This window comes from Allobosea sp. GW821-FHT12C12, from assembly GCF_058807355.1.
On the sequence record NZ_JBXAQP010000013.1, the window covers coordinates 1 to 55,976 of the forward strand.

Below are 55,976 nucleotides of genomic sequence, written 5' to 3' on the forward strand. Positions count from 1 at the left end.
CGGCGTCCGCGCCGCAACCGGGCCAGGCCGCGCCTCAGGCGGCACCGCCCGTCGGACAGGTCGCTCCTCCGGCGGCGCCACCCGCGGCGGCTCCGCCCGCAGCGCCTCAGGCCACGCCGTCGCAAGCAGCTCCCCCCGTTCCGGGCCAGCCGCCCGCGCCCGCGCCTGACCGGCAGGGTCGTCGCGGCGGCATCGGGCTCGGCGGCGCGGCCGCGATCGGGCTCGGCGCCGGCGTCATCGGCGGCATCATGGCGACGCAAGGGGCGGACAGGCTCGACGACGTCCGAAGCCGGCGCGAGGAGCGCCGCGATGGCGACGTCACCATCATCCGAGAGCCCGGCCGCACCATCATCCGCGACGACGACCGCGTCATCATCCGACGCGACGAGACGCAACGCTTCCGCGAGCTCGGCATCGACCAGCGGGTCGAGCGCAGGGGCGAGGAGACCCGCACCGTCTTCGAGCGGCCCGACGGCACGCGGATCGTCACGATCACGGATTCTGAAGGCCGGCTGATCAGGCGCACGCGCGAGACGCGCGGCGGCGAGGAGTTCGTCATCATCGACAACACCCGCCGCGACCGGCCGGAGCGCTTCTCCGACGAGATCGTCGTGCTGGAGCGCCCGGACATCCGGATCCCGCGCGAGCGCTACGTGGTCGATGCGGAATCGGCCGATGAGCGCGTGATCTACGAGACCATCACCGCCCCGCCGGTCGCGCCGCTGCCGCGGCGCTACACGCTCGACGAGGTGCGCTACTCGCCCGATCTGCGCGCCCGGATGCGCTCGATCGACGTCGACAGCGTCACCTTCGAATCGGGTTCCTGGGTCGTCGCGCCCGGCCAGGCGCAGCGGCTCGCGATCCTCGCGCAGTCGATCAGACAGGCGCTGCAGGCCGCGCCGAACGAGGTCTTCCTGGTCGAGGGCCATACCGACGCGGTCGGCTCCGAGATCGACAACCTGTCGCTGTCGGACCGGCGGGCGCAGTCCGTCGCCGAGGTGCTGACGCGCGATTTCGGCGTGCCGCCCGAGAACCTGACGACGCAGGGCTATGGCGAGCAGTATCTCAAGATCGCGACGCAGGACGCGGCCCGCGAGAACCGGCGCGTGACGCTGCGCCGGATCACGCCGCTGCTCACCGGCGAGAACCGCTGAGGCGGGACGAACCACGCCAGATGGGGCCGCCGCGAGGCGGCCCCTTTTTTCTGGCCGGCGGCGGAACCGGCGCGCGAATCCGGCCGTTCCTGACGGGAGCGCGCCCGGGCTGGGCAGCATCAGGAGATGTCGTCATGCGACAGCGTTCGTTGCGGATTGCGCTCGCGATGGCCGGCATGCTGGCCGCCTCGGCGGCGACAGCCATGCCGGCCGCCCGCCTCGCCCAGACCGAATCCGTTCCGGGGCAGCCCCGCCAGCAGCGCGCGCCCGGCGTGCCGATGGCGCCGAACCCGGCCGAGGCCGAGCGCGCCGAGCGCGCCCCGCCGCGCGGCGAAAGCTCCCTGCGCGGCGGCCGGACCGAGCAGGCGCGGCGTCCCGCGGCTCCGAATCCGAACCGCGACATCCCGATGCCGCGCGGCGTGCCGTCGATCGTCGCGCCCTGAGGAAAACCTGATCCGAGGCAACCGATTCAGGATTCGGCAAGGTTTCGCCGGCAAGTCTCTGGCGAGGGAGATTTGCCGTCATGAGCGATTCAGTAGCCATCGCGCAGGGCTTCGCCGCATCCCAGGCCGCCTCGACCCGGCAGGCGCTGCAGACCGAGATCGTGCGCCAGCAGGCCGGGGCCGAGCAGGCCATCGTCGAGCTGGCGCGGCAGAGCGCCGAGCGGCTCAAGGCGTCCCTGCCTGCCGGACAGGGACAGACCGTCGACATCTCCGCCTGACGGGACATCTCCGCCTGATCCTGGGCCGAGCCGGCTAGCGCCCGAGGAGCCGCCGCGTCGCCTCGTCGGCGGGGAAGAAGGCCTCGATCGCGAGTTCCGACAGGGTGATGTCGACCGGCGTTCCGAAGACCGTCGTCGTCGAGAAGAAGGACAGCACGGTTTCGCCCAGCCGCAACTGCAGCGGCAGGACGATGTCGGGCTCCGGCTCCGCTTCGGCGGTCCCGCCCTTGCCGTTGCGCTTGCCGTTGTCCTTGCGCGCGGCCGGCGCATCGAGCTCGGGATAGGCCGAAAGCTCCTCCAGGAGCGCCACCAGCGCCGGATCGGCCGTGGCCCTGATCTGCTGGCGCAGCCGCGCCAGGATGTGATGCCGCCATTCGCCGAGATTGACGATCGCGGGCGCGATGCCGCCCGGGTGCAGGCTGAGCCGCAGCACGTTCACCGGCGGACGCAGCAGCTCGGGGTCGCTGGCCAGCCCGAGCAGCGGCGGCACAGCGGCGTTCGCCGCCAGCAGCGTCCAGCGCCGGTCGACCGCCAGCGCCGGATAGGGCTCGTGCCCCTTCAGAACGAGGTCGATCGCCGCGCGCGCGGCGCCGAGTCCCGGATCGTCGAGGCCGCGCTCGCCATAGACCGGCGCGAAACCGGCCGCGAGCAGGAGCGCATTGCGCTCGCGCAGCGGCACGGACAGCGTCTCGGCCAGCAGCAGCACCATGTCTCGGCTCGGCTGCGAGCGGCCGCTCTCGATGAAGCTGAGATGCTTCTGCGAGATCTCGGCGTCGAGCGCGAGATCGAGCTGGGAGAGCCGGCGCAGCTGCCGCCAGTCGCGGATCAGGGCGCCGACGGGGGGCGGGATGTGCTTGTTCATGGCAAGACCCTAGCCGGCCGCGGGCGCGGCGTTCAATTACCTCCCGCTTAATCGCGCGGCCCTCCGGTTTGCGTCAGCATCGTCTCCATCGACCACGGCCAGGCCGGGCAGAAGCCGCGGCGGCCACACACAAGGGAGACCACGCCATGTCCATGATCCAGTCCTCGCGCGTCCTGAAGAACGCGCTCGCCCTCGACGCCGCCGCCTGCGTCGGCACCGGCCTGCTGCTGGCTTTCGGAGCCGGAGCGCTCGCCGTCCCGCTCGGCTTTCCGGCCGGCTTGCTGCGCGGCGCCGGGCTTCTGCTCCTGCCCTGCGCTGTGCTGCTCGCCTTTCTCGCCTCGCGCGAAACCCTGCCGAGGCTGGCCGTCCATGCCGTGATCGGCGTCAACCTCGTCTGGATCGTCGACAGCGTCGCGATTCTGCTGACGGGCTGGTTCCAGTCGACCGGGCTCGGCATCGCCTTCGTGCTGGCTCAGGCGGCGGCGGTGGCCGTCGTGACGGAGCTCGAGGCGATCGGGCTGAGGCGGTCGTCGCGCTTCGAGCCGGGCGGGCTGATCGCCTAAGGCGGCGCCCTCGATTCACACGAAAAAGCCCCGGACGCTCGCGCATCCGGGGCAGTCGCCTGTCCGCGAGCGGCCAGGTGGGAGGACCGAAAGCGGATTACCAGCTCGCCGGCACCGCGCCCTTGAAGCGCTCTCCAGCGGCGGCGCGACATTGTCGAAGACGGTGCGCGAGGAGAGCAGGTTGAAATGCTGGAAGATCATGCCGGTCTTGCGCCGATTTGCGCGCCAGCCGGCCTCGGTGAGCGCCGTGACGTCCTCGCCTTCGATCAGGATGCGGCCCGCAGTCGCGCGCTCCAGCCCGTCGACGAGGCGGATCAGGGTCGACTTGCCGGCCCCGGAGCGACCGATCACGCCGAGGACCGCGCCGTCGGGCACGTCGAGATCGACGCCGGACAGCGCGCGGACGGCGTCCTGTCCGGCGCGGCCGGGGAAGGATTTTTCGACCGCCTCGAAGCGGATGACCGGCGGGCCGGCCATGGGCGCGGCCGTCCCGACGCGGAAGGCGTCGGGACTGAGGGGAGCGTCCATGATGGTCTCAGTTCCTGTGCGGCCGGGCGAGCTGGCGCGCGGCGAGTTCGGCGGCGCCCGGCGTCGCGAAGCGATGCCCCTCCAGCGCGTGGAAGGCGGCCGAGGCCGAGATGAAGGTGAAATAGCGCTCGTCGGCTCGGCGGTGGACGAGCCCGGCCTGGGTCTCGCCGATCTCGATGACATATGCGCTATGCGCCTCTTGGGCCTGCTGGGCGGCTGAGGGACGGGCGGAGCCCGTGCCGGTCTGGATATAGGTCATGGCTTGCCTCCGCCGCGTCGTGCGGCGTTCGATGGACAACGATTGAGCGGGTGGAAACCGGCGCGGCGCCGGTCGGCCTGGGCTCAGCGTCGACAGCAGGTCATGGCGAGGCGGGAGGGGATCCGGCCGGCTTTGCGATCGGTCATGTGTCGTCTCCTCGAAGCGGAGCCCACGACCAGGTCGTGGCGCTTTAGCGTTTGGTGACGCGGTGCAAGCTGCTCGCTCAAATCCCCGCGGCCGACCGGAACGGAGCCGATCGACGGTCTTAAATCTGGCAGCAACGATCCTCTTTGTCAACCGGATCGTTCTTTTAAAGAAACGGCGTGATACAGCACAACCTTGCGGATCGATGGCCTCAGACGGCGGCGCGCCTGTCCGCCTTCGCCACCCTGGCCAGCAGATAGTCCACCTCGGCCTTGGCCGTGGCGCTGAGGCCTGAGCCCGGCTTGCGCTGGGCGTCGCTCGCCAGAATGCCACGCTTCATCATCGTGTACTTCCGCACGGCGAGCCCCGCGCCGAGCTGCTGCTCGTAGCGCAGCAGCGGCAGATGCGCGTCGAAGATGTCGTGCGCCGCGTCGCGTCGGCCTTCCTTCTGCAGGCGCACCACGTCGATCAGCAGCTCGGGAAAGGCATAACCCGTCATCGCGCCGTCGGCGCCGCGCTCCATCTCGAAATCGAGGAAGAGCCCGCCATTGCCGGTCAGGATCGAGAGCTCGCGCAGCGAGCCTTCGGTCTGGAACCTGCGCAGGGTCGATATCTTCTCCAGCCCCGGCCAGTCCTCGTGCTTCAGCATCACGCAGGAGGGGTGGTCCATGACGATCTTGGCGATCACGGCCGGCGTCATCACCACCGACAGCGTCAGCGGATAATCCTGGATGACGAAGGGGATGTCGGTCCCGATCGCCTCGACGGCCTGGGCGTAATAGCCGGTGATCTGGTCGTCGGTGCGAAGCGAGGGCGGCGGCGCGATCATCACGCCCGCCGCGCCGAGTTCCATCGACTGGCAAGCGAGCGTGCGCATCGCGGCGAAACCCGGCGCCGAGACGCCGACGATCACCGGCTTGCCCGGCATGTTGCGGACCGCGCTCTTGACGATGCCGAGCGATTCCTCCGGCTCGAGCTTGGGCGCCTCGCCCATGATGCCGAGCACGGTCGTCCCGTCCGCGCCGATCCGGTCGTAGAAGGCGAAGAGCCGGTCGGTCGAGGCCTGGTCGATCGTCCCGTCGGGATGGAACGGCGTCGGCGCAATCGGGAACACGCCGGAGGCGGAGGCGGTCAGGGACATGGGCTCAATCCTTGTCGAGATGAGACGAACGGCGTCGAGGCGCGCACCGTCTTGAAGCAGTCGAGCGAGTCGCGCCAGCCTCGCATGCCGGCATGACCGCGAGAGGATGGCGTCAGAGCCCGACGCGCTGCCCGGTCACCGGGTCGAAGACATGCACCCGGTCGGGGTCGACCGAGATCCAGAGCCGGCCGGGCTGGGCCGAGACCGTGTCGGTCGCCGCCTGCATGATGAAGGGCAGGCCTGCGAGCTGGCCGTGGAAGAGCTGCGTCGCGCCGAGCTCCTCGATGAACTCGACATCGAAGGGCATCGCGCCCGCCTCGCCCTCCGAAGCGATCTCGATGTCCTCGGGCCGCAAGCCGACTTCGACGGGCGAGCCCTCGGCCAGATCGGCGCGCAGGTCGCGCGCCTCCAGGATGGCGTCGCCGAGCGCGACGATGCCGGGGCCGTCGATCGTTCCGGGCAGGATGTTCATCGGCGGCGAGCCGATGAAGGTCGCGACGAAGCGGCTCGCCGGCTTCCTGTAGACTTCCGACGGCAGGCCGATCTGCTCGACCTGGCCGCCATTCATCACCACGAGCTTGTCCGACAGCGTCATCGCCTCGACCTGGTCGTGGGTGACGTAGATCGAGGTGACGCCGAGCGCGCGCTGCAGCTTCTTGATCTCGACGCGCATCTGCACGCGCAGCTTCGCGTCGAGGTTGGAGAGCGGCTCGTCGAACAGGAAGACCTGCGGCTTGCGCACGATGGCGCGGCCCATGGCGACGCGCTGGCGCTGGCCGCCCGAAAGCTGGCGCGGACGGCGCTCCAGCAGCGGCTCGATGGCGAGGATGCGGGCGGCCTCCTTCACGCGCCGGTCGATCTCGTCCCTGGGCGTGCCCAGATTGCGCAGGCCATAGGCCATGTTGTCGTAGACGGAAAAATGCGGATAGAGCGCGTAGTTCTGGAAGACCATCGCGATGTCGCGATCGGCCGGCTCGATCTGGTTGACGACGCGGTTCCCGATCGAGACCTCGCCGGACGAGATCGTCTCCAGCCCCGCGACCATTCGCAAAAGCGTGGACTTGCCGCATCCGGACGGGCCGACGAGCACGCAGAAGCCGCCGTCCGGGATGTCGAAGGAGACGCCCTTCACGGCTTCGACGCCGCCGGCATAGACTTTTCTGACGTTGGTGAGGGTAACCTGGGCCATTGGTGGGCTACTTTTCGGTTTCGACCAGGCCCTTCACGAAGAGCCTTTGCATGGCGATGACGACGAAGACGGGCGGCAGCATCGCCAGCATGGCGGTGGCCATGGCGAGCTGCCATTCGGTGAGGGCGTCGGAGGTGACGATCATCTTCTTGATGCCGATGACGATGGTCTGCATCGTGTCCTTGGTCGTCACCAGCAGCGGCCAGAGATACTGGTTCCAGCCATAGATGAACTGGATCACGAACAGCGCCGCGATCGTCGTTGCCGAAAGCGGTATGACCGTGTCCCTGAAGAACTTGAAGGCGCCGGCGCCGTCGATCTTCGACGCCTCCAGCAGCTCGTCCGGGATCGTCATGAAGAACTGCCGGAACAGCAGCGTGCCGGTGGCCGACGCGATCAGCGGCACGGCGAGGCCCTGATAGGTGTCGAGCATGCGCAGGTCCGAGACGACCTTGAAGGTCGGGAAGATGCGCACTTCCACCGGGAGCATCAGCGTCAGGAAGATGATCCAGAACGCCGCCATCCGGAACGGGAAGCGGTAATAGACGATCGCATAGGCCGAAAGCACCGAGATGAAGATCTTCCCGATCGCGATCGCCAGCGCCATGACGAGCGAGTTCAGCATCATGCCGGCGACCGGCTCGCGCGTCGTGCCGGAGGTGCCGACGAAGAGGATGCGCTTGTAGTTCTCGATGAAATACGGGCCCGGCCAGAGCGGCAGCTGGCCGTTGATGATGGTCGGGTTGTCCCAGGTCGAGGCGACGAAGGTCAGCCAGACCGGGAAGGCGACGATCAGCACGCCGATCGTCAGGATGACATAGGCGATGGCGTCGCCCAGGCGGCGGTCCTCGACCATTACCCCTGCCTCCAGCACTTGCCGTCATGCTCGCCCTTGTGGCGAGCATCCACGTCCTGGGCGCAGCGCTCGACCGGCGAAGACGTGGATGGTCGGGACAAGCCCGGCCATGACGGGAAGGGCGAACGCCAGTCGGAAGACGAATGCCGCATCAATAGCTCACCTTGCGCTCGATGAAGCGGAACTGGATCGCGGTCATGCCGATCACCATGATCAGCAGGATCACCGACTGCGCCGCCGAGCCGCCGAGATTGGAGCCGCCCTTGCCGTCGGAATAGACCTTGTAGACCAGCGTCTCGGTCTGACCCGAGGGGCCGCCGCCGGTGACCGTGTCGATGATGCCGAAGGTGTCGAAGAAGACGTAGACGATGTTGACGACGAGCAGGAAGAAGGTCGTCGGCGAGAGCAGCGGGAAGACGATGGTCCAGAAGCGCCGCCAGGGCCGCGCCCCGTCGATCACCGCCGCCTCGATCACGCTCTTGGGGATCGACTGCAGGCCTGCGAGGAAGAACAGGAAATTGTAGCTGATCTGTTTCCAGGTCGCGGCCAGGATGACCAGCGTCATCGCGTCGTTGCCGTTGAGGCGGGGATTCCAGGCGATGCCGAGCCGTTGCAGGCCCCGCGCCAGCATGCCGAGCGAGGGGTCGAACATGAAGATCCAGAGCACGCCGGCGATGGCGGGCGCGACCGCATAGGGCCAGATCAGCAGGGTCTTGTAGATTTCCGCGCCCCTGATCCGCCGGTCGGCCATCACCGCGAAGAGCAGCGCGATCGAGAGCGAGAGCACGCAGACGAAGGTCGAGAAGATCGCGGTGTTCCAGAACGCCTTGAGATAGCCGGGGTCGGTGAACAGGAGCTGGTAGTTCTCGAACCAGACGAACTCGGTCGAGGTGCCGAAGGCGTCCTGCAGCAGAAAGCTCTGCCAGACCGCCTGGCTCGCCGGCCAGTAGAAGAACACGACCGTGATCGCCAGCTGCGGCGCGAGCAGCAGGAAGGGAATGGTCAGGCCCTTGAAGGAGGCGTTCTTCAGCATGCGAGCACTGCTTGTGTCTTTCGGGGCTTCGCCCTCGGGTCAGACCTTCGGTCGGCCCAAGGATAAACTCGGCGAAGAACCCGGAACCCACGACCGGGCGAGAGTTGTCGACGGGGCAGACCCGAAGGTTCCACCCCGTCGTGGATTCCGGTTCGGCCCTTGCGGACCGCCCCGGAACGACAGGGTGCGTCAGCGCGCGGCCGTCCGCTCGAACTGGCGCAGCATCGTGTTGCCGCGCTCGACGGCCGCGTCCAGCGCCGCCTTCGGCGTCTTCTGGCCGTTCAGCGCCGCCTCAAGCTCCTCCGACCAGATGTCGCGGATCTGGACGAGGCTGCCGAAGCGCAGGCCGCGCGAGTTGTCCGTCGGCTCCTTGTTGTTGAGCTCGAGCAGCGGCGTCTCGAGATAGGGCTTGTCCTTGTAGAAGCCCGAGGCCTTGACCTTCTCATAGGCCGCCTTGGTGATCGGCAGGTAGCCCGATTCGGTGTGCAGCTTCACCTGCCGGTCGACGTCGGAGAGGAAGGTGAAGAACTTGGCGACGCCCTTGTATTCGGCCGCCGACTTGCCGCCCATGACCCACAGCGAGGCGCCGCCGATGATCGAGTTCTGCGGCGCGCCGGCGGCCTCCGGATAATACGGCATCGGCGCGTTGGCCCAGTCGAACTTGGCGTTGGCGCGGACGTTGCCGAAGAAGGCCGAGGAGGTCAGCATGATCGGGCATTCGCCCGAGGTGAAGCGGCCCTCCCCGGTGTTGGTGCGGCCGGAGTAGCTGTAGACGCCCTCCTTCTGCAGCTCGGCCAGGTTGGTCCAGTGCTTCAGGAAGAGCGGGCTGTTGAAGTTCAGCACCGTGTCGAAGCCGTCGAGGCCGTTGGCCTTGGTGGCGATCGGGATGTTGTGCCAGGCGCCGAACTGCTCGATGTTCGCCCAGGTCGCCCAGGCGTTGGTGAAGCCGCATTTGTCGAAGCCGGCGCTTTTAAGCTTCTTGCCGGCCTCGAACACCTCGGGCCAGGTCTTGGGCGGGGCGTCGGCGTTCAGGCCCGCCTTCTTGAAGGCGTCCTTGTTGTACCACATCACCATGGACGAGGAGTTGAACGGCATCGAGAGCATGTCGCCCTTGGCCGTCGAATAATAGCCGGTGATCGCGGGCAGATAGGCCTTGGGATCGAACGCTTCGCCGGCTTCCTTCATCAGCTCGAAGACCGGCTTCACCGCGCCCTTGGCCGACATCATGGTGCCGGTGCCGACCTCGAAGACCTGCAGGATGTGGGGGGCGGCGTTGGCGCGGAAGGCGGCGATGCCGGCGTTCAGCGTGTCGGGATAGGAGCCCTTGTAGGTCGGGACGATCTTGTAGTCCTTCTGCGAGGCGTTGAACTCCTCGGCGAGGCGCACGACGACGTCGTTGTTGGCGCCGGTCAGCGCATGCCACCACTGGATCTCGGTCTGCGCCATGGCCGGCGCGGCGCCCGCAAGCGCGAAGGCGGCGACGGACATCAGGATACGGGATTTCACTGTCATCATTCTCTCCCTTCCGCCCATCGATAGGTTCGGGCGGCTGTTGTTCTTGGTGCGCAAGCTAGCATGAAGGCCGGGCGACATTTCAATGACAATTCGATGACGCGCTGGAAAGCCCCCCGATGCGCGACACGGCTTGCGCATTTTCGCGGAAACGGCTGTTCTCGCCGACCTTGCTATTTCAGTTTTCGTCATGCCCGATGGATCACGCCGATGACGCCGCTTTCGCTGACGCCAGAAACCACCCTCCCCCGTGACGCCGCCGGCGCCGCGCTGCTCGGCCGCGTCTGGCGTCCCGATCTCGCGGGCCCGGCGGTCGTGGCGCTGCGCGACGGCGAGGTGATCGACGTCACCTCGACCTTCGCGACCTCGCGCGATCTTTGCGAGAGCGCCGATCCGGCGGCCGCGCTGCGCGCCGCCGAGGGCGAGAAGCTGGGCTCTCTGGCCGAGATCCTGGCCAATACGCCTGTGGACAAGCGCGACGCCGGCAAAGCATGGCTGCTCTCGCCGCTCGACCTGCAGGCGGTGAAGGCCGCCGGCGTGACCTTCGCGGTCTCGATGCTGGAGCGCGTGATCGAGGAGAAGGCCCGCGGCAACCCGGCGGCGGCCGCCACGATCCGCAGCGAGATCGGCAAGCTGATCGGCGACGACCTCTCCAAGCTGAAGCCGGGCTCGCCCGCGGCGATGCATCTCAAGGACGTGCTGATCGGCCAGGGCGCCTGGAGCCAGTATCTCGAGGTCGGCATCGGGCCGGACGCCGAGATCTTCACCAAGGCGCCGCCCATGTCGTCCGTCGGCTCCGGCTTCGACGCCGGGCTGCACCCGGCCTCGACCTGGAACAACCCCGAGCCCGAGGTGGTGCTGATCGTCGCCTCGGACGGGCGGATCGTCGGGGCGAGCCTCGGCAACGACGTCAACCTGCGCGATGTCGAGGGCCGCTCGGCGCTGCTGCTCGGCAAGGCCAAGGACAACAACGCCTCGGCCGCGGTCGGGCCGTTCATCCGGCTGTTCGACGACGGCTTCACGCTCGACCATGTCCGCAACATCACCGTGACGCTGACGGTCGCGGGGGAGGACGGCTTTACGCTGGAGGGCTCGTCCTCGATCGCCAGGATCAGCCGCGATCCGGCCGATCTGGCCAGGCAGACGATCGGCCCGCATCACCAGTATCCCGACGGGGCCGCGCTCTATCTCGGCACCATGTTCGCGCCGATCAAGGACCGCGATACGCCCGGCGGCGGCTTCACGCATAAATACGGCGACGTCGTCACCATCGCCGCGCCGGAGCTCGGCGCGCTGGTCAACCGGATGCGGCGCACCGACGAATGCGAGCCCTGGACCTTCGGGACCTCGCATCTGATGCGCAACCTCGCCAAACGCGGCCTGCTGTGAGGCGCGCCCTCTCCAATCCCCTTCCCCCCGCGTCCCCCTGTCGGCTGTCGCCGACAGGGGCGGACATTTCTGAAAGTCGGCAACAGCCGACTTTCACGGGGGAAGGGCCAGGAATGGGGGGCCGGAAAGCCGCGGCGCCGTTCCTGTTCGCTGGACCAAGCGGAACCGCCCCCCACCCAACCCTCCCCGCCGCAAGCGGGGGAAGGGCCAGGCGAGTTCCGGGACGATGAGCCCCGTCGAAGGACAGGCCACGATCCTCGTCACCGGCGAGGCGATCGGCGATTTCATCCCGCGCGACGCGCGAGGCCGGCGCTACGAGGCGGTGCTCGGCGGCTCGGGCTTCAACGCGGCGCTGGCGCTGGCGCGGTTCGGCGCCGAGGTCGCCTACGCGGGCGCGCTCTCGACCGACGCGCTCGGCCGGCGCTTCCGGGCGGCGCTGACGCAGGAAGGCATCGGATCCGATCTCGTCGCCGACAGCGCGCTGCCGAGCGCCGTCGCGATCGTCTCGCCGCTGGGAGAGGACGGCGTGCCGGAGTTCGGGCTGCATCTGGAGGCCACCGCCCATGCCGAGCCGGAGGGGACGCCGCGCGTCCTGCCGGCGGGCGCGATCCATCTCCATGCCGCCTCGTTCGGTGCGACCGCCGGCCCTTCGGGCGAGGCGACGCTCCTGCTGATGCGCGACGCGAAGGCCAGGGGCGCCAGCATCAGCTACGACGTCAACATCCGGGACTCGGCGCTGCCGCCGCGCGGCGAGGCGACGCGGCTGATCGAGGCGCGCATCGCGCTCGGCGACATCGTCAAGGCGAGCCTCGACGACATCGCCTGGCTCTATCCGGGCGAGGAACCCGAGACCGCCGTGCGACGCTGGCGGCGGCTCGGCGCGGGCCATGTGCTGGTGACGCGCGGCCCGCATGGCGCGACCGCCTTCGGCCCGGGACACGCCACCCATGCGGCGCCGCCGGCGGTCGAGGTCAGCGATACGGTCGGCGCCGGCGACACCCTGATCGGCGGGTTTCTCGCCATGCTGGCGGCGCGCGGCCGGCTCGGACGGGGTCTGGGCGCGACGACGCCCGAGGACATCGACGCGGCCCTCGCCTTCGCCTGCGAGGTCGCCGCCGACAGTTGCACCCGGCCGGGCTGCGACCCGCCGCGCCGCATCGCGAAGGATGAGCAGCAATGACCGAACTTACCTGCCTCGACTACCATACCTGCGGCGAGCCGGTCCGCATCGTCACGGCCGGGTATCCGGCCCTCGACGCGCCGGGCATCCTCGGCAAGCGCCGGCAGGCGCGCGAGAGCCATGATCACCTGCGCCGCGCGATGATGCTGGAGCCGCGCGGCCATGCCGGCATGTATGGCGTCATCCCGGTCGCGGCGAGCCAGCCCGAGGCCGCCTTCGGCGTGCTGTTCACCCATAACGAGGGCTATTCGACCATGTGCGGCCACGCGACCATCGCGCTCGGTCGCTATGCAATCGAGCACGGGCTGGTGCCGGCGGTGGAGCCGGTGACGCGGTTCGCGATCGAGGCGCCGTGCGGGCTGGTGCGGCTCTCCTGCGAGGTCAAGGGCGGCAAGGTCGGGAGCGTGACCTTCGAGAGCGTGCCGGCCTTCGTCCATGCGCGCGACCTCGTCGTCGATGTGCCGGGCCTCGGGCCGGTCACGACCGACATCGCCTATGGCGGCGCGTTCTACTGCATCCTGCCGGCGTCGCGCTTCGGGCTCGACCTGTTCGAGACGCCGGTCGAGGAGATCGTCGACGCGGCGGGGCGGCTGACGGATCAGGTGCGCGCGACGACGGCGATCGCGCATCCGACCGAGCCCGATCTCGGCTTTCTCTACGGCACGATCGTGACCGACGAGGCCGGATCGAGCGAGACGAGCTTCAACCTCTGCGTCTTCGCCGAGCGCCAGATCGACCGCTCGCCGACAGGGTCCGGCGTGACGGCCCGGATGGCGCTGGACCACGCCAGGGGGCTGGTCGAAGCGGGCCGGGAACGGCTCTTCCGCAGCATCACCGGCGGGAGGTTCTCCGGCCGCGTCGTCGGGCCGGCCGAGTTTCCAGCCGAGGGCGCGGTCACGGTCGCGGTCGGCGGGACGAGCCATTTTTCCGGGACGAGCAGCTTCACGATCGAGCCGGACGACCCGCTCGGGCACGGTTTCGCGCTGCCGGCGCGCTTCGGCGACATCGCGGATCGTTAACCGCGCCCGGCAACCCTAATCCGAGAATCGGCTCGACCCGCGCCTGAAACTTCCGGCTTTCGTCGATCGCGGAAGGGGCGGGGTAAGCATTTCCCTGCATCATCCTGAGCGATCCAGCGCGGAGGAGCCGATGTCGGTCGGAAACTGGGAGCGCCCTGTGGCAGGTGCGAGCAGCGTCCCTGCGCGGCTGTCGCGGCTCGTCGCCAGCCCAAGCCTCTGGCTGTCGGCGTTCCTCGTCGCGGTCGTCGCGGCGCTGAGCCTGAAGCTGCGCCTGCCGCTCGGCTCCAACTACTGGGACACCGCGGTCTATCTCGACGCGATCCAGCGCATCCGCATGGGGCAGGCGCCGAGCCTGGACTTCTTCGCGCCGGTCGGCCCGCTCGGCTACTACCTCGCCGCGGGATTCCACGCGCTGTTTCCGCAGGCGCAGCCGATGCTGCTGGTCAACTGGGCGCTGCTGCCGGTGCTGTTGCCGGCGATGGCCCTGCTCGTCGCCCATGTCGGGGCGCGCTCGCGCGGGCAGGCGCTGGCGCTGCTTCTGCCCTTCCTGCTCTTCGCCTCGCTGCCGATCAACCTGCACAGCCTCTATCCGCAGCCGGGCTTCGACGGGTTCGGCCATTACAACCGCCATGTCGCGCTGCTGCTCTATGCGCTGGTCGCGACGCTTCTGTTCGCGCGCCATCGCGTCTTGCTGGCCGGGCTCGTGGCGGCGCTGATGCTCGCCCTGTTCCTGGTCAAGATCACCGGCGCGGTGGCGGGCGCGATGCTCGTCGGCCATGCCGTCGTCGCGGGGCGGCTGAAGCTGCGCGAGGCCGCGGTCGCGGCGCTGTCGGTCGTGGCGGCGCTGGCCGCGCTCGACCTCGCGACCGGGCTGACGCGGGCCTATCTTGCCGACATCCTAACGCTGCTCTCGCTCAACACCGGCGCGCTGCTGCCGCGCTTCCTCACCGTCGCCTCGGTCAAGTTCAACGTCATCGGCCCGTCGCTGCTGCTGTGCGGGGCGCTGGCGCTGGCGGCCTGGCGGGAACGGCCGGCGGTGTCGCTGGCGGGCCTGCGGACTCTGGCCGATTCACCGCTCGGCTGGCTCGCGGCCGGATTGCTGGCGCTGACCTTCTTCGAGACGCAGAACACCGGCTCGCTCGAATTCGTCGGGCTCTGGCCGGTGCTGCTGACGATCATCCTCGCCTGGCGGGACAGCCGCGATCGCATGCGGCCGGCCGTTCTGGTGCTGGCGCTGGCGGTGTCGCTGCCGAGCGCGCTGATCTTCGTCGAGCGCAGCGTGCGCGCGGCGCTCGGCGCGCCGAGCCATGCCGCGCTCCCCGTACCCGATCTCGGGCCGCTGGGCCAGGTCGGCGTCAAGCGCGACATCGCCGAGCGGGCGAGCGCGATGCTGGGCCATTACGCCGCGCATCAGGTCGCCTATCGCGACCTCGTCGCGCGCGGGCAGTCGCCCTCCTACATCCTCTATTCCGAGATCGACTATCAGGCCACCTGGCTGCTCGAGCTGCAGCAGGGGGTCGCGGCGATCAAGACCTGGGAGGCGGCAAGCGGCCGCCGGCTCAACGGCCTCTTCACGCTCGATTTCGTCGATGCGATGAACCCGCTGCTCGACCGGATGCCGCCGCGCCATGTCCCGATCGGCATCGACCCCGGCCGCAGCAATCCGGCGCTCTCGGCGCAGATGCTCACAGCGCTGGCGCAGACCGACGCGATCCTGCAGCCGAAATGTCCGCCGACCACGGCGCGCGACGCGATCGCCGCGCATTTCGGCCAGGCGCTGGCGGGGCGGACGATCGTGGCGCTGTCGCCCTGCTGGGACATGTATCTTCGGGAGTGAGGTGGGCCGATTCAGCCCCTATCGTCATCGGTCGAGGAAGCGGGCCGACCTACCCCCGCGCCGCGACAGCGGCCGACCAGGGCGAGCCCATGTCGCTGATCCCTTCCGCGCCGTCGCGGTCGACGCGGATGATGTTGGGACAGGCGAAGTTGATCGGCAGCACGCCATGCTCGACCACCGAGAGCGGGCCGGCGGCCTCCAAAGCGGCCAATGTCCCGGGCGGCAGGCGCAGATCGGCGCTGGCCGAATCCGGGCCGGAGACGTCGATGCGCGGCCAATGCGCCGCCGTCTCGACGTCGACGCCCGAGTCCAGCGTGAAGGCGAGCATCTGGTAGACGCTGGCGAGAATGCGCCGCCCGCCGGACGAGCCCGCGGCATGGCGCGGCCAGCCGCCATCCTTCGGCGTGACCACCACGGGGCACATGTTGCAGAGCGGGCGCGCGCCGGGCGCGATCGCATTGGCGCTGCCGGGGCGCGGATCGAACCACATCATGCCGTTGTTCATCAGCACGCCGGTTTCGGGCAGCACGACGCGGCTGCCCATCGAGGAGAGCAGGGTCGTCGTCATCGCGACGAGGTTGCCCTCGCCGTCGACCACGGTGAGATGGGTGGTGCAGGCGTCGCCGGGCTCGGTCGCGGCTTTCGCGGCGCCGAGCCCTTCGAGGCGGCTGGCGTAGGCCTGGCGCATCACGCGCGACAATGTGGCGAACCATGCGGCGTCGGGACCGTCCGGGCCGGGTTTCGCGCCTGCCATGCCGGCGACCACGGCTTCCAGCGTCGGCGCGGCGGTCAGCCCGCCGGCGGTGTGGATCAGATGCGTGCCGCGCCAGTCGATCGCCGGGGCGTCGCGCAGGGTCGCGCGGCAATCGGCGAGGTCCCGCGCATCGACCACGCCGCCGACCGCGGCGATGTCGGCGGCCAGCCGCCTGGCGAAGTCGCCGCGATAGAAATCGTCGAGCCCGGCCCTGGCCAGATGCTCCAGCGTCTCGGAGAGCTTGCCGAGGCGGAAGAAGCCGGGCTCGCCCTGATAGGGCGGCACCGGCGGCAGGCCGCCGGGCAGGTAGATGCGCGCGCTCTCCGCGTAGAGCCTGAGCACCGAGGCCGAGGAGGCGATCTTCAGCGTCGTGTACCAGTCCCGCGCCAGCCCGCGCTGCGCCAGCGCGATGGCGGGCGCGAGCAGCTCGGAAACCGACATGGCGGAGCCGAAGCCGCGCCTGAGCAGGTCGTAGCCCGCGACCGAGGACGGGATGCAGAAGGAGAGCGGGCCGTGGATGTTGCGATCCCCGACCACCTCCGGCCAGGTGAAGAGGTCCCTCTTCATCTCGCCGGTCAGCGGATAATCGGCCGGGTCCGCCCTGCGCGGCGCGACGGGGCCGAAATCGACCACCCGGGCTCGGGTCTCGCCGGCCTTCAGCACGACCGCGAAGCCGATGCCGCCGAGGCCGCTGTTCCAGGGTTCGAGCGCGGCCAGCGCGAAGGCGGTCGCGACCGCGGCATCCGCCGCATTGCCGCCGGCCTCGAGGATGGCGACGCCGGCTTCGGCCGCCTCCCAGTTCTGCGACACGACGATGCCGTCACGGCCCTTCGCGCCGGGCTTGGAGAGCGTCCAGTTCTGGGTGCGGTAGGGCGTGGTCATGGGATGCGTCTCGTTGGGTTGGGCTGTGGCGGGATCAATCCCCAACCCGTCATCCCCGGCAAGCGAAGCGCGGACCTGGGTCCATCGTAAAGCACTGCACTGCCCTATGATGGACCCGGATCGGCGCCGCTACGCGGCTTGTCCGGGATGACGAGTGTTTCCGAGGTATCGTGTCCAAGGCTACACTACCCGGTCGCGTTCGGGCACGGGCTCGCCGCGCGAGACGCGGGCGATGTTGGCGTACATCTGGTTGACCGTCTTGTCGAAGTTGTCGGCCGTCCCGGCGGCGAGATGCGGCGTCAGCACGAGGTTGTCGAGCCCGAGCAAGGGGCTGTCGGCCGGCAGCGGCTCGACCGCGAAGACGTCCATGGCGGCGGCGTGGATCGCGCCGCCGCGCAAGGCGTCGATCAGGTCGGCCTCGACCACGACGCCGCCGCGCGCGACGTTGACCAACACCGCGCTCCGCTTCATCGCGGCGAAGGCGGCGGCGTCGATCAGGTTCGCCGTCTCCGGCGTCAGCGGGCAATGCAGCGACACGATGTCGGACTGCGCCAAAATCTCCGCCAGCGAGGCATGGCGGACACCGAGCGCGGCCTCTTCCCCGGAGGAGAGCGGCTGGCGCTTGCCGTAGAGGATGGTGCAGCCGAAGCTCTTCAGGAGGCGGGCGACGTTCTGGCCGATCGCCCCGAAGCCGACGAGCCCGACGGTCTTGCCCGACAGCATGTAGGCCTCGCCCGGCAGGCGGCCGCCGATCCATTCGCCCTGCTTCAGCTTCGCATGGCTGTGCGAAATGCAGCGCAGCGCCGAGAGCATCAGCCCGAGCGTGAATTCGGCGACGGGGACGGCGTTGCTGCCGGTGGTGCGGGCGACGCCGATGCCGAGGGCGCGCGCCGCCTCGACATCGAGATTGTCGATGCCGACGCCCCATTTGTGCAGCAGCTTGAGCTTCTTGCCCGCCCTCAGCACCTCGCCCGAGACGCCGACCTGCCCGGCGATGGCGTAGTCGGCCTGCGCGATGATCTCCTTCAGATGCTCGTCGCCGCGCGCGGCGCCGTGGGTCAGGACGAAGCCGGGCGGCAGCAGGGCGCGCAGCTTGTCGGCGCGCTCGGGCGTCAGCGGGTCGAGGACGACGATGGTCTCGGTCATGGATCGGTCCGGATCAGATGGAGAAGCGCACGCCGGCGCGCGCCAGCCCGCCGGAGATCGCGACCGGCGCGCCATCGGCGCGCCAGCAGGCCGCGCCGGTCAGCGTGCCGTCGGCGTCCAGCGCGATCGCGTTCATGCCGCCGGCGACGCGCTGGACGCGGGTGATCTGGTGGCCGCGCGCGGCGAGCGCGTCGGCGACGGCGTCGGGAAAGGCCTGCTCCAGCTCGAGCACGCCGCCCTCGGTCCAGATGCGCGGGGCCTCGACCGCCTCCTGCAGGCTCATGCCGTGGTCGATCAGGTTGACGATCGCCTGCATCGCCGAGGGGAAGATGCGCAAGGCGCCCGGCAGGCCGAGCGCGAAGGCGAGCCTGCCGTCGCGCAAAGCCATCATCGGCGCCATCGAGGTGAAGCAGCGTTTTCCTGGCGCGATCGAGAGCGCGCGGCCGGGATGGGGATCGAAGTTGAACATGTAGTTGTTGGCGATCATGCCGGTGCCGGGGATCTGCACGCAGGCCCCGAACAGGCCGTTGATCGTCTGCGTCGTCGAGACGACGTTGCCGGCGGCATCCGCCACGGTGACATGGGTGGTGTCGGCCGACTCGCCGCCGGCGGGCCCCGGCGTCCACGCCTTCGCCCGCGTCCTGTCGATGCCGGCGCGGCGCTCGGCGGCATAGGCCTTGGCCGTGAGCCGCGCGACCGGAACCGTGACGAAGGCGGGATCGGCGGTCGCGACCGCGCGATCGGCGAAGGCGATCTTCAGCGCCTCGGCCATCAGATGGACGGCCTCGACCGAGCCGAAGCCGAGCGCGCCGATGTCGTAGCCTTCCAGGATATTGAGCATCTGGACGATATGGACGCCGGACGAGGCCGGCGGCGGCGGACCGACGATCTCGAAGCCGCGATAGCTGCCGCGCACCGGCTCGCGCCCGACCGGCGCGTAGGCCGCGAGATCGGCCATGCCGATCAGGCCGCCGCTCCTGGCCATGAAGCCGGCCAGCGCCTCGCCGAGCGGACCGGCATAGAGCGCGGCCGGCCCCTGCCCGGCGATCAGGCGCAGGCTCCGGGCATAGTCGCCCTGGACGAGGCGGCTGCCCGGCTGCAGCGGTTTGCCGCCGGGCAGGAACAGGGCCGAGAGGCCGGGATCGGCCGCGATATCCGGCGCGCAATCGCAGATGCAGTCGCCGAGATAGGGGCTGACGACGAAGCCGCGCTCGGCCAGCGCGATCGCGGGCGCGAGCACCTCGCCGAGCGGCATCGTGCCGAAGCGATCGAGCGCCTCGCACCAGGCCGCGAGCGCGCCGGGCACCGCGACGGCCTTCGGCCCGAGCAGGTTCTCGCGGTCCCGCGTGTCGCGCGACTTGCCGATCTCGTCCGACAGCGTTTCGTACATGTCGGGCGCGGCCGCGAGCGGCGCGGTCGAGAGCCCGTCGAGAACGAGATGGCGGCCCTCGGCGAGGCGGATATGGGCGACGCCGCCGCCGAGCAAGCCGACCATCATCGGCTCGACCACGGTCAGCGCGAAGAGCGCGGCGATGGCGGCGTCGATGGCGTTGCCGCCCGCCAGCAGCATCTGGGAACCAGCGGCGGAGGCGAGCGGGTGGTTGGTCACCACCATGCCGCGCGAGCCGGTGGCGGGGCGCTTCTCGCAGGTGAAGGGGGCGTGACGAGGCGGATGGGCGGTCGTCATCGCGCCGTGGCGTCCATCGTCATGAGCGAAGCTCCCCTGCCCGCGCCAGCATAGCGGCGAATGCGGCCGACGCGACATCGCGCAGGAGATGCGGGTCATGCGCGTAAGGCTCAAATGCGTGCCGCCGCCTCGCGGGACATGGCGGTCACCGGCGCGATCGATTGCGAATCCGGTCCCGCCAGCGCCCGCGACGAAATGCAGGCCGGGCACGCGCGCCGGCGTGTCGACCTCGACCAGTCGACCCGTCGCGACCGCGTCGCCGACGATCGGGGCCGGGATCGGCGCGACGCGAGCCCGTCCAGCGCCATAAGCAGCGACGTCGCGATCCTGCCGATGTGGTTGCCGCGGCCGGCGCTCTGGCTGCCGAGGGCGGTGCAATGACGGCATGCGTGCGCGGCGGATTGCCAGACGCGCCGCTTTGACGACGATGGCGGCATGGCCGCCCGCCCTCACCGCCCGAGTCTTGCCAGATGAGCGTTGCCCGATGAGGCGGTTCCGATGAGGCGGTTCCGATGAGGCGGTTCCGATGAGTCTTGCCGGCCGCTCGACCACCGGCGTCGTCGTCGCGCTCGGCACGGCCCAGACCGTCTCCTGGGCCTCGACCTATTATCTGCCGGCCGTGCTGGCGACGCCGATGGCGCGCGATCTGGGGTTGAGCCCGGTCACGGTCTTCGCCGCCTTCTCGGCCGCGATGGTGGTCTCGGCCGTGGTCGGGCCGTTCGCGGGCGCGACGATCGACCGGCGGGGCGGACGCGGCGTGCTGATCGGCTCCAACCTGATCTTCGCGGCGGGCCTGGGCTGCCTCGCGCTGGCGCAGGGGCCGTTTCTGCTCTGGCTCGGCTGGCTCGTCATCGGCGTCGGCATGGGCATCGGCCTCTACGAGGCGGCGTTCTCGGCGCTGGCCTCGATCTACGGCAAGGCGGCGCGCTCGCCGATCACCGGCATCACCCTGATCGCCGGCTTCGCCTCGACGGTCGGCTGGCCGCTCTCGGCGCTGATGGAGGCCAAGATCGGCTGGCGCGGGGCCTGCCTCGGCTGGGCGGTCGCGCATCTGATACTGGCTCTGCCGCTGAACGCGCTCCTGCCGTCCGGCCGCTTCGTCACCCCGCCGGCCGAGACCGTCGATCCGGCTGCGGCGAAGGCTGTGAAGAGCAAGACCCGGCCGACCATGCCGCTGCTCGCCTTCGTCTTCGCCGTGACCTGGTTCTGCAGCACGGCGATGGCGGCGCATCTGCCGCGCCTGCTCGAGGCGGCGGGCGCGACCACCGCCATGGCGGTGGCGGCCGGCGCGCTGATCGGCCCGGCGCAGGTCGCGGCCCGGATCGCCGAGTTCACCCTGCTACGGCAGGTCCACCCGCTGGTCTCGACGCGGATCGCGACATTGACGCATCCGGTCGCGGCGGGCGTGCTGCTCTGGTTCGGCGCCCCCGGGGCCTATGCCTTCGCCTTCCTGCACGGAGCGGGCAACGGCGTCCTGACCATCGCCAGGGGCACGCTGCCGCTCGCCCTGTTCGGGCCGGTCGGCTACGGGCTGACCCAGGGTTTGATCGGCGGGCCGGGACGGGCGTTGCAGGCGGCCGCGCCGCTGCTCTTCGGCTTCGCGCTCGACCGCTGGGGCGCCAGCGCGGTCTGGCTGACATCGGGGCTGTGCGGACTGGCCTTCCTGGCGCTGCTGGCGGTCAGGACGACGGACAAGCCATCGACGCATCCTTGAGCAAGCGGCGCGGTTTCGCCGCCGCCGAGCCCGCGCTCGCCGCACGCGGCGCGTGCAATGGACGCGCACGATCGCGCCAAGGACATATGACGCAACCGCACCGCGAGCACCCCCATCCCCAGCGGCACTGCGCTGCACGATTGACGCACGGCTTGGCACATGGCTTGCTCCGGCCTCCCAAGAACGAGCGGCGCCACGCCGCCGGGATACAGACGAACGCATCAAGCGGAGGTTTTCCATGAAAGAGCACGAGATCAGCCATCTGGTCGAGCAGGTGAAGGACGGCGCCCTGTCGCGGCGCGGCTTCATCCAGAAGGCTCTCGCACTGGGCGTCGGCGCGCCGATCGCCAGCCAGATCCTGCTCTGGAACGGCGTGGCGATGGCCAACGCCACGCTCGAATACAAGCCGACCAAGGCCGGCGGCGGCGGACCGCTGAAGGTTCTGCTCTGGCAGGCCCCGACGCTGCTGAACCCGCATTTCGCCAGCGGCACCAAGGACCAGATCGCCTCGCGCATCTTCTTCGAGCCGCTCGCCGGCTGGGACAAGGAGGGCAACCTCATTCCCTGCCTCGCGGCCGAGGCGCCCTCCAAGGCCAATGGCGGCCTGTCCGCCGACGGAACGACGGTCACCTGGAAGCTGAAGCAGGGCGTGAAATGGCATGACGGCAAGCCGTTCACCGCCGACGACGTCGTCTTCACCTGGGAATACGCCAAGGAACCGGCGACCGCCGCCTACACGACCGGCTCCTACACGAACATCACGGTCCAGAAGGTCGACGACCACACGGTCAAGGTCATCTTCAAGGAGCCGACGCCGTTCTGGGCCGATCCGTTCGTCGGAACCGTCGGCCAGATCCTGCCGAAGCACCTGTTCGCCGATTATGTCGGCGCCAAGTCGCGCGAGGCCCCGGCCAACCTCAAGCCTGTCGGCACCGGACCCTACAAGTTCGTCGACTTCAAGCCGGGCGACATCCTGACCTGCGAACGCAACCCCGACTATCACGTCAAGAACCAGCCTCATTTCGACACTCTCGAGGTCAAGGGCGGCGGCGATGCGGTCTCGGCGGCGCGCGCCGTGCTCCAGACCGGCGAATACGACTATGCCTGGAACCTCCAGGTCGAGGACGAGGTCCTCAAGCGCATGGAGACCGGCGGACGCGGCAAGATCAGCGCGGTCGCTTCCGGCGACATCGAGTTCATCATCCTCAACACCACCGATCCGTGGACCGAGGTCGATGGCGAGCGCTCCAGCGTCAAGACCAAGCATCCGACGCTGTCCGATCCCAAGGTTCGCCAGGCCATTGGCCTGCTGATCGACCGCGACTCGATCCAGAAGTTCATCTACGGGCGCGGCGGCACGGCGACCGCGAGCTTCGTCAACGAGCCCAAGCAGTTCAAGTCGACCAAGCTGAAGGCCGAGTTCAGCATCGACAAGGCGAACAAGATCCTCGACGACGCCGGCTACAAGCGCGGGGCCGACGGCATCCGCGAGAAGGACGGCAAGAAGCTCAAATACGTCTACCAGACCTCGATCAACGCCCCGCGCCAGAAGACGCAGGCGATCATCAAGCAGGCCTGCCAGCGCGCCGGCATCGACCTCGAGCTGAAGTCGGTGACCGCGTCGGTGTTCTTCTCCTCCGACGTCGCCAACCCCGACACCTACACCAAGCTCTATGTCGACATGGAGATGTATACGACCACGCAGCCGCAGCCCGATCCGGAGCGCTTCCTCAACCAGTTCGTGTCCTGGGAGATCGCGAGCAAGGAGAACAAGTGGCTCGGCCGCAACGTCTCGCGCTATAGCGACCCGAGGGCGGACGAAGCCTACAAGGCCGCCCAGAAGGAGCTCGACCCGGCCAAGCGCGCCGCCCTGCTGATCACGGTCAACGAGATCTTCTGCGAGGCGAACGTGATCCTGCCCCTGCTCTCGCGCACCCGCGTCGCGGCGTCCGTGACCAACCTGATGCACGACCACAGCGGCTGGGACGTCGACACCTGGAACATCGCCGCCTGGTATCGCACCGCCTGACCTGACCGGAGCCTCCGCGCGATGCCGATCGCGCGGAGGCTCGCACGCCATCACCACGCCGAACACCGACGCGCACCGGCGGCGACGCGGACCCGACGATCCGACGCGCTCCGTTCGCCATGGCCCATGCCGAGCGTCCAAAAGAGAAACTGCCCATGGCGAGTTACCTTCTGCGAAGACTGCTGATCGCGATCCCGAGCCTGCTCGGAATCAGCCTCATCCTGTTCACGGTGCTGGCGATGGCGCCGGGCGACCCCTTCCAGGAAATGGCGACCAATCCGAACGTGCCGCCGCAGGTGCGCGAGGCGCTGCGCGAGAGCTTCGGCCTCAACGACCCGATCATGGTGCGCTATCTGCGCTGGCTCGCCGCAATGGCCCAGGGCGACTGGGGCTTCTCCTTCGCCAGCCGCATCGACGTCGACAAGCTGATCCTGCAGCGCGTCCCGACCACGCTCTTCGTCGTCGGCACCTCGCAGCTCGTGGCGCTGTCGATCGCGCTGCCGGTCGGCATCTACGCCGCGACGCGGCCCTATTCGGTCTTCGACCAGATCGCCAACACGCTCGCCTTCGTGGGCTTCTCGCTGCCGACCTTCTTCACCGGCCTGCTCTTCATCCTGGTGTTCTCGGTGACGCTGGACTGGTTCCCCTTCGTCTACCGCTCCGACGTCGCGGCGACCGGCTGGCGCTGGTACTGGGAGATGTTCCGCCAGGCGATCATGCCGATCATGGTGCTCGGCCTGTTCCAGGCGGCGTCCTACACCCGCTATGTGCGCTCCTCGGTGCTCGACGTGATCCGGCTCGACTACGTCACCACCGCCCGCGCCAAGGGTCTGGGCGAGAAGCGGGTGACGCTGCGCCACATCACCCGCAACGCGCTGATCCCGGTCGTCACGCTGGTCGCGCTGCAGATGCCGGCCGTATTCGGCGGCGCGATCGTGACCGAGCAGATTTTCCGCATCCCCGGCATCGGTTCGCTCCTGATCGACGCGATCCTCGCCAACGACACGCCCGTCATCATGGCGGTGACCTTCGTCTTCGCCTGCCTCGTCGTCCTCTTCAACCTCATCGCGGATATCCTTTATGGCTGGCTCGACCCTCGCATCTCCTTCAGCTGATCCCGTCGCCGGGGCGGCCAGGGCGAGCGCGCCCGTCTCGCCGGGGCGCGAGACCTGGCGCCGTTTCCGCCGCCATCGCCTCGCCATGGCGAGCTCCGTCGTGCTGGGCCTGCTCATCCTCGGCGTCGTCGTCGGCCCCTGGATATGGACGGTGCCGATCAACGAGATCGACTTCTCGGCGCAGCTCGAGCGCCCGTCCTGGAAGCATCCGCTCGGGACGGACGATCTCGGTCAGGACCTCCTGGCCCGCGTCATGTATGGCGGGCGCATCTCGCTCGCCGTCGGGCTCGCGGCGATGGTCGTCGCGACCTCCGTCGGCGTCCTGATCGGCTCGCTCGCCGGCATGTCGCGGCGCTATGCCGACCCGTTCCTGATGTGGGTGACGGATCTCTTCCTGTCGCTGCCGCAGCTGCCGCTGCTGCTGCTCGTGATCTATCTCTTCCGCGAGCAGCTCAAGGCCGCCTTCGGCGTCGAGGGCGGCGTCTTCGTGCTGATCGTCGTCGTCATCGGCGGCCTGCGCTGGATGCCGGTGGCGCGCCTCGTCAGGGCCCAGTTCCTGTCGCTGCGCGAGAAGGAATTCGTCGAGGCGGCGCGCGCGTCGGGCGCCTCGAAATTCCAGCAGATGGTCCACCACATCCTGCCCAACGCGATCGGCCCCGTGATCGTCGCCTCGACGATCGAGGTGTCGTCGGCGATCATCGCGGAATCGACCCTGTCCTTCCTCGGCCTCGGCTTCCCGCCCGACATCCCGACCTGGGGGCGGCTGCTCTACGACGCCAAGGACCAGCTCGATTCCGCGCCGCACTGGGCGCTGTTTCCGGGAGCGGCGATCTTCCTGACCGTGCTCTCGATCAACTTCATCGGCGACGGCCTGCGCGACGCGCTCGACCCGCGCCGCGTGATCTGACGAGCGGAGAGACATCGATGACCCAGCCCATCCTCTCCGTCTCGAACCTGACCACGGCCTTCCGGGTCGAGGGCGTCTGGAAGCCGGTGGTCCGCAACGTCTCCTTCGACATCGCTCCGAAGGAGACCGTCGCGGTGGTCGGCGAGTCCGGCTCCGGCAAGAGCGTGACCGCGCTCTCGATCATGCGGCTGACGCCGTCGGGCAACAGCCGCGTCGAGGGCTCGGTCAAGCTCGCCGGTCGCGAACTGCTGACGCTGCCGAATTCGGAGATGCGCAAGATCCGCGGCGACGACATGGCGATGATCTTCCAGGAGCCGATGACCTCGCTGAACCCGGTGCTGACCATCGGCTTCCAGATCGCGGAGTCGCTGATCCTGCATCGCGGCATGTCGCGCTCGGAGGCCGAGGCCGAGGTCGTGCGGCTCCTGGAGAAGGTCCGCATCCCGGCGGCGAAATCGCGCTTCAACGAATATCCGCACCGCTTCTCCGGCGGCATGCGCCAGCGCGTGATGATCGCCATGGCGCTGGCCTGCAAGCCCAAGCTCCTGATCGCCGACGAGCCGACGACGGCGCTCGACGTGACGATCCAGGCGCAGATCCTGCAACTGATCAAGCTGCTGCAGGAGGAGGAGGGCATGTCCGTCCTCTTCATCACCCACGACATGGGCGTCGTCGCCGAAATCGCCGACCGGACCGTGGTGATGTACAATGGCGAGGCGGTCGAGACCGGCGACACGCCCGACATCTTCGCCCGCGCCAAGCATCCCTACACCCGCTCGCTGCTCTCGGCCGTGCCCAAGCTCGGCGCGATGACGGGCCGGGCCCGGCCGATGCGCTTCCCGGTCGTCGACCGGGCGACGGGGGAATCCGACGTGCCGGTCGAGGTGCCCGACACCGTGGAAGCGGCCGCGCGGCCGGTGCTGGAGGTCTCCGGCCTGACGACGCGCTTCGACATCCGCACCGGCATCCTGTCGCGGGTCACGGGCCGCGTCCATGCGGTCGAGAACGTCGCCTTCAGCCTGCAGGGCGGCGAGACCCTGGCGCTGGTCGGCGAATCCGGCTGCGGCAAGTCGACCACCGGGCGCTCGGTGATGCGGCTGATCGAGCCGCTCGCCGGCTCGGTGCTGCTCGACGGCGTCGACGTGCTGAAACTCGGCCAGAACGAACTGCGCGAGCAGCGCAAGCGCATGCAGATGATCTTCCAGGACCCGTTCGCGTCGCTGAACCCGCGCATGAACATCGGGACCGCGATCGCCGAGCCGCTGCTGATCAACAAGCTGGCGACGCGCTCGCAGGCGCGCGAGCAGGTCAACGAACTGCTGCGCCGCGTCGGACTCAACCCCGACATGGCGAACCGCTTCCCGCACGAGTTCTCCGGCGGCCAGCGCCAGCGCATCTGCATCGCGCGCGCGCTCGCGGTCGAGCCCAGGCTGATCGTGGCCGACGAATCGGTCTCGGCGCTCGACGTCTCGGTCAAGGCGCAGGTGATCAACCTGATGCTGGAGCTGCAGGCGCGCATGAAGCTCGCCTATCTCTTCATCTCGCACGACATGGCGGTGGTCGAGCGCGTCAGCCACCGCGTCGCGGTGATGTATCTCGGCGAGATCGTCGAGATCGGCCCGCGCGAGGCGATCTTCGGCAATCCGCAGCACCCCTACACCAAGCGGCTGCTGGCGGCCGTGCCCGTCGCCGATCCGATGCGCCGCCACGACAAGCGGCCGGTCTCGAACGACGAGATCAAGAGCCCGGTCAGGCCGGCCGACTACGTCCCGCCCGAGCGCATCTTCCGCGAGGTGTCGCCCGGCCATTCCGTGATGGTCTGGGGCGAGGAATGGGAAAAGCCGGCGCAGCGCCCCGTCGCGGCCTGACGCATCCCGCTTCGGATAATGAAAAGCCTGCGCCGGCTTTCGGCGCAGGCTTTTCCTTTTCAGGTCTCGCTCAGCGGAACAGCGCCAGCGACTTCGACAGGGTGATCCAGACGCCCCAGGCGAGCGGCAGGCCGACCACGGCCCAGGCGAGCAGCGCCGTGCCGTCGAAGCCGCCCTTGCCGATGCCGAACGAGCCGTATTGCACCGTGGCGTCGACGCTGGCGCTGCGGGCCTGGAGTGCAGCAACCTCGGCGTCCTTCATGAACCGGCGCGCCGCCACCGGCCGCACCAGCAGGTTGGCTATGAAGCCGACCACCAGCATGCCGGCGAGGATCAGCATCGTCCGGTCATAGACCTGCGCGCGCGGCACGCCAGCCGCGATCTGCGCCTCGCGGATGTAGTTGACCACGACCGGGCCGACGATGCCGGCCGTCGACCAGGCCGTCAGCAGGCGGCCGTGGATGGCGCCGACGAACTGCGTGCCGAACATGTCGGCGAGATAGGCCGGCACGGTGGCGAAGCCGCCGCCATACATCGACAGGATGATGCAGAAGAAAGCGACGAAGAGCGCCAGCGAGCCGATGCTCGCAGCCCAGGGCGACAGCCCGTACATCATCACGCCGAGCCCGAAGAAGGTCGCGTAGGTCAGCTTGCGGCCGAGCTTGTCCGACAGCGAGGCCCAGAAGAAGCGGCCGACGATGTTGAACAGCGAGAGCAGGCCGACGAAGGCCGCCGCGATCGTCGCGACCTGGCGCTTCTGGTCGGCGTCGAGCGCGGCGAACGCCACGTCCGGCCGGCCGATCAGCTTGCCGGCGAATATCTCCTGCAGCATCGGCGAGGCCATGCCGAGCACGCCGATGCCGGCCGAGACGTTGAGGCAGAGCACCGCCCAGATCAGCCAGAACTGCGGCGTCTTGTGCGCGTCCTTGAGATGGACATGGCCGGAGGTGATCATCGCGTTCTGGGTCGCCGGCGGCGTCCAGCCCTCGGGCCGCCAGCCGGCCGGCGGGATGCGGTAGCCGAAGGCGCCGGCCATCATGAAGACGAAATAGATGCCGGCCATGACGACGAAGGTCTGCCAGACGCCGACCGAATTCGCGGTCTTGAAATAGTTCATCAGGATGTCGGCCAGGGGCGAGCCGATCATGGCGCCGCCGCCGAAGCCCATGATCGCCATGCCGGTCGCCATGCCGCGCCGGTCGGGGAACCATTTCACCAGCGTCGAGACCGGCGAGATGTAGCCCAGGCCAAGACCGATGCCGCCGATGACGCCCGAGCCCAGCCACATCAGCCAGAGCTGGTGCGAATAGATGCCGAAGGCCGAGATCAGCAGGCCGCCGCACCAGCACAGCGCCGAGACGAAGGCGGCGCGGCGCGGGCCGACGCGTTCGAGCCAGCCGCCCCAGATCGCCGCCGACGAGCCGAGAAAGACGAAGAACAGCGTGTACATCCAGCCGAGATCGGCGACCTTCCAGTCGCAGGCCGTGGTGAAGAGCGAGGTCAGGAGGCCCGCGTCAGCGGCGCAGGCCACCGGCCGCGTGATCCCGATCGCCTGGCTCAGCGGCAGCCAGAACACCGAAAAGCCATAGGCCATGCCTATGCAGAGATGGATGCAGAGCGCCGCCGGCGGCACGAGCCAGCGATTGAAGCCGGCCCTGGCGATGATGCGCTCGCGGTCGAGCAGCCCCGGGCCGCCGCCGATCTGTCCGATATCCTGTGCGATCGTCATGTCTGCTCCCCTGTTCGCAAAGATCCACCGTCGGGCCGGGTTGTTCCCGGCTCGTTGAAATCCTCTTTGCGCCGCCGTCCTTCGGCCGCGCGCTCTTCCGCTATCCGCCCCGTCCCGGCCTGATCGCCGGCAAGGCTTTCCGCACGAGGGGCTGGATATCGTCGGAACCGGCGTCGAACGCGGCGAGAAAATCCGCGCGCATGCGCCGGCTCCAGAACTGGTTGATGTGGTCGGCGATGGCGGGGACCGCCTGATCGTCGGGATAGGATTTGAAGAAATCGGCGATCTGGCCCGCCATGCGCGCGAGCTTCTCGCGCTGCTCGGCCTTGTGAAGATCGGGATCGCGAGGCGTAGACTCGGGCCGCATCATCGCGTCGCGGTCTCCAGCTCCGAGGCGAGCGCCCCGGCGAAGACGATGCAGCCGTCGTCGCGGGCGACCGAGACGAGCGTGAGGCCGAGCGCGGCGGCGCGTTCGATCGCGAGCGATGTCGGCGCCGAGATCGAGACCAGCGCGCCCGCCCCGAAGATCGCGGCCTTCTCGACCATCTCGAAGGAGGCGCGGCTGGTGACGAGCGCGAAGCCGTCCTTCGCGTCGTGGCCGGCGCGCAGGCGCGCGCCGATCAGCTTGTCGAGCGCATTGTGCCGGCCGACATCCTCGCGCGCGGCGAGGATCGCGCCCTGCGCGTCGCACCAGACGGCGGCGTGGACGGAGCGGGTCAGCCGGTGCAGCGGCTGGTGCCGGTCGAGCGTCGACAGGGCGGCCGCGATCGCACCCGGCCCGATCGGAGCCTGGGCGCGCGAGCCGGCGGCCGCCACCGGCATCTCGGCCAGCGTCTCGACGCCGCAGAGCCCGCAGGAGGTCCGGCCCGAGAGGTTGCGCCGCCGCGCCAGATGCTCGCGGAAGCGGCCGGGCTCAAGATCGACCGCGACGACGATGCCGTCGCGCTGCAACGACACCGAGATCGCGCGGATTTCGGACGCGCCGCGCACGATGCCCTCGGTCAGGCTGAAGCCGGTGACGAAATCCTCGAGGTCGGACGGCGTCGCCATCATCACCGCATAGGGCTGGTTCCCATAGACGATGCTGACCGGCGCCTCGACCGCGACCTCGGCCATGGCCGAGCCGGGCCGTGGCGAAGCGAAACGCAGCGGCGCGACCGAGACGGCCTGCGAGGCCGGCGGCTGGGCGGGGATGCTCTCGCGGGATCGGCTATTCCGCCGCATCGGGCAGCCTCCCCGCATCCTTGACGGCGATCTTGCGGAGGCTGACGTCCTCCTCGCGGTTGCGCTCCTGCCATTGCGAATAATAGTTCGTCCGCCGGACCTCGACGGCGGTGACCTTGTATTCCGGACAGTTCGTCGCCCAGTCGGAATAGTCGGTCGTGATGACGTTCGCGCCGGTCTCGGCATGGTGGAAGGTGGTGTAGACCACGCCGGGCTGCATCCGCTCCGACACTTCCGCGCGCAGCGAGATGTCGCCGGAGCGGCTGGCGAGCGCGACGAGATCGCCGGTCTTGACGCCGCGGTTCTCGGCGTCGAAGGGGTGGATCTCCAGCACGTCCTCGTCATGCCAGGCCGAGTTCGCCGTGCGGCGCGTCTGCGCGCCGACATTGTATTGCGACAGGATGCGGCCCGTCGTCAGGATCAGCGGGAAGCGCGCGCCGGTGCGCTCCTCCGTCGGCACGAACTCGGTGATCATGAACTTGCCCTTGCCGCGCACGAAGCGGTCGACATGCATCAGGGGCGTCCCCGTGGGGGCCTTGTCGTTGCAGGGCCACTGCACCGAGCCGAGCTTGTCGAGCTTGTCGTAGCTGACGCCGGCGAAGCTCGGCGTCAGGCGCGCGATCTCGTCCATGATCTCGGAGGGGTGGGCGTAGGCCATCTCGTAGCCGAGCGCTTTCGCGAAATCGATCGTGACCTGCCATTCGGCCTTGCCGGAGAGCGGCGCCATGACCTGCCGGACGCGGTTGATGCGGCGCTCGGCATTGGTGAAGGTGCCGTCCTTCTCCAGGAAGGACGAGCCCGGCAGGAAGACATGGGCGTATTTCGCCGTCTCGTTCAGGAAGAGGTCCTGCACCACGACGCATTCCATCGCGGAGAGGCCCGCGGTCACGTGCTGTGTGTTGGGGTCGGACTGGGCGATGTCCTCGCCCTGGACGTAGAGCGCCTTGAAGGTTCCGCCGACCGCCTCGTCGAGCATGTTGGGGATGCGCAGGCCGGGCTCCAGATCGAGCGTCACGCCCCACATCATCTCGAAGATCTGCCGCGTGGCGTCGTCCGAGACATGGCGATAGCCGGTGAACTCGTGCGGGAAGGAGCCCATGTCGCAGGCGCCCTGGACATTGTTCTGGCCGCGCAGCGGATTGATGCCGACGCCGTCGCGGCCGATATTGCCGGTCGCCATGGCGAGGTTGGCCATGCCCATGACCATGGTCGAGCCCTGGCTGTGCTCGGTGACGCCAAGCCCATAGAAGATCGCGCCGTTGCCGGCGTTGGCGTAGAGCCGCGCGGCGGCCCTGACGTCGGCGGCCGGCACGCCGGTGAATTCCGCGCTCGCCTCGGGCGAGTTGACCTCCTGCGCGATGAAGCGGGCCCAGATCTCGAAATCAGCGAGGTCGCAGCGCTCGCGGACGTAATCCTCGTCGATCAGACCCTCGGTGACGACGACATGGGCGATCGCGTTGATCAGCGCGACGTTGGTGCCGGGCTTGAGCTGAAGATGGTGCTCCGCCCTGATGTGGGGGGACTTGACCATGTCGATCCGGCGCGGATCGGCGACGATCAGCCTGGCGCCCTGGCGGATGCGCTTCTTCATGCGCGAGGCGAAGACGGGGTGGCCGTCGGTCGGGTTGGCGCCGATGACGAGGATGACGTCGGCCTTGGCGACCGACTTGAAGTCCTGCGTGCCGGCCGAGGTGCCGAGCGTCGTCTTAAGGCCGTAGCCGGTCGGCGAGTGGCAGACCCGGGCGCAGGTGTCGACATTGTTGTTGCCGAAGCCGGCGCGGACCAGCTTCTGGACGAGGAAGACCTCCTCGTTGGTGCAGCGCGAGGAGGTGATGGCGCCGAGCGACTCGCGGCCATACCGACCCTGGATGCGCTTGAACTCGCCGGCCGCGTGCGCGATCGCCTCCTCCCACGAGACCTCGCGCCAGGGATCGGTGATCTTCTCCCGGATCATCGGCCTGGTGATGCGGTCCGTGTGGGTGGCGTAGCCCCAGGCGAAGCGGCCCTTGACGCAGGAATGGCCCTCGTTCGCCTTGCCGTCCTTGTAGGGCACCATGCGGACGACCCTGTCGCCCTGCATCTCGGCCTTGAAGGAGCAGCCGACGCCGCAATAGGCGCAGGTCGTGACCCTGGAATGCTCGGGCTGGCCCATCTCGATGACCGAGGTCTCCATCAGCGTCGCCGTCGGGCAGGCCTGCACGCAGGCGCCGCAGGAGACGCATTCGGAGCCGAGGAAGTCGGTCGGGCCCGCGGCCACGCGCGAGTCGAAGCCGCGTCCGGTGATCGTCAGCGCGAAGGTGCCCTGAACCTCCTCGCAGGCGCGGACGCAGCGGTTGCAGACGATGCACTTGGTCGGATCATAGGTGAAATAGGGATTCGACGCGTCCTTGCCGAGCCAGTTCTCGTTGGCGAGCCCGTCCGCCGTCCTGGCGAAAACGTGGTTCTCTCCCTCATAGCCGTAGCGCACCTCGCGCAGGCCGACCGCGCCCGCCATGTCCTGCAACTCGCAGTCGCCATTGGCCGAGCAGGTCAGGCAGTCGAGCGGGTGGTCGGAGATGTAGAGCTCCATCACGCCCTTGCGCAGGCCGGAGAGGTTCTCCGACTGGGTGCGCACGACCATGCCGTCCTCGGCCGGCGTGGTGCAGGAGGCGGGCGTGCCCCGCCGGCCCTCGATCTCGACCAGGCAGAGCCGGCATGAGCCGAAGGGCTCGAGCGAATCCGTGGCGCAGAGCTTCGGGATCTTGGTGCCGAGCGACATCGCGGCGGCCATGACCGAGGTGCCGGCCGGCACGGTGACGCTCATGCCGTCGACCGACAGCGTCACGGTCTTCTCCGAGACGCGGATCGGCGTGCCGAAATCGATCTCCTTGATCAGGCTCATGGCTGCATCCTCATTCGGCGGCCAGCGACCAGCCGGTCGCCGGCGGCGAAGACTTGGCCGGCGGAACCGGCCGGTCGAAATCCTCGGAGAAATGGTTCAGCGCGCTCAGCACCGGCATGGGGGTCAGGCCGCCCATGGCGCAGAGCGAGGCGTCGGTCATCAGCTTCGACAGGTCGCGCAGCACGGCCAGGTTCTTTGGGCGTTCGACGCCCGCGATGATCCTGTCCATGGTCTCGACGCCGCGCGTCGCGCCGATGCGGCAGGGCGTGCACTTGCCGCAGCTCTCCTTAGCGCAGAACGCGAAGGCGAAGCGGGCCTGGCGGGCCATGTCGACGCTGTCGTCGAAGACGACGATGCCGCCATGGCCGAGCATGGCCTTCATCGCGGCCAGCGCCTCGTAGTCCATCGGCACGTCGAGCTGCCCCGCCGTGAGATAGGCCCCGAGCGGGCCGCCGACCTGCACTGCGCGGATCGGCCGGCCGGACAGCGTGCCGCCGCCGAGATCCTCGATGATCTCGCGCAAGGCGATGCCGAAGGCGAGCTCGACCAGCCCGCCGCGCCGGACATTGCCGCCGAGCTGGACCGGCAGCGTGCCGCGCGAGCGGCCCATGCCGTAATCGGCATAGGCCTGCGCGCCATGCGTGAGAATCCAGGGCACGGCGGCGAAGGAGAGCACGTTGTTGACGACGGTCGGCTTGCCGAACAGGCCCTGCAGCGCCGGGATCGGCGGCTTGGCGCGGACGATGGCGCGCTTGCCCTCGAGGCTTTCGAGCAGCGAGGTCTCCTCGCCGCAGATATAGGCGCCGGCGCCGAGCCTCACCTCGAGGCGGAAGGCGTGGCCCGAGCCGAGCACGTCGTCGCCGAGGATGCCGGCGCTCTCGGCCTTCAGGATGGCGCGCCGCAGCGTGCGATGAGCGTGGGGGTATTCCGAGCGCAGATAGATGTAGCCCCTGGTCGCGCCGACCGCGACGGCCGCGATCGCCATGCCTTCGATCAGCAGGAAGGGATCGCCCTCCATCAGCATGCGGTCGGCGAAGGTGCCGCTGTCGCCCTCGTCGGCGTTGCAGACGATGTATTTCTGCACTGCCGCGGCGTCGTGCACGGTCTTCCACTTGATCCCGGTCGGGAAGCCGGCGCCGCCGCGCCCGCGCAGGCCCGACGCCTTGACCGCCTCGACGATCTCGATCGGCTGAAGATTCAGCGCGGCCTGAAGGCCGGCGAGGCCGCCATGGGCGCGGTAGTCGGCAAGCGACACGGGATCGGTGATTCCGACGCGCTCGAAGATGAGGCGCCGCTGGCGCCTCATCCAGTCGAGCTCCTCGGTCGGCCCGAGACGCAGGCGATGGTCGCCGCCGCCCCGGAAGCCGGCCTCGAACAGGCCCGCGACTTCGCGCGCGGCCACCGGCCCATAGGCGATCCGGCCGGCCGGCGTCTCGACCTCGACCAGCGGCTCCAGCCAGAGCATGCCGCGCGAGCCGTTGCGGACGAGATCGACCGCGAGACCACGCTCGCGCGCCTCCCCGAGGATCGCCTGCGCCACAGCTTCGGCGCCGACCGACAGGGCGGCGGCGTCGATCGGCACGAAGATGCGGACCGTGTCGCTCATGCGGCCGCTCCCGCGACACCGCAGAGGTCGGCAAGCCTGCCGGCGTCGAGCCGCCCGAACAGCTCGCCATCGACCAGGGCCGAGGGGCCGAGCGCGCAATTGCCGAGGCAGTAGACCGTCTCGACCGCGACATCCTTTGCCGCGTCATGACGATCGAGCGCGATGCCGTGGTCGCGGGCGAGATCCTCGACCAGCGCCTCGCAGCCGAGCGCCTGGCAGGCCTCGGCGCGGCAGAGCTTCACGACGCGGCGCGGCGGCGGCGCGCTCCGGAAATCATGGTAGAACGAGATCGCGCCATGCACCTCGGCGCGGGACAGGTTCAGCGCCTCGGCGATGACCGGGACGGCCTTGGCGTCGACATAGCCGAACGCCTCCTGCAAGGCGTGCAGGATCGGCAGCGTCGCTCCCTCGAGATGCGCGAGGCCTGCGGCGACCGATCGCGCTTCGTCATCGTTCCAGGCGGGGTATGCGGCCATTCTTCCTCCATCCGACGCGGTTCTCCCGACGTTCGCTTGGCCCGAGTGGGACCGAAGAATAAGAGGAATTCAAATCGTTTATTCCAACCAGATGATAGCTTCCAACTATCGTAATAGCAGGTTTCGCGTTTCGCCCGGCCGTGGCTGTCGAGAGCGGGGTGATAATCTCCGCCTATCCGGGCATATTGCGCCGCACAAACCGCGCGGCCTCTTGCAAAGATAGTTCGCGGCTATCGCACGATCGGCCGGCGCGGCAGCACCGCCTCGCCGACCGCCCGCGACATCATCAGGAGGTTGCGCGCCAGCGGCGCGAAGGGCTGCCGGTCGGCGACGATCAGCCCGATCGTGCGCTGGGCCTGCGGCTCGACGAGGGGAAGCGCCCTGGTCCCGATCGGAATCCCGAAGAATTCGAGCAGTTGCAGCGAGACGATGCTGGAGACGCCCTGGATGCCGGCATGCGAGCACAGGTTGAAGATCGAATTGGTCTCGATCGCCGGGCGCGGCGCCTGCCCGACCGAGCGGAAGATGCCGTCGATGATGCGCCGGTTCTGCATGTCCGAGGTGAGCAGGCAGAGCTTGAGCTCGCCGGCCTCGGCCCAGGTGATCGAGTCGCGCCCGCCATGCGGCCCGTCCTCGCGCGTCAGCAGAACGTAGGATTCCTGGTAGATCGGCTTGGACACGACGCCGTCGAGCGGCTCGTTGTCGAGATAGGTCAGGCCGACATCGAGCTCGAAATTGTCGATGCGCTCCTTGATGTCCGATGAGGTCAGGGACAGCACCGTCAGAGAGACCGCCGGATAGCGCGAGGAGAACGGGGCGGTGATGTGCGCGATCATCGGCAGCGCAGTCGGGATGGCGCCGAGCCGGATGCGCCCGCTGATTCCGGCCTTGAGCTCGGCGATCGATTCCTTGAGCAGATCCGTCTCGGCCAGGATGCGGCGGGCATGGGCGACGACGACCTCGCCCTCCTTGGTCAGCCCCTGGAAGCGGCGGCCGCGCTCGACGATGAGCACGCCGAGCTCGGCCTCAAGCTGGGCGATGGCGGCAGACAGCGTCGGCTGCGAGACGTGGCAGGCCTCAGCCGCCCGGCGGAAATGCCGCTCGCGGGCGAGCGCGTCGAGATAGACAAGCTGGCGGATGATCATCGGCGGAGCACGTTCACGACGGCGGCTGCCGACGCGGAAAGGTTAGAGCAAGTTCGGCGAAAACGGAGCCCCGCCGTTTTTTCGTTCCCATGACCGAACGACATGTCGCTGTCCTTGAAACGCGCATGAAGCGGGCTTGAGCCGCGCGCCGCCAGCGGCCATCCTCGCCACGGATCCGACTGGAGAAAAAGCCCGTGGGCGAGACCACCGTTTCAAACGCCGCCGGCGCGGAGGCCGCGGCCGCCGCCGTCAGCGGCTGGCCGGCGAGGCTCCACGCCATGCTGAAGGCGGCCGAGGTGCGCCAGATGGCCTTCGTTCCCGATGCCGGCCACAGCGCATTGATCCGGCTGTTCCAGGCCGACGCCGAGGTGAAGACCAACGTCCTCACCACCGAGGAGGAGGGCGTCGCGATCTCGACCGGGGCCTGGCTCGGCGGGCAGCGCTGCGTGCTGCTGATGCAGTCGAGCGGCGTCGGCAACTGCATCAACATGCTGTCGCTGCCGGTGATGACGCGGGCGCCGCTGCTGATGCTGGTGACGATGCGCGGCGAATGGGCCGAGTTCAATCCCTGGCAGGCGCCGATGGGGCGCGGCGCGCAAGCGGCGCTGGAGGCGGTCGGCATCCGCGTGATGCGGGCCGACACGGCGGAAGACCTCGTGGACACCGTCGAGGCGGCGGCCGCGCTCGCCTATGAGGGCGACCAGCAGATCGCGGTGCTGATCGGCCAGCGCCTGCTCGGCCGGAAGAAGTGGTGAGCGCGATGGCCGATCCGGACATCTCATCGCTCGGCCGCCGCGCCGTCGTCGCCACCCTGCTCAGGGACCGGGGCGACACGCTGGTCGTGACCGGGCTGGGTTCGGCGACCTACGACGTCCACGCCGCCGGCGACCACGACGGCAACTACTATCTCTGGGGCGCGATGGGCGGCGCCGCGCTGGTCGGCCTCGGCCTCGCGCAGGCGCAACCCGCGCGGCGCGTGCTGGTCGTCACCGGCGACGGCGAGCAGCTGATGGCTTTCGGGGCGCTCGCCACCATCGCGGTCGCGAAGCCGAAAAACCTCGACATCGCGGTGATCGACAACCAGCATTTCGGCGAGACCGGCATGCAGGGCAGCCATACCGGCCACGGCGTCGACCTGGCGAAGGCGGCGGAGGCCTGCGGCTTCGCGACGGCGAAGACGCTGACCGGCATGGCAGAGGTCGAGACGCTGGCCGGGACGCTGCACGGAGCGCCCGAAGGCCCGCGCCTGTTCGTGATCAAGGTCGCGGCCGAGAACCCGCCGCGCTCCCTGCCCTCGCGCGACGCGGTCTACATCAAGAACCGTTTCCGTGCTCATCTGGGACTGCCGCAGGGCTGATGCGGCATTGCCATCCGCAACCCACCGCAACGCGATAGCCAAGACGACAAAACACGAGGAAAAGACCCGCATGGATATGATCGGTTTCGTCGGACTCGGCCGCATGGGCCGGCCCATGGCCTCGAATCTGTGCCGCAAGGGCTTTCGCCTCGTCGTCCACGACGTCAACCGCGAGGCCGTTGCGGAACTGGCCTCGCTGCAGGCGCGGGCGGCGGAATCGGTCGCGGAGGTTTCGGCCGATGCCGACGTGATCGTCACCATGCTGCCGAACTCGGCGATCGTCGCGCAGGTCGTGGCCGGCCCGGGCGGCGTGCTGGAGCATGCGAAGCCCGGCAGCCTGATCATGGACATGAGCACGATCGACCCGCTCGTCACCGATGCGCTGGCGAAACAGGCCGCGGCGAAGGGGATCGGCTTCGTCGACGCGCCTGTCGGGCGGCTGGCGACGCATGCCGACCGGGGCGAATCGCTGTTCATGGTCGGCGGCGCGGAGGCCGATTTCGCCCGTGTGAAGCCGCTGCTGGAGGGCATGGGCTCGACGATCCATCATTGCGGCCCGGTCGGCAGCGGCACGCGGACCAAGCTGGTCAACAACTATCTCGCCGTGTCGCTGTGCCAGATGAACGCCGAGGCGCTGGCGCTGTCGCAGCGCTTCGGGCTGACGCTGGAGACGACGCTGGAGGTGCTCTACGGCACCACCGCCGTGAACGGGCAGCTCAAGGTCAACTGGCCAAACAAGGTGCTGATCGGCGACACCGAGCCCGGCTTCACCATCGATCTGGCGCATAAGGACCTCAGCCTGATCGTCGACGCGGCCAATGCGGCGAAAGTGCCGATGCCGCTGGCGGCGGCCGCGCGCGAGGCCTTCAGCGCGGCCCGCGCCGGCGGGTTCGGCGGGCGGGATTTCTCGGCGATGGTCGATGCGCTCTGCCATCAGGCCGGGATCGAGAAGCCGCGCCTGAAGCGCTGAAAGGAGCGGCACGATGAAACTCGACGGCAAGGTCGCGGTGATCACGGGGGCGGCGCGCGGCCTAGGCCGCGCCTGCGCCGAGCGCTTTTCGCAGGAGGGCGCGAAACTCGTCATCGCCGATATCGACGGCGAGGAACTCGCCCGCGCGGCCGATGCGCTCGGGCGACCCGAGAAGGTTTTTGCCGCCCCGAGCGACGTGACGAAACGCAGCGAGGTCGATGCGCTGGTCACGGCGGCGGTCGAGCGCTTCGGCCGGCTCGACATCATGCTGAACAACGCCGGCATCGCCCGCGGCCAACCCTTCCTCGAGATCGCAGAGAGCGATTTCGACGCGGTCATCGGCGTCAACCTGAAGGGCGCCTTCTTCGGCGTGCAGGCGGCCGGGCGTCAGATGGTCGCGCAGGGCACGGGCGGCGTGATCATCAACATGTCGTCGATCAACGCGCTGCTCGCCAACCCGAACCTCGCGACCTACGCGATCTCCAAGGGCGGCATGAACCAGCTCACCGCGGTCGCGGCGGTGGCGCTCGCGCCGCACGGCATCCGCGTCGTCGGCATCGGGCCGGGCACGATCCTGACCGAGATGGTCGCGACGGCGGTAATGACCTCCGACGAGGCGCGGCGCTCGGTGCTGTCGCGCACGCCGATCGGCCGCTGCGGCGAGCCGGCCGAGATCGCCTCGGTGGCGGCGTTCCTGGCCAGCAGCGACGCCTCCTACCTGACCGGGCAGACGATCTATCCCGATGGCGGGCGGCTGGTGCTGAATTATACGGTGCCGGTGGCGGAAGGCTGATCCTGCCGGCCGCGCTGGTCCGGCCTGTGCTAGGATGACGCGATGACGCGCAGCATCGACCTCAATTCCGATCTCGGCGAGGGCTATGGCCCGTGGCGCGCCGGCGACGACGCCGCCATGCTCGACCTCGTCACCAGCGCCAACATCGCCTGCGGCGGCCATGCCGGCGATCCCGAGACGATGGTCGAGACGGTTGCGCTCGCCAAGGCGCGTGGCGTCGTGGTCGGCGCGCATCCGGGCTATGCCGACCGCGAGGGCTTCGGCCGCCGCATCATCCCCTGCTCGGCCCGCGAGATCGAGCGCTTCACCGCCGTGCAGATCGGCGCGCTGATGGGCGCGGCGGCGCTGGCCGGCGCGAAGGTGGCTTACGTCAAGCCGCATGGCGCGCTCGGCAATCTCGCCTGCGACGATCGCGGCGTGGCCGACGCGATCGCGCGGGCGGTCGCCGCCGTCTCGCGCGATCTGCCGGTCCTGACGATCTCCGGCACGGAACTGGAGCCCGCCGCCCGCGCCCGCGGGCTTGACGTCCACAGCGAGATCTTCGCCGACCGGGGCTATCTGCCCAATGGAAGGCTGGCGCCGCGCAGCCGGGACGGCGCGATGATCCATGATGCGGACGCGGCGGCGCGGCGGCTGGTCGCATTCCTCGACACCGGGCTGATGCCGACGCTGGAGGGGCCGGCGATCCGGCTCGCGGCGCAGTCGATCTGCGTCCATGGCGACAGCACTGGGGCGGTCGCGATGGCCCGGACCGTGCGCGCGGCGCTGACGCAGGCCGGCGTATCGATCGCGCCCTTCCTGCCGCGCCCGGCATGAGCGCGTCCGCGCAGGGGTTTCCGCGCTTCCGGCCGGTGGCGGAGCATGCCGTGCTGGTCGAGCTCGGCGAGACGATCGACGCGGACATCAACGCGCTGATCAGGCGGCTCGACGCGGCGCTCTCGGCCACGCCGTTCCCGGGCTTCACCGAGGCTGTGCCGGCCTATGCCAGCCTGCTCGTCGGCTTCGACCCGCTGCTCAGCGACCATGCCTTGGTCGAGGCGGCGATGACGGCGCTGCTGCAAAAACCCGCGACCCTGCCGCCCAAGGGCGAGCCGCGCGAGGTGGCGGTCTGCTACGAGGGCGAGTTCGCGCCCGATCTCGACGCGGTCGCCGAGGCCACCGGCCTCGCGCGCGAGACGGTGATCGCGGCGCATCTGGCCGGCGACTACAGCGTCTTCATGTACGGCTTCGCGCCGGGCTATGCCTATCTCGCCGGCGTGCCCGAGGCGATCCGGCTGCCGCGCAAGCCCTCAGCCGTGCGCGGCATCGCCGCCGGGAGCGTGCTGATCGCCGGGCCGCAATGCCTCGTGACCACGCTGGTCATGCCGACGGGCTGGTGGATCATCGGCCGCTCGCCGACCGAAATCCTGCGCGAGGAGACTGGAAAACCGTTCCTGTTCGAGATCGGCGACGATGTCCGCTTCCGCCGGATCGACCGAGCCGGCTTCGACGCGCATGGCCGGGCCGGCTGAGCCATGGCCCGCGCCGTGATCGAGATCGTGCAGGCCGGCCCGCTCGTCACCGTGCAGGATGGCGGTCGGACCGGGCTGATGCGCTATGGCGTGCCGGCCTCGGGCCCGATGGATCGCGGCGCCTTCGCCATCGCCAACGCGGCGCTCGGCAATCCGGATGGCGCGGCCGGGATCGAGATCTCGATCGGCGGGCTGGCGCTCGACTGCGTCGAGGGCTCGGTCACCATCGCGCTCGCCGGTGGCGGGTTTCGCGTCATCCTCGATGGCCGGGAATACCCGTCCTGGCTGGTGACGACGCTGACCGCCGGGATGCGGCTCTCGGTGACGCCCGGCCCGTGGGGAAGCTGGAGCTATCTCGGCTTCGCCGGCCGGCTCGACGCGAAGCCATGGCTCGGCAGCGTCTCGACGCATGGCCCGTCGGGCTTCGGCGGCGGCAAGCTGATGGCGGGGCACCGCCTCGTGATCCCGGACGCCGAGCGCCGCGAGGCGCGGGTCGGCGAGCTCGACTGCCCCGTCACGGCAAGGCCGCGCCAGCGCGTCAAGGTCGTGCTCGGCCCGCAGGACCGCTTCTTTTCGCCGGAGACGATCGAGACGCTGCTGTCGGCGTCCTTCACCCTGACCGACGCCTATGATCGCATGGGCGTGCGGCTCGCCGGGCCTTCGCTCAGGCCCGACGCGGTGCTCGACATGCCGTCAGAGCCGATCGCGCGCGGCTCGATCCAGGTCTCGGGCGACGGCGTGGCGACCGTGCTGCTCGCCGACCACCAGACCACCGGCGGCTACCCCAGGATCGCGACGATCGTCCGCGACCATCTCGACGGATTTTCGCAGCTGCGCAGCCGGAGCCAGGTGGCTTTCGGCGCGATCCCGCCGCAGGCCGCGGTCGAGGCGGCCCGCACGCGCCGGCTGTCGCGGGCGCGGTATCTGGCGAGGCTGCATGACGGCTGATCGGCTCAGGCCGTCGCGGCCTGCGGGTTGAGCCGCCACATCGTCCAGTTGAGAAAGGCGGCGAAGGCGACCCAGGCGAGATAGGGCAGGAGCAGCAGCGCCGCGGTCTCGTCGATCGGCCTGAACAGCAGGATCAGCCCGAGGATCGAGAGCCAGAGCAGCGCGACATCGACGAGAGCGAAATCCATCCGGCGCATGCCGAAAAAGAAGCCGGACCAAGCCGCGTTCAGGCCGAGCTGGACGCCGTAGAGCGCCAGCGGCAGGACAGCGCCAGTGAAGCCGGCCTTGCGCCAGACGAGCCAGCCCGAAACCGCGATCATCAGGTAGAGCACCGTCCAGGCCGGGCCGAACAGCCAGTTCGGCGGCCGCCACCACGGCTTCCGCAGCCGCTCATACCAGTCGCCCGGCCGAAACACCGCGCCCGAGCTCGCGACCGCGACGCAGGCCGCGACGAAACCGAGCAGTCCAAGGCCGTCGCTCCAGCTCATCACGCATCTCCATCGCCGTCTCGCAGGTGCAGAATCACCGCTGGAGACACCTCCCGCAAGACCCGCGGAAGCCCAATCCGAGGGCGTCCGGATTGTTCCGCGCCGGTCGCTCGATGAGCCGGCAACCGATTTTCCCGATCCCGCATGACCTCGCCATGATTCCGGCCAAGCCGGGACATGAATCGTGCTCACAATCAGGTTGCCTCGGCGCCGGATGGGACGATCATGGCGTGGGCGAATCGTCCAGCGATTCGAGCAGGCGGCCCAGCCAGCGGGCGCGCCGGAAACACGGCGCGCAAGGAGCGCCAGCGATCGATGAAGAAATCCAAGGGCGGCGTCGGAGAGACAAGGGTCCAGGTCGCCGCCGTCCCCGTCCGCCCCGCCGCCGATGGCAGCGTCGAAGTGCTGCTCGTGACCTCGCGCACGACGCGGCGCTGGATCGTGCCCAAGGGCTGGCCGATAAAGGGCATGGACGACAACGACGCCGCCGCGCGCGAAGCCTTCGAGGAGGCCGGCGTCGTCGGCAAGATCGGCAAGAAGCCGGTCGGCCGCTATACCTACTGGAAGCGGCTCGACGACCATTTCGTTCTCTGCGAGGTCAAGCTCTACCGGCTGAGCTTCGAGCGCCAGCTGCCTAACTGGGCCGAGCAGGCGCAACGGCGCTTCCACTGGTTCAGCCGGCAGGACGCCGCCGATCTCGTCGACGAGCCCGGCCTTAAGACGCTGATCGCGCAGCTCGAGCCGGCCTGAAGGCGCGCCTGGCCGCTGGCAGCGCCGTACCTTACGATGGACCCTGGACCCGCGCCGCTGCGCGGCTTGTCCAGGATGAGGTTCGATCGCAAACCGGGAGATATCAGCGGGGCGATTCGATCAGCCGGGCCTGGTCCTGCTGCAGGCGGGCCTCGCGCGTCTCCATGAGGCGGCTTTCACGCAGGGCGTTGGCGCTTTCGAGGATCGGATAGCCGATCGAGGCGACGTGGCCATGGATGCGCTTGAGGTCGCGGATGATGTCGAGATGGATCGCGCTGGTCTCGATCGTCTCGCTGCGGCCCGAGCGCAGGCGCTCGAAATGGCTTTCGGTCGCGCGCCGCTCGGCATCGCGCATCACCGCCTTCTCGGCGAAGAGCTGGCGCGCCAGCGTGAGATCGCGCGTGGCGAAGACGTTGAGCGCCAGCACCAGCCCCGAGGCGACGCGCTGGTGGAACTCCCTGATCTCGGCCAGCCCCTCGGGCGAGAAGGCGTAACGCTTGCGGATCTTCTTCTCGGCCAGTTCGCGCAGGTTCTTGTCGATGATGTCGCCGATATGCTCGAGATTGGTGATCAGCGTCATGATCTCGAACAGGCGGCGGCTCTCCTCCTCGCTCAGCTCGTTGCGCGAAACCTTGACCAGATAGAGCTTGATCGATTCGTGGATGGTGTCGACGCCGTCGTCCTGCGCCGCGATCGCGCGGGAGAGCTTGAGCGCGTCGGTCTCGATCAGGGTCATGGTGTCGCGCAGCATGGTCTCGACGCGGTCGCCCAGGCTGAGCGCCTCGCGCATCGCGCCGGCCAGCGCCTCGGACGGGCTGTCGAGCACGCCGGGATCGAGATGACGCGGCTTGACGACGGCCTCCGCGCTGTCGCTGCCCGGTGCGAGCCGCTCGACCAGCCGGGCGATCGGCCCGACCAGCGGCAGGAAGGCGAGCGCGCCGAGCAGGTTCATGCCGACATGGAACCCGATCGCGAGGCGCGCATCGGCCGCCGGCAGGGCGATCAGCCAGTCCGCGAGCGGCTTGACGAAGGGCAGGAGAAGGACGGCCAGCACGATGCGCGTCAGCAGGTTGCCGATGGCGGCGCGGCGCTGCGCGATCGGAGAGCCGAGCTGGTCCAGCACCGGGATCAGCGCGTTGCCGAGATTGGCGCCGATCACCAGCGTCAGCGCGGTCGCCGGCGGAAACAGCCCCGAGGACGCGAAGGTCGCGATCAAAAGGATGATCGCGATGCTGGAATGGGTCAGCCAGGTCGCCGCGACCGCGACGAGCACGGCGAGCAAGGGCTCGCCGGCGATCGCCCCCAGAAGCGTGCGGAAGGTCGGCGACTGCGCCAGCGGGGCGGCGGCCGCGTTGAGCTCTATCAGAGCGAGCAGGATCAGGCCGATGCCGACGATGACGCGGCCGATATTGCGGGCGCGGTCCATCGCCTCGTGGCTGAGATAGAGCGCCACGCCGATGGCGACGCACAGGCCCCAGAGCCAGCCGAGATCGAGCGAGATGACGAAGGCGGCGAGCGCCGTGCCGAAGTTCGCGCCCAGCAGCACGGCCAGCGCCATGGCCGGCGCGATCAGGTTGCGCCCGGCGAAGGAGGAAACGAGCAGCGTCGTCGCGGTCGAGCTCTGCAGCACCATAGTCACGCCGACGCCGCTGCCGAAGGCCGCGACGCGGTTCTGCGTGAAGCGCGCGAGCGCCTGGCGCAGCGAGCCGCCGAAGGCGCGCATCGCCCCGGTCCGGACCAGCCTGACCGCCCAGATCAGCAGCGCGACGCCGCCGGCGAGATGGATCAGGATCGTGGTGGCGCTGTCGTTGCCGGTCATTTCTGGCGAGTGCCTCCCGATTCAAGAGCCTGATTCTATCGCAAAATCATCTCTTTTTCATTAGCCAACTCAGCGACAATGCCCGCGGAAGATGCCGATAATGCGGCGGTCGCGTCGATCTTTTGAGCAAAGCGATGAAAGGTCCGGCTCCGCGGTCCCGGTTCAGGCCGGCGGGATCAGCGTCACGCCAGAGCCGGCAAAGGACAACGAGATCGGCGCCCCCTCGGGCAGCATGTCGCGCGAGCCGTACTGGATCACGAAGAGCTCGCCCACCTCCGTCGTCACCATGATGTCGAGGTGATTGCCGAGATAGGCGCATTTGCGCACCGTCCCGGGCAGGCCCGCGGCATCGCCGTCGCGGCCGATCAGCAGGCTTTCCGGCCTGACCGCGATCCGCGCAGGCCCGACCGACAGGCCTCGCGCCGGCAGGCCCACCGTCAGCGGGCCGAGCGCGACATCCGCGCGGCCGTCGACGACGTCGGTGATCGCGACCTCGATCAGGTTCGCATCGCCGATGAAATCGGCGACGAAGGCGTTGGCGGGCTGCTCGTAGAGCTCGCGCGGCGCACCTTCCTGCGCGATCTTCGCGTTCGACATCACGATGATGCGGTCGGAAACGGCGAGCGCCTCCTCCTGGTCGTGGGTGACATAGGCGACGGTGAGGTTGAGGTCCTGCTGGAGTTCGCGGATTTCCTCGCGCACGCGCCGGCGCAGCTTGGCGTCGAGGTTGGAGAGCGGCTCGTCGAAGAGCAGCACCTGCGGCTCCAGCACGAGCGCGCGCGCCACCGCGACGCGCTGCTGCTGGCCGCCCGAGAGCTCGGACGGATAGCGGTTCTCGAAGCCTTTCAGGCCGACGAGGGCGAGCTTGGACAGCGCCATCTCGCGCGCCGCATCCCTGCCGAGGCCTTTCACGGTCGGGCCGTAGGCGGCGTTATCCAGCACGCTCATATGCGGGAACAGCGCATATGACTGGAACACCATCGAGACGTCGCGGTCGGCGGCGGAGAGCCTGGTGACGTCCTTGCCGCCGATCAGGATCCGGCCCTCGCTGGCGATCTCGAGGCCCGCGATCATGCGCAAGGTGGTGGTCTTGCCGCAGCCGGAGGGGCCGAGCAGGGTCACCAGCTTGCCGGCCTCGATGCCGAAGGAGACGTTGTCGACCGCCGTCACGCCGCCGTAGCGCATGGAGACGTTGCGGAACTCGACGGAAGCGGGGCCGGCCTTGGTCAACTTGCGGCTCCTTGACTGATGGGTTGTGCCGCCGAACTCGACAATGCGACGACCTTGCCCTGATTGCGCTGGCGCCGGCCGAGCTTGCGCTCGCCGACGCCGAGCTGGATCAGACCGATGCCGAGCGCCATGACCACGATCAGCACCGAGGAATAGGCGATGGCGAGGCCGAACTCGCCGGCCTCGACCCGGCCGACGATATAGGCGGTGGCGAGGTTGTATTCGGCCGAGACCAGGAAGATCACGGCGCTGACGGCGGTCATCGAGCGCACGAAGGAATAGACCAGCGCCGAGACCAGAGCGGGCTTCAGCAGCGGCAGCACGACGCGCCAGAGCGTGGTGAAGGAGCGGGCGCGCAGGGTCGTCGAGGCCTCGTCCAGGCTCTTGTCGATCTGCGACAGGCCGGCGATGCCCGAGCGCACGCCGACAGGCATGTTGCGGAAGACGAAGGCGATCACGAGGATCAGCCCCGTGCCGGTGATCTCGATCGGCGGCACGTTGAAAGCGAGGATATAGGCGACGCCGAGCACGGTGCCCGGAATGGCGAAGGAGAGCATCGTGGCGAATTCGAGCGTGCTCCTGCCGCCGAACCTCTGCCGCGTCAGCAGATAGGCGGTGAGCAGACCGATCAGCGCGGTGAGAGGCGCCGAGATCGCCGCGACCTTCAGAGTCGTGAAGAAGGAGTTCCAGGCCGCGCCCTCGAAATAGAGCCCGCGGCTGAAGTCGACGGCGAAGCCGGTGCGGTAATGCTCCAGCGTCGGGGTGTGGTCGCGGCCCATCGTCTTGACGAAGCCGCCGACCAGGATGACGAGGTAGATCACGAAGGTCAGCGCGACCCAGGGCACGATGACGAGGCCGGCGAGCCAGGAGACGCGGCGCGGCAGCGGCGTCGGCAGGCCGGAATCGCCCTTGCCGGTGACGGTGGTGTAGGATTTGCCCCCGAGCCAGCGCTGCTGGATCCAGAAGGCGCCGAGCGTGAAGGCGAGCAGCACCACGGCCAGCACCGCCGCCTGGCCCTGGTTGTAGGCCGCGCCGACGACCGCGAAGAAGATCTTGGTCGAGAGCACCTCGTAATTGCCGCCGAGCACGAGCGGATTGCCGAAATCGGCCATGCTCTCGACGAAGCCGAGCAGGAAGGCGTTGGCGATGCCGGGCCGAAGCAGCGGCCAGGTCACGGTGCGGAAGGTCTGCCAGCGCTTGGCGCCCAGCGTCTGCGAGGCTTCCTCGAGGGCGGGGCTGATGCCCTGCACGACGCCGATCAGCACCAGAAACGCGATCGGCGCGAAGGCCAGCACCTGCGCCAGCAGGATGCCGGGCAGGCCGTAGAGCCAGCGCGAGCGCGGCACGCCGAACCACTCGTAGAGCAGGCTGGAGACGACGCCGGAGCGGCCGAAGAGCAGGATCAGCGCCAGCCCGATGACGAAGGGCGGCGTGATGATCGGCAGCACGGTCAGGGCCCGCATCACCTTCTTGCCGGGCATGCCGGTGCGCAGGATCAGCAGCGCGCAGGCGAGGCCGAGCAGGGTCGTGATGACGCCGCAGAGAACGGCGAGGATCAGCGTGTTCCAGGCGACGCCGCAATTGGTGCTGGCCGTGATGCAGCCGAGCCCCCAGATCGAGGAATCGAAGAAGCGCGCCGCGAAGGCCGAGAACGCGATCTGGCCGTTCTGGTCGATCAGCGCGCTGCGCAGGATCGTCGCGACGGGAAAGAAGATGAACAGCCCGATCAGCAGCACGACGATGCCGATCGAGGAGGTGGTGAAGAGGTCGCCGCGGCAGACGCCGCGATAGGCGAGGCCGTGGCAGAACAGGAAGAGCAGCGACAGGATGGCGAGGAACGCGCCCGCGCCCATGCCGCGCTGCGTTCCCCCGGCGCCGCCGACCAGCGCCGCCAGCCAGGGAATGCCCTGGTTCTCCAGCGCGATCGAGAAACCCTGCGCGAAGAACAGGACCATGCCGGCGAGCCCGGCCGCGGTCAGGACATAGGCGACGCGGCGCGTGTCCCTGAGGCCGATCATCGCGGTCGCCACGAGCAGCGCCGCGCCGATCGGCAGGAGCCAGGGCGCCTGCCCCGAGAGCCCGAGCGCCAGCGCGCTGCCGGCCTTGCCGAGGGGGTAGCCCGCCAGCCAGCCGAGGCTGGTCAGGCTCATCCCCTCGACGAGATACCAGGGCAGCACGGCATAGCCGAGCCAGCCGACGACGAGCGCGAGCTTGGTTGCGGATCGCATGATCGACTGTCCCGGCCCGAGCCTCAAGCCTACTTCGGCAGCGCCTTCACTTCCTTGTCCCACTTGGCCAGCAGGCGGGTGCGCTCGGCCGAGGAGCCGTATTTGACGAAGTCGTAGTTGATCAGCTTCATCTCCTCCATCTTCGGCGACTGGGCCGGCACGGGCGCGCTCTTGTTGGAGGGCACCTGATAGGACTTGGCCGGAGCGGCGAGCGCCTGGGCGGCCGGGGTCAGGGCCCAGTCGTAGAACTTCTTGGCGTTGTCGAGATTGCGCGCGCCCTTGACGATCGACATCGAGCCGATCTCGTAGCCCGTGCCCTCGCAGGGCGCGACCGGCTTGATCGGGTCGCCCTGCACCGCGAAGACGACCGCGTCATGGATGAAGACGATGCCGACGGCGGTCTCGCCGAGGCTCGCGGCCTTGGCCGGGGCCGCGCCCGACTTGGTGTACTGGCTGACGTTCTTGTGCAGGGCCTTGAGATAGTCGAAGCCCTTGTCCTCACCCATCAGCTGGATGACCGTGGCGAGCAGGTTGTAGGCGGTGCCCGAGGAGTTCGGATCGGCGACCTGGACGTCGTCCTTCAGCTTGGAGTCGAGCAGGTCGGCCCAGCATTTCGGCTCGGCCAGACCCTTGCGCTTGATCTCGTTGGTGTTGAAGCCGAAGCCGAGCGCGCCGGCATAGATGCCCACGGAGCGCTTCTTGGCGGCGTTCCACTGCGCCAGCGCCCAGGGATGCAGATCCTTGTTGACAGGGGATTCGTATTCCTGGGTCAGCCCTTCCTCGGCCGCCTGGAGATGGGGATCGCCGGTGCCGCCCCACCAGATGTCGCCGCGCGGATTGGCGCTCTCGGCCTTGAGCTGGGCGTAGATCTCGCCCGCCGACTTGCGCGTCATCGCGACCTTGATGCCGGTCTCCTTCTCGAAGCTCGTCGACATGGCGCGGCACCACTCTTCCTGCACGCCGCAATACATCACGAGCGCGCCCTGCGCCTGCGCGGGCGCGGGCGCGAACGACGCGGTCGCGAGCGCCGCGAACAGGCCGGCCTTGAGCCAGGATTTCGTCTGCATGATAACCTCCCTGATCAGAACGTTGATGTTCTTGTTCTCTTTGACGTGACATTGCGACGACCGGCGAAGAAAGATCAACGCCTATCGCGCCAGCTAAGCGATTCCGGTGATTTTACGCAGGTCCCCGGCCAGCGCCGGCGTGGAGCAGAGGATCGGATTTCCCTTCGCGATGCCCGTTCCGGCGAAGAAGTCGTTGATCGTTGCGCCGGCTTCCGAGGCGATCACGATGCCGGCCGCGACATCCCAGGCGTTGATGTGAAGCTCGGCATAGGCGTCGGTGCGCCCGTTGGCGACGTGGCAGATGCCGAGCGCGCCCGAGCCGCCGCGCTTCATCGAGGCCCCGGCCGCGTAGCCGCGGCCGATCACCTCCAGATAGCGCTGCGCCGGCACCCGCGTCGACCAGCCGAGCTCGACATAGGCGCGGGTGATGTCGGCCGCGCCCGAGACCCTGATCGGCTGGCCGTTCAGGGTCGCGCCCTTGCCGCGCCTCGCGGCATAGACCTCGCCGAGCGCTGGCGCGGCGATGATGCCGATCTCCGGCACGCGGTTCAGCAGGAAGCCGATCGAGATGCACCAGTTGCGGTCGCCGCGGGCGAAGTTCGAGGTGCCGTCGATCGGATCGATGATCCAGACCGCGTCCGATGCCTCTCCCCCGCCTTCCTCGCCGATGATCGCATCGTTCGGGAACATCACCGCGAGCCGCTCGCGCAGAAACTCCTCGACCTTGCCGTCGGCGACGGTGAGCCAGTCCTGCGCGCCCTTCATGGTGACGCCGAGGCTGTCGCTCCTGTCGAAATAGCCGAGCGCCATGACGCTGGCCTCGGCGACGAGGCCGAGCACGGCGTAATGGCGCAGCTCCAGCTCGGCGGGCGACATGCTCAGATCGCCTCCAGCGCGACGGGGACGGGCTTGCCCGCGCGCGCCGACTCGGTGGCGGAGTCGGCGAGGATCTGGGCCTTCAGCCCGTCCACCCCCGACGGCGTCGGCGCCTTGCCGCCCTTGCAGGCCGCAACGAAGGCGTCGAGCTCGAGACGGTAGGCGGCCGCGTAGCGCTCCAGGAAGAAGTTCTGCACCGGGTCGGCGCGGAAACCCCTGGCGGTGGCGCTCTCGACGGTCGTCTCGTGGATGTTGCCGGCGCGCAGCATGCCGGCCGAGCCATGCACCTCGATGCGCTGGTCGTAGCCATAGGTCGCGCGGCGCGAGTTCGAGATCTGGGCGATTTTCCCCGAGGCCGTCCTCATCAGCACGGCGGCGGTGTCGACGTCGCCGGCCTCGCCGATCGCCTTGTCGACAAGCGCGGAGCCGAGCGCGAAGACCTCGACCGGCTCCTCGGCCAGGAGGAAGCGCGCCATGTCGAAATCATGGATCATCATGTCGCGGAAGAGCCCGCCCGAGCGCTTCACATAGTCGACCGGCGGCGGCGACGGATCGCGCGAGATCACGCTGACGATCTCGATCGCGCCGGCCTCGCCCGCGCGCAGGCGGGCCTCCAGCGCGGCGAAATTCGGGTCGAAGCGGCGATTGAAGCCGATCATCAGCGGCTTGCCGGACGTCTCGACGGTGGCGAGGCAGCGCCTGATGCGGCCGGCGTCGAGATCGACCGGCTTCTCGCAGAACACCGCCTTGCCGGCCGAGACGGCCGCCTCGATCAGGTCGGCATGGGTGTCGGTCGGCGTGCAGATCAGGATGGCGTCGATCGAGGCGTCTGCGAGGATGGCGTCAGCGCTCGCGACCCTGGCGCCGGCCGCGGCCGCCAGCGACGCGGCCGCTTCCGGCGAGGCGTCCGTGACGGCCGCCAGCGTCGAATCGGCGCGCGCCGCCACGTTCAGACCGTGGATCCGGCCAATTCTTCCCGCGCCCAGCAATCCAAACCGCATCGTCGTCTTCAGTCCCGTGTCTCGTGTGATCAGGCGGCGCGTCAGCCGTGAGGCCGGTCAGTCATGCGCGCCGAGGATGGATTGGTCGAAATCGATGTTTGCGCCGGTCATCAGCCCGGATTCGGCGGAGGCGAGGTAGGCGACGGCCTTGGCCACCTCGCGCGGGTCGATCAGCCGGCCGAAGGGCCGCGACTTCGCCGCCTCGTCGAGCCAGCCGTCCTGCGCGCCATGGCGCAATTTCATGATGGCGTCCTCGCCCGGCGTCGCCATCCAGCCGATGTTCAGGCCGTTGACGCGGATGCGGTCCTCGAGCAGGCCGTAGGCGGCGTTCCGCGTCAGCGTCGCGAGCGCGCCCTTGGAGACGCTGTAGGCGGCGAGGAAGGGCTGGCCGCCATGGGCCGACATCGACTGGATGTTGACGATCGACCCGGCGATCGCCTGGCGGCGCATCAGCTCGGCCGCATCCTGGATCAGGAAGAAGGGCGCGCGCAGGTTGACGCCCATGATGCGGTCGTAGAGTTCGGGCGAGGTGTCGACGATCGTGCCGCGATCGGTGTCGCCGGCCGCGTTGACCAGGATGTCGAGCCGGCCGAAGGCGGCCTCGGCCGCCGGGACGATGCCCCTGACCGCGGCGAGATCGGCGAGGTCGGCCGGATGGAACCGCACCTTGCGGGAGGCCGTGGCGAGCGAGGCCGCGACCGCCTCGCCGCGCGCGCGGTCGCGGCCGGTCAGCAGCAGCCCCGAAATGCCCCGTTCCGCGAATTCGCGCGCGATCGCCTCGCCGAGGCCCTGGCTGCCGCCGGTGACGACGGCGACCTTGCCGGCGAGATCGCGGCTGAAAGGCTTAGCGGTCGAGGCTGGTCGGGTTGAAGTTTGGGTCGGCACTCGCGACATCGCCCTGCCCGGGTGAAAATCGATATGGATGGATTGTTTTTATTCTCGATTGGAATAAACATTCCAACCCTGGCGCGGCAAAGTCAAGCCGCATCAAATCGGGTCCCGATGTCGCAACCATCCCTTCCGAGCGCCGAGAAATCGGATTTCGACGGCTTCGTCGCGCTGCTGCGCGAACGCCGGCCGCAATTGCCGAAGCGGCTGCGGCAGGTCGCCGACCACGCGCTCGCCCATCTCGACGACATGGCCTTCGGCTCGACGGCGCAGATCGCGGCGAGGGCCGGGGTGCAGGCCTCGACGCTGGTGAGATTCGCCCAGGCGCTCGACTATTCCGGCTTCAGCGAGTTGCAAGAGGTCTTCCAGTCCCGCCTGCGGCAGGCCGCCGACCATCGCCAGCGGCTGACCGCGCTGCGCGCGACCACGGCCGCGACCGGCGGCAGCGCGGCGCTTCTGGAAGGTTTCGTCCAGGCGAGCGAGGCGTCGCTGACGCAGCTTCGCGGCACGGTGACGCAGGACCGGCTCGAAGCCGCCGTCGCGCTGCTGGCGCAGGCCGAGACGATCGTGCTGGTCGCGGCGCGGCGGATGTTCCCGGTCGCGGCCTATCTCGCCTACGCCTTCGGCAAGCTCGGCATCCGCGCCGTGCTGGTCGACCAGATCGCGGGGCTCGGACCCGAGCAGGCCGCCGTCGCCGGGCCGCGCGACGTGGTGCTGGCGGTGAGCTGCGCGCCCTATGCGGCGGCGACAGTCGAACTCGCGGCTTCCGCGCACGCCCTGGGCGTGCCGGTGCTGGCGCTGACCGACAGCGCGCTGTCGCCGCTCGTCGCCCATTGCCGGCTCTGGCTCGAAGTGGCGGAGGCCGACTACGGCGCCTTCCGCTCGATGGCCGCGACCTTCGCGCTGGCGATGACGCTCGCCGTCGCCACGGCAGAGAAATCCGGCGTGCCCGCCGGTCCGGATTTGGCCGGCTGATTCTGGCAGGACAAGAGGCGCAAGGCCGCATGACCGATACCGCTCCGACCCTCGACGTCATCGCCATCGGCCGCTCCTCGGTCGATCTCTACGGCCAGCAGATCGGCGGCCGGCTCGAGGACATGGGAACCTTCGTCAAGGCCGTCGGCGGCTGCCCGACCAACATCGCCATCGGCACGGCGCGGCTCGGGCTGAAATCGGCGGTGATCACCCGCGTCGGCGACGAGCAGATGGGCCGCTTCATCGTCGAGCAGCTCCGGCGCGAGGGCGTCGACACCAGCGGCGTCGTGACCGACCCCAGGCGGCTGACCGCGCTGGTCATCCTCGGCGTGCGCGACGAGACGACCTTTCCCCTGATCTTCTACCGCAGCGACTGCGCCGACGCGGCGCTGCACGAGAGCGAGATCAGCGAGCCCTTCATCGCCTCGGCCAGGGCGATCGTGGTGACGGGCACGCATTTCGCGATTCCCGATGCCGCCGCGGCGCAGAAGAAGGCGATCGCGCTCGCCCGCAAGCATGGCCGCAGGGTCGTGTTCGACGTCGACTACCGGCCCAATCTCTGGGGATTGGCCGGCCATGCCGCCGGCGAGGAGCGCTATATCCGCTCCGAGACGGTGACGGGGCATCTCCAGGCGATCATGGCCGATTGCGACCTGATCGTCGGCACGGAGGAGGAACTGCATGCGGCGGGCGGTTCCGAGGATACGCTGACCGCGATCCGGACCATCCGGGACCTGTCGGCCGCCACCATCGTCTGCAAGCGCGGGCCGATGGGCTGCGTCGTGTTTCCGGGCGTGATCCCGGACTCGATCGAGGACGGCATCAAGGGCCCGGGCTTCCCGGTCGAGGTCTACAACGTGCTCGGCGCGGGCGACGCCTTCATGTCGGGCTTCCTGCGCGGCTGGCTGCGCGACGAGGCTATCGAGACCTGTTGCGCCTACGCCAATGCCTGTGGCGCGTTCGCGGTCTCGCGCCTGCTCTGCTCGCCCGAAAGCCCGACCTGGCCGGAGCTGCAATATTTTTTGAAGCACGGCTCGCGCCACCGGGCACTGCGCCGCGACACCGAGATCAACCACGTACACTGGGCGACGACGCGCCGGCCGCAAGCGTCGACGATCATGGCGCTGGCGATCGACCATCGCTCGCAGCTGGAGGAGATGGCGGCGGAGGCCGGTGCGCCGGTCGCGCGCATCGCCGCCTTCAAGACGCTGGCCGTGGCGGCCGCGGCGCGGGTTTCGGCAGGACGGCCGGGCTTCGGCATGCTGATCGACGGCACGCATGGCCGCGAGGCGCTGTTCCGCGCCCGCGACCACGGCTTCTGGATCGCAAGGCCGCTGGAGCTGCCGGGCTCGCGGCCGCTGGCGCTGGAAACCGACGCGGACGGGTCGCTCGGCGCGGAACTGGCCGAATGGCCGCTCGACCATGTCGCGAAATGCCTGTGCTTCTATCACCCAGACGATGCCGACGAGCTGAAAGCGGCGCAGGAGGCGGTGCTGAAGCGCGTCGCGCTGGCGTGCCGGCAGGTCGGGAGGGAACTGCTGGTCGAGATCATCGCCTCGAAGCATGGCCCGCTCGGTGACGACACCATCGCCGGCGTGATGCGGCGGCTTTACGCGATCGGCATCCGGCCGGACTGGTGGAAGCTGGAGGGCCAGCCCTCGCCGGCCGCCTGGGCCGCTGTCGACGCCGTGATCGACGAGTGCGATCCCTTTTGCCGGGGCGTGCTGCTGCTCGGGCTCGACGCGCCCGAAGAGGCGGTGGCCGAGGCGTTTCGCGGCGCGCGGACGGCGAATTCGGTGAAGGGTTTCGCGGTCGGCCGCACGATCTTCGGCGAGGTCGCGCGGCAATGGCTGGCCGGCAGGATCGACGACGAGGCCGCGACCGCGCGGATGGCCGAGCGCTTCGGCCGGCTGGTTTCGGTCTGGCAAGGCCGCTGAGGAGCTGGGATATGGCGACGATCAGGCTCACCATGGCGCAGGCGCTGGTGAAGGCGCTCAGCCGCCAGAAGACCGTCATCGACGGCGATACGCTGCCGCTGTTCGCGGGCGTCTGGGCGATCTTCGGCCATGGCAATGTCGCGGGGCTCGGCGAGGCCCTGCATGGCGCGCGCGATGCCCTGCCAACCTTCCGGGCCCATAACGAGCAGGCGATGGCGCATTCCGCGATCGCCTTCGCGAAGGCCTCGCGCCGGCGCCGGATGATGGCGGTGACGAGTTCGATCGGCCCCGGCGCGACCAACATGGTCACGGCGGCGGCTGTCGCCCATGTCAACCGCCTGCCGCTGCTGCTGCTGCCGGGCGACGTCTTTGCCGGCCGCCGGCCCGACCCGGTGCTGCAGCAGATCGAGGATTTCGGCGACGGCACGGTCTCGGCCAATGACTGCTTCCGCCCCGTCTCGCGCTATTTCGACAGGCTGACCCGGCCCGAGCAATTGATCCCCGCCCTCGAGCGGGCGCTGGCCGTGCTGACCGATCCGGCCGAATGCGGCCCGGTGACGCTGGCGCTGTGCCAGGATGTGCAGGCGG

51 protein-coding genes (1 of these 51 running past the window's edge) are annotated in these 55,976 nt (G+C 69.2%); 25 read left to right on the forward strand and 26 right to left on the reverse strand.

The features are described from left to right. The 3 genes from AC1RRW_RS17370 to AC1RRW_RS17380 all read left to right on the forward strand — a co-directional run. Positions 1–1,154, forward strand: a 1,154-nt coding sequence (locus AC1RRW_RS17370) for an OmpA family protein (RefSeq protein ID WP_492902251.1), incomplete at its 5' end; no start/stop codon positions are given. 134 nt (positions 1,155–1,288) lie between these two features. After that, complete coding sequence (locus AC1RRW_RS17375) at positions 1,289–1,597, forward strand: hypothetical protein (RefSeq protein WP_492902253.1); 309 nt, start codon at positions 1,289–1,291, stop codon at positions 1,595–1,597. 80 nt (positions 1,598–1,677) lie between these two features. Beyond that, a complete protein-coding gene (locus AC1RRW_RS17380) occupies positions 1,678–1,875 on the forward strand; it encodes a hypothetical protein (RefSeq protein WP_492902255.1) in 198 nt (65 codons plus the stop codon). Between the two features lie 34 nt (positions 1,876–1,909). Here AC1RRW_RS17380 and AC1RRW_RS17385 read toward each other — a convergent pair whose 3' ends face one another. Beyond that, the gene (locus tag AC1RRW_RS17385) at positions 1,910–2,737 is read right to left on the reverse strand and encodes a helix-turn-helix domain-containing protein (RefSeq protein WP_492902256.1); all 828 of its coding nucleotides are present in this window, start codon (positions 2,735–2,737) and stop codon (positions 1,910–1,912) included. A 146-nt stretch (positions 2,738–2,883) separates the two neighbouring features. Between AC1RRW_RS17385 and AC1RRW_RS17390 the strand changes: the two genes are divergently transcribed. Continuing rightward, the gene (locus AC1RRW_RS17390; protein WP_492902258.1) at positions 2,884–3,300 is read left to right on the forward strand and encodes a hypothetical protein; all 417 of its coding nucleotides are present in this window, start codon (positions 2,884–2,886) and stop codon (positions 3,298–3,300) included. Positions 3,301–3,315: 15 nt separating this feature from the next. Here the strand turns inward: AC1RRW_RS17390 and AC1RRW_RS17395 are convergent, their stop codons facing one another. From AC1RRW_RS17395 to ugpB, 7 genes are all read right to left on the reverse strand, one after another. Beyond that, positions 3,316–3,828 carry an ATP-binding cassette domain-containing protein gene (locus tag AC1RRW_RS17395; protein WP_492902260.1) on the reverse strand — a complete coding sequence of 171 codons (513 nt, stop codon included), beginning with the start codon at positions 3,826–3,828 and terminating at the stop codon, positions 3,316–3,318. A 7-nt stretch (positions 3,829–3,835) separates the two neighbouring features. Further along, positions 3,836–4,087 carry a hypothetical protein gene (locus AC1RRW_RS17400; protein WP_492902262.1) on the reverse strand — a complete coding sequence of 84 codons (252 nt, stop codon included), beginning with the start codon at positions 4,085–4,087 and terminating at the stop codon, positions 3,836–3,838. A 355-nt stretch (positions 4,088–4,442) separates the two neighbouring features. Further along, positions 4,443–5,372 (reverse strand): dihydrodipicolinate synthase family protein, encoded by a 930-nt coding sequence (locus AC1RRW_RS17405; RefSeq protein ID WP_492902263.1) that lies wholly within the window; start codon positions 5,370–5,372, stop codon positions 4,443–4,445. Positions 5,373–5,484: 112 nt separating this feature from the next. Continuing rightward, positions 5,485–6,561 carry a sn-glycerol-3-phosphate import ATP-binding protein UgpC gene (locus AC1RRW_RS17410; protein WP_492902264.1) on the reverse strand — a complete coding sequence of 359 codons (1,077 nt, stop codon included), beginning with the start codon at positions 6,559–6,561 and terminating at the stop codon, positions 5,485–5,487. 7 nt (positions 6,562–6,568) lie between these two features. Then, positions 6,569–7,417, reverse strand: a complete 849-nt coding sequence (gene ugpE, locus AC1RRW_RS17415) for a sn-glycerol-3-phosphate ABC transporter permease UgpE (RefSeq protein WP_492902265.1) — start codon at positions 7,415–7,417, stop codon at positions 6,569–6,571. 151 nt (positions 7,418–7,568) lie between these two features. Beyond that, a complete protein-coding gene (gene ugpA / locus AC1RRW_RS17420; protein WP_492902267.1) occupies positions 7,569–8,450 on the reverse strand; it encodes a sn-glycerol-3-phosphate ABC transporter permease UgpA in 882 nt (293 codons plus the stop codon). Positions 8,451–8,639: 189 nt separating this feature from the next. Next, a complete protein-coding gene (gene ugpB / locus AC1RRW_RS17425) occupies positions 8,640–9,956 on the reverse strand; it encodes a sn-glycerol-3-phosphate ABC transporter substrate-binding protein UgpB (protein ID WP_492902436.1) in 1,317 nt (438 codons plus the stop codon). A 216-nt stretch (positions 9,957–10,172) separates the two neighbouring features. Between ugpB and AC1RRW_RS17430 the strand changes: the two genes are divergently transcribed. From AC1RRW_RS17430 to AC1RRW_RS17445, 4 genes are all read left to right on the forward strand, one after another. Next, the gene (locus AC1RRW_RS17430; RefSeq protein ID WP_492902269.1) at positions 10,173–11,351 is read left to right on the forward strand and encodes a fumarylacetoacetate hydrolase family protein; all 1,179 of its coding nucleotides are present in this window, start codon (positions 10,173–10,175) and stop codon (positions 11,349–11,351) included. A 226-nt stretch (positions 11,352–11,577) separates the two neighbouring features. Beyond that, entirely contained in the window at positions 11,578–12,531 is a 954-nt protein-coding gene (locus AC1RRW_RS17435; RefSeq protein WP_492902271.1) for a carbohydrate kinase family protein, read from the forward strand. Beyond that, entirely contained in the window at positions 12,528–13,550 is a 1,023-nt protein-coding gene (locus tag AC1RRW_RS17440) for a proline racemase family protein (protein WP_492902273.1), read from the forward strand. Before AC1RRW_RS17435 ends, AC1RRW_RS17440 begins: the two co-directional genes overlap by 4 nt. Positions 13,551–13,680: 130 nt before the next feature. Next, positions 13,681–15,387 carry a hypothetical protein gene (locus AC1RRW_RS17445; RefSeq protein WP_492902275.1) on the forward strand — a complete coding sequence of 569 codons (1,707 nt, stop codon included), beginning with the start codon at positions 13,681–13,683 and terminating at the stop codon, positions 15,385–15,387. A 49-nt stretch (positions 15,388–15,436) separates the two neighbouring features. Here AC1RRW_RS17445 and AC1RRW_RS17450 read toward each other — a convergent pair whose 3' ends face one another. The 3 genes from AC1RRW_RS17450 to ggt form a co-directional block, all read right to left on the reverse strand. Then, positions 15,437–17,023, reverse strand: coding sequence for a gamma-glutamyltransferase (locus tag AC1RRW_RS17450; protein WP_492902277.1), 1,587 nt, complete (start codon positions 17,021–17,023; stop codon positions 15,437–15,439). Between the two features lie 180 nt (positions 17,024–17,203). Then, positions 17,204–18,169 carry a 2-hydroxyacid dehydrogenase gene (locus AC1RRW_RS17455; RefSeq protein ID WP_492902279.1) on the reverse strand — a complete coding sequence of 322 codons (966 nt, stop codon included), beginning with the start codon at positions 18,167–18,169 and terminating at the stop codon, positions 17,204–17,206. A 13-nt stretch (positions 18,170–18,182) separates the two neighbouring features. Further along, positions 18,183–19,856 (reverse strand): gamma-glutamyltransferase, encoded by a 1,674-nt coding sequence (ggt, locus tag AC1RRW_RS17460; protein ID WP_492902281.1) that lies wholly within the window; start codon positions 19,854–19,856, stop codon positions 18,183–18,185. A 138-nt stretch (positions 19,857–19,994) separates the two neighbouring features. Between ggt and AC1RRW_RS17465 the strand changes: the two genes are divergently transcribed. From AC1RRW_RS17465 to AC1RRW_RS17490, 6 genes are all read left to right on the forward strand, one after another. After that, positions 19,995–20,237 carry a hypothetical protein gene (locus AC1RRW_RS17465; protein ID WP_492902283.1) on the forward strand — a complete coding sequence of 81 codons (243 nt, stop codon included), beginning with the start codon at positions 19,995–19,997 and terminating at the stop codon, positions 20,235–20,237. Positions 20,238–20,382: 145 nt separating this feature from the next. After that, entirely contained in the window at positions 20,383–21,570 is a 1,188-nt protein-coding gene (locus tag AC1RRW_RS17470) for an MFS transporter (protein ID WP_492902285.1), read from the forward strand. A 238-nt stretch (positions 21,571–21,808) separates the two neighbouring features. After that, positions 21,809–23,599, forward strand: coding sequence for a peptide ABC transporter substrate-binding protein (locus AC1RRW_RS17475; protein ID WP_492902286.1), 1,791 nt, complete (start codon positions 21,809–21,811; stop codon positions 23,597–23,599). Positions 23,600–23,754: 155 nt separating this feature from the next. After that, entirely contained in the window at positions 23,755–24,714 is a 960-nt protein-coding gene (locus AC1RRW_RS17480) for an ABC transporter permease (protein WP_492902288.1), read from the forward strand. Further along, on the forward strand, positions 24,680–25,621 hold the full coding sequence (locus AC1RRW_RS17485) for an ABC transporter permease (protein ID WP_492902290.1): 942 nt from the start codon (positions 24,680–24,682) through the stop codon (positions 25,619–25,621). The genes AC1RRW_RS17480 and AC1RRW_RS17485 overlap by 35 nt, the downstream gene beginning before the upstream one ends. A gap of 17 nt (positions 25,622–25,638) precedes the next feature. Beyond that, the gene (locus AC1RRW_RS17490) at positions 25,639–27,489 is read left to right on the forward strand and encodes an ABC transporter ATP-binding protein (protein WP_492902291.1); all 1,851 of its coding nucleotides are present in this window, start codon (positions 25,639–25,641) and stop codon (positions 27,487–27,489) included. A gap of 70 nt (positions 27,490–27,559) precedes the next feature. Here the strand turns inward: AC1RRW_RS17490 and AC1RRW_RS17495 are convergent, their stop codons facing one another. From AC1RRW_RS17495 to AC1RRW_RS17525, 7 genes are all read right to left on the reverse strand, one after another. Beyond that, complete coding sequence (locus tag AC1RRW_RS17495) at positions 27,560–29,218, reverse strand: OFA family MFS transporter (RefSeq protein ID WP_492902293.1); 1,659 nt, start codon at positions 29,216–29,218, stop codon at positions 27,560–27,562. A gap of 100 nt (positions 29,219–29,318) precedes the next feature. Further along, a complete protein-coding gene (locus tag AC1RRW_RS17500) occupies positions 29,319–29,585 on the reverse strand; it encodes a formate dehydrogenase subunit delta (protein ID WP_492902295.1) in 267 nt (88 codons plus the stop codon). After that, positions 29,585–30,442, reverse strand: a complete 858-nt coding sequence (gene fdhD / locus AC1RRW_RS17505; RefSeq protein ID WP_492902296.1) for a formate dehydrogenase accessory sulfurtransferase FdhD — start codon at positions 30,440–30,442, stop codon at positions 29,585–29,587. Before fdhD ends, AC1RRW_RS17500 begins: the two co-directional genes overlap by 1 nt. Beyond that, the gene (gene fdhF / locus AC1RRW_RS17510; RefSeq protein ID WP_492902298.1) at positions 30,429–33,323 is read right to left on the reverse strand and encodes a formate dehydrogenase subunit alpha; all 2,895 of its coding nucleotides are present in this window, start codon (positions 33,321–33,323) and stop codon (positions 30,429–30,431) included. The genes fdhD and fdhF overlap by 14 nt, the downstream gene beginning before the upstream one ends. Positions 33,324–33,333: 10 nt before the next feature. Continuing rightward, positions 33,334–34,929, reverse strand: a complete 1,596-nt coding sequence (locus AC1RRW_RS17515; RefSeq protein WP_492902299.1) for a formate dehydrogenase beta subunit — start codon at positions 34,927–34,929, stop codon at positions 33,334–33,336. Then, positions 34,926–35,405, reverse strand: coding sequence for an NAD(P)H-dependent oxidoreductase subunit E (locus AC1RRW_RS17520; RefSeq protein ID WP_492902301.1), 480 nt, complete (start codon positions 35,403–35,405; stop codon positions 34,926–34,928). The genes AC1RRW_RS17515 and AC1RRW_RS17520 overlap by 4 nt, the downstream gene beginning before the upstream one ends. A gap of 230 nt (positions 35,406–35,635) precedes the next feature. Continuing rightward, positions 35,636–36,550 carry a LysR family transcriptional regulator gene (locus AC1RRW_RS17525; protein ID WP_492902303.1) on the reverse strand — a complete coding sequence of 305 codons (915 nt, stop codon included), beginning with the start codon at positions 36,548–36,550 and terminating at the stop codon, positions 35,636–35,638. Between the two features lie 278 nt (positions 36,551–36,828). Here AC1RRW_RS17525 and AC1RRW_RS17530 point away from each other — a divergent pair, with 278 nt between their 5' ends. The 7 genes from AC1RRW_RS17530 to AC1RRW_RS17560 are packed head-to-tail and all read left to right on the forward strand — an operon-like array spanning position 36,829 to position 42,129. Further along, positions 36,829–37,305, forward strand: a complete 477-nt coding sequence (locus tag AC1RRW_RS17530; RefSeq protein WP_492902438.1) for a phosphonopyruvate decarboxylase — start codon at positions 36,829–36,831, stop codon at positions 37,303–37,305. A gap of 5 nt (positions 37,306–37,310) precedes the next feature. After that, a complete protein-coding gene (locus AC1RRW_RS17535) occupies positions 37,311–37,907 on the forward strand; it encodes a thiamine pyrophosphate-dependent enzyme (protein WP_492902440.1) in 597 nt (198 codons plus the stop codon). Next, positions 37,879–38,877, forward strand: a complete 999-nt coding sequence (locus tag AC1RRW_RS17540; RefSeq protein ID WP_492902305.1) for an NAD(P)-dependent oxidoreductase — start codon at positions 37,879–37,881, stop codon at positions 38,875–38,877. Before AC1RRW_RS17535 ends, AC1RRW_RS17540 begins: the two co-directional genes overlap by 29 nt. Positions 38,878–38,890: 13 nt before the next feature. Then, positions 38,891–39,670, forward strand: coding sequence for an SDR family NAD(P)-dependent oxidoreductase (locus AC1RRW_RS17545; protein ID WP_492902306.1), 780 nt, complete (start codon positions 38,891–38,893; stop codon positions 39,668–39,670). A gap of 42 nt (positions 39,671–39,712) precedes the next feature. After that, positions 39,713–40,486 carry a LamB/YcsF family protein gene (locus tag AC1RRW_RS17550; RefSeq protein ID WP_492902308.1) on the forward strand — a complete coding sequence of 258 codons (774 nt, stop codon included), beginning with the start codon at positions 39,713–39,715 and terminating at the stop codon, positions 40,484–40,486. Beyond that, positions 40,483–41,181: a 5-oxoprolinase subunit B family protein gene (locus AC1RRW_RS17555; RefSeq protein ID WP_492902309.1), complete on the forward strand. Its 699-nt coding sequence runs from the start codon at positions 40,483–40,485 to the stop codon at positions 41,179–41,181. Before AC1RRW_RS17550 ends, AC1RRW_RS17555 begins: the two co-directional genes overlap by 4 nt. 3 nt (positions 41,182–41,184) lie before the next feature. Beyond that, positions 41,185–42,129 carry a 5-oxoprolinase subunit C family protein gene (locus tag AC1RRW_RS17560; protein WP_492902310.1) on the forward strand — a complete coding sequence of 315 codons (945 nt, stop codon included), beginning with the start codon at positions 41,185–41,187 and terminating at the stop codon, positions 42,127–42,129. Between the two features lie 5 nt (positions 42,130–42,134). Here AC1RRW_RS17560 and AC1RRW_RS17565 read toward each other — a convergent pair whose 3' ends face one another. After that, the gene (locus AC1RRW_RS17565) at positions 42,135–42,617 is read right to left on the reverse strand and encodes a TspO/MBR family protein (RefSeq protein ID WP_492902312.1); all 483 of its coding nucleotides are present in this window, start codon (positions 42,615–42,617) and stop codon (positions 42,135–42,137) included. A gap of 315 nt (positions 42,618–42,932) precedes the next feature. On the opposite strand from AC1RRW_RS17565, the gene AC1RRW_RS17570 reads away from it, so the two are divergent. Continuing rightward, positions 42,933–43,367, forward strand: coding sequence for an NUDIX hydrolase (locus AC1RRW_RS17570; protein ID WP_492902314.1), 435 nt, complete (start codon positions 42,933–42,935; stop codon positions 43,365–43,367). Positions 43,368–43,470: 103 nt separating this feature from the next. On the opposite strand, the gene AC1RRW_RS17575 is transcribed toward AC1RRW_RS17570, so the two are convergent. The 7 genes from AC1RRW_RS17575 to AC1RRW_RS17605 all read right to left on the reverse strand — a co-directional run bounded on the left by AC1RRW_RS17575 (position 43,471) and on the right by AC1RRW_RS17605 (position 52,473). Then, entirely contained in the window at positions 43,471–45,186 is a 1,716-nt protein-coding gene (locus AC1RRW_RS17575) for a Na/Pi cotransporter family protein (RefSeq protein WP_492902315.1), read from the reverse strand. 162 nt (positions 45,187–45,348) lie between these two features. Next, positions 45,349–46,371 (reverse strand): ABC transporter ATP-binding protein, encoded by a 1,023-nt coding sequence (locus AC1RRW_RS17580; RefSeq protein WP_492902442.1) that lies wholly within the window; start codon positions 46,369–46,371, stop codon positions 45,349–45,351. A gap of 41 nt (positions 46,372–46,412) precedes the next feature. Further along, the gene (locus tag AC1RRW_RS17585) at positions 46,413–48,644 is read right to left on the reverse strand and encodes an ABC transporter permease (RefSeq protein ID WP_492902317.1); all 2,232 of its coding nucleotides are present in this window, start codon (positions 48,642–48,644) and stop codon (positions 46,413–46,415) included. A gap of 29 nt (positions 48,645–48,673) precedes the next feature. Then, positions 48,674–49,711: an ABC transporter substrate-binding protein gene (locus AC1RRW_RS17590; RefSeq protein WP_492902319.1), complete on the reverse strand. Its 1,038-nt coding sequence runs from the start codon at positions 49,709–49,711 to the stop codon at positions 48,674–48,676. 93 nt (positions 49,712–49,804) lie between these two features. Continuing rightward, positions 49,805–50,587, reverse strand: coding sequence for an inositol monophosphatase family protein (locus AC1RRW_RS17595; RefSeq protein WP_492902321.1), 783 nt, complete (start codon positions 50,585–50,587; stop codon positions 49,805–49,807). Positions 50,588–50,589: 2 nt separating this feature from the next. Further along, positions 50,590–51,588 carry an inositol 2-dehydrogenase gene (gene iolG / locus AC1RRW_RS17600; RefSeq protein ID WP_492902323.1) on the reverse strand — a complete coding sequence of 333 codons (999 nt, stop codon included), beginning with the start codon at positions 51,586–51,588 and terminating at the stop codon, positions 50,590–50,592. A 57-nt stretch (positions 51,589–51,645) separates the two neighbouring features. Beyond that, positions 51,646–52,473, reverse strand: a complete 828-nt coding sequence (locus AC1RRW_RS17605) for an SDR family oxidoreductase (protein ID WP_492902325.1) — start codon at positions 52,471–52,473, stop codon at positions 51,646–51,648. 117 nt (positions 52,474–52,590) lie between these two features. On the opposite strand from AC1RRW_RS17605, the gene AC1RRW_RS17610 reads away from it, so the two are divergent. The 3 genes in view from AC1RRW_RS17610 to iolD are tightly spaced (at most 29 nt apart) and all read left to right on the forward strand, a layout consistent with a single transcriptional unit that may run on beyond the window. Further along, on the forward strand, positions 52,591–53,451 hold the full coding sequence (locus tag AC1RRW_RS17610; RefSeq protein ID WP_492902327.1) for a MurR/RpiR family transcriptional regulator: 861 nt from the start codon (positions 52,591–52,593) through the stop codon (positions 53,449–53,451). 29 nt (positions 53,452–53,480) lie between these two features. Further along, entirely contained in the window at positions 53,481–55,388 is a 1,908-nt protein-coding gene (locus AC1RRW_RS17615) for a bifunctional 5-dehydro-2-deoxygluconokinase/5-dehydro-2-deoxyphosphogluconate aldolase (protein ID WP_492902328.1), read from the forward strand. 11 nt (positions 55,389–55,399) lie between these two features. Then, positions 55,400–55,976: the 5' portion of a 3D-(3,5/4)-trihydroxycyclohexane-1,2-dione acylhydrolase (decyclizing) gene (gene iolD / locus AC1RRW_RS17620; RefSeq protein ID WP_492902330.1), read on the forward strand. 1,262 nt of this gene lie beyond the right edge of the window; the window shows 577 of its 1,839 coding nt (coding positions 1–577); it begins with the start codon at positions 55,400–55,402; its stop codon lies beyond the right edge, outside the window.

Bases quoted from the DNA above. Each gene is read 5' to 3' on its own strand.
- AC1RRW_RS17375 (WP_492902253.1), top strand. From the start codon at position 1,289: ATGCGACAGCGTTCGTTGCGGATTGCGCTCGCGATGGCCGGCATGCTG.
- AC1RRW_RS17380 (WP_492902255.1), top strand. From the start codon at position 1,678: ATGAGCGATTCAGTAGCCATCGCGCAGGGCTTCGCCGCATCCCAGGCC.
- AC1RRW_RS17385 (WP_492902256.1), bottom strand. From the start codon at position 2,737: ATGAACAAGCACATCCCGCCCCCCGTCGGCGCCCTGATCCGCGACTGG.
- AC1RRW_RS17390 (WP_492902258.1), top strand. From the start codon at position 2,884: ATGTCCATGATCCAGTCCTCGCGCGTCCTGAAGAACGCGCTCGCCCTC.
- AC1RRW_RS17395 (WP_492902260.1), bottom strand. From the start codon at position 3,828: ATGGACGCTCCCCTCAGTCCCGACGCCTTCCGCGTCGGGACGGCCGCG.
- AC1RRW_RS17400 (WP_492902262.1), bottom strand. From the start codon at position 4,087: ATGACCTATATCCAGACCGGCACGGGCTCCGCCCGTCCCTCAGCCGCC.
- AC1RRW_RS17405 (WP_492902263.1), bottom strand. From the start codon at position 5,372: ATGTCCCTGACCGCCTCCGCCTCCGGCGTGTTCCCGATTGCGCCGACG.
- AC1RRW_RS17410 (WP_492902264.1), bottom strand. From the start codon at position 6,561: ATGGCCCAGGTTACCCTCACCAACGTCAGAAAAGTCTATGCCGGCGGC.
- ugpE (WP_492902265.1), bottom strand. From the start codon at position 7,417: ATGGTCGAGGACCGCCGCCTGGGCGACGCCATCGCCTATGTCATCCTG.
- ugpA (WP_492902267.1), bottom strand. From the start codon at position 8,450: ATGCTGAAGAACGCCTCCTTCAAGGGCCTGACCATTCCCTTCCTGCTG.
- AC1RRW_RS17430 (WP_492902269.1), top strand. From the start codon at position 10,173: ATGACGCCGCTTTCGCTGACGCCAGAAACCACCCTCCCCCGTGACGCC.
- AC1RRW_RS17435 (WP_492902271.1), top strand. From the start codon at position 11,578: ATGAGCCCCGTCGAAGGACAGGCCACGATCCTCGTCACCGGCGAGGCG.
- AC1RRW_RS17440 (WP_492902273.1), top strand. From the start codon at position 12,528: ATGACCGAACTTACCTGCCTCGACTACCATACCTGCGGCGAGCCGGTC.
- AC1RRW_RS17445 (WP_492902275.1), top strand. From the start codon at position 13,681: ATGTCGGTCGGAAACTGGGAGCGCCCTGTGGCAGGTGCGAGCAGCGTC.
- AC1RRW_RS17450 (WP_492902277.1), bottom strand. From the start codon at position 17,023: ATGACCACGCCCTACCGCACCCAGAACTGGACGCTCTCCAAGCCCGGC.
- AC1RRW_RS17455 (WP_492902279.1), bottom strand. From the start codon at position 18,169: ATGACCGAGACCATCGTCGTCCTCGACCCGCTGACGCCCGAGCGCGCC.
- ggt (WP_492902281.1), bottom strand. From the start codon at position 19,856: ATGACGACCGCCCATCCGCCTCGTCACGCCCCCTTCACCTGCGAGAAG.
- AC1RRW_RS17465 (WP_492902283.1), top strand. From the start codon at position 19,995: ATGGCGGTCACCGGCGCGATCGATTGCGAATCCGGTCCCGCCAGCGCC.
- AC1RRW_RS17470 (WP_492902285.1), top strand. From the start codon at position 20,383: ATGAGTCTTGCCGGCCGCTCGACCACCGGCGTCGTCGTCGCGCTCGGC.
- AC1RRW_RS17475 (WP_492902286.1), top strand. From the start codon at position 21,809: ATGAAAGAGCACGAGATCAGCCATCTGGTCGAGCAGGTGAAGGACGGC.
- AC1RRW_RS17480 (WP_492902288.1), top strand. From the start codon at position 23,755: ATGGCGAGTTACCTTCTGCGAAGACTGCTGATCGCGATCCCGAGCCTG.
- AC1RRW_RS17485 (WP_492902290.1), top strand. From the start codon at position 24,680: ATGGCTGGCTCGACCCTCGCATCTCCTTCAGCTGATCCCGTCGCCGGG.
- AC1RRW_RS17490 (WP_492902291.1), top strand. From the start codon at position 25,639: ATGACCCAGCCCATCCTCTCCGTCTCGAACCTGACCACGGCCTTCCGG.
- AC1RRW_RS17495 (WP_492902293.1), bottom strand. From the start codon at position 29,218: ATGACGATCGCACAGGATATCGGACAGATCGGCGGCGGCCCGGGGCTG.
- AC1RRW_RS17500 (WP_492902295.1), bottom strand. From the start codon at position 29,585: ATGCGGCCCGAGTCTACGCCTCGCGATCCCGATCTTCACAAGGCCGAG.
- fdhD (WP_492902296.1), bottom strand. From the start codon at position 30,442: ATGCGGCGGAATAGCCGATCCCGCGAGAGCATCCCCGCCCAGCCGCCG.
- fdhF (WP_492902298.1), bottom strand. From the start codon at position 33,323: ATGAGCCTGATCAAGGAGATCGATTTCGGCACGCCGATCCGCGTCTCG.
- AC1RRW_RS17515 (WP_492902299.1), bottom strand. From the start codon at position 34,929: ATGAGCGACACGGTCCGCATCTTCGTGCCGATCGACGCCGCCGCCCTG.
- AC1RRW_RS17520 (WP_492902301.1), bottom strand. From the start codon at position 35,405: ATGGCCGCATACCCCGCCTGGAACGATGACGAAGCGCGATCGGTCGCC.
- AC1RRW_RS17525 (WP_492902303.1), bottom strand. From the start codon at position 36,550: ATGATCATCCGCCAGCTTGTCTATCTCGACGCGCTCGCCCGCGAGCGG.
- AC1RRW_RS17530 (WP_492902438.1), top strand. From the start codon at position 36,829: ATGCTGAAGGCGGCCGAGGTGCGCCAGATGGCCTTCGTTCCCGATGCC.
- AC1RRW_RS17535 (WP_492902440.1), top strand. From the start codon at position 37,311: ATGGCCGATCCGGACATCTCATCGCTCGGCCGCCGCGCCGTCGTCGCC.
- AC1RRW_RS17545 (WP_492902306.1), top strand. From the start codon at position 38,891: ATGAAACTCGACGGCAAGGTCGCGGTGATCACGGGGGCGGCGCGCGGC.
- AC1RRW_RS17550 (WP_492902308.1), top strand. From the start codon at position 39,713: ATGACGCGCAGCATCGACCTCAATTCCGATCTCGGCGAGGGCTATGGC.
- AC1RRW_RS17555 (WP_492902309.1), top strand. From the start codon at position 40,483: ATGAGCGCGTCCGCGCAGGGGTTTCCGCGCTTCCGGCCGGTGGCGGAG.
- AC1RRW_RS17560 (WP_492902310.1), top strand. From the start codon at position 41,185: ATGGCCCGCGCCGTGATCGAGATCGTGCAGGCCGGCCCGCTCGTCACC.
- AC1RRW_RS17565 (WP_492902312.1), bottom strand. From the start codon at position 42,617: ATGAGCTGGAGCGACGGCCTTGGACTGCTCGGTTTCGTCGCGGCCTGC.
- AC1RRW_RS17570 (WP_492902314.1), top strand. From the start codon at position 42,933: ATGAAGAAATCCAAGGGCGGCGTCGGAGAGACAAGGGTCCAGGTCGCC.
- AC1RRW_RS17575 (WP_492902315.1), bottom strand. From the start codon at position 45,186: ATGACCGGCAACGACAGCGCCACCACGATCCTGATCCATCTCGCCGGC.
- AC1RRW_RS17580 (WP_492902442.1), bottom strand. From the start codon at position 46,371: ATGCGCTACGGCGGCGTGACGGCGGTCGACAACGTCTCCTTCGGCATC.
- AC1RRW_RS17585 (WP_492902317.1), bottom strand. From the start codon at position 48,644: ATGCGATCCGCAACCAAGCTCGCGCTCGTCGTCGGCTGGCTCGGCTAT.
- AC1RRW_RS17590 (WP_492902319.1), bottom strand. From the start codon at position 49,711: ATGCAGACGAAATCCTGGCTCAAGGCCGGCCTGTTCGCGGCGCTCGCG.
- AC1RRW_RS17595 (WP_492902321.1), bottom strand. From the start codon at position 50,587: ATGTCGCCCGCCGAGCTGGAGCTGCGCCATTACGCCGTGCTCGGCCTC.
- iolG (WP_492902323.1), bottom strand. From the start codon at position 51,588: ATGCGGTTTGGATTGCTGGGCGCGGGAAGAATTGGCCGGATCCACGGT.
- AC1RRW_RS17610 (WP_492902327.1), top strand. From the start codon at position 52,591: ATGTCGCAACCATCCCTTCCGAGCGCCGAGAAATCGGATTTCGACGGC.
- AC1RRW_RS17615 (WP_492902328.1), top strand. From the start codon at position 53,481: ATGACCGATACCGCTCCGACCCTCGACGTCATCGCCATCGGCCGCTCC.